The 57,363-nt window shown below is 58.1% G+C and carries 52 protein-coding genes (2 of these 52 cut by a window edge); 37 read left to right on the forward strand and 15 right to left on the reverse strand.

Going from position 1 to position 57,363, the window contains the following annotated elements:
* Positions 1-1,423, forward strand: the 3' portion of a protein-coding gene (locus ACUZ9P_RS00510) for a heavy metal translocating P-type ATPase (RefSeq protein WP_449248218.1). It extends 587 nt beyond the left edge of the window; the window shows 1,423 of its 2,010 coding nt (coding positions 588-2,010); its start codon lies off the left edge, out of view; it ends in the stop codon at positions 1,421-1,423.
* A gap of 146 nt (positions 1,424-1,569) precedes the next feature.
* Here the strand turns inward: ACUZ9P_RS00510 and ACUZ9P_RS00515 are convergent, their stop codons facing one another.
* The 4 genes from ACUZ9P_RS00515 to ACUZ9P_RS00530 form a co-directional block, all read right to left on the reverse strand.
* Positions 1,570-1,947 carry an ACT domain-containing protein gene (locus ACUZ9P_RS00515; protein WP_449248219.1) on the reverse strand — a complete coding sequence of 126 codons (378 nt, stop codon included), beginning with the start codon at positions 1,945-1,947 and terminating at the stop codon, positions 1,570-1,572.
* Positions 1,948-2,003: 56 nt separating this feature from the next.
* Positions 2,004-2,996, reverse strand: coding sequence for a Holliday junction branch migration DNA helicase RuvB (ruvB, locus tag ACUZ9P_RS00520; RefSeq protein WP_298994588.1), 993 nt, complete (start codon positions 2,994-2,996; stop codon positions 2,004-2,006).
* Positions 2,996-3,607, reverse strand: coding sequence for a Holliday junction branch migration protein RuvA (ruvA, locus tag ACUZ9P_RS00525; RefSeq protein WP_449248220.1), 612 nt, complete (start codon positions 3,605-3,607; stop codon positions 2,996-2,998). Before ruvA ends, ruvB begins: the two co-directional genes overlap by 1 nt.
* 61 nt (positions 3,608-3,668) lie before the next feature.
* A complete protein-coding gene (locus tag ACUZ9P_RS00530; RefSeq protein WP_449248221.1) occupies positions 3,669-4,349 on the reverse strand; it encodes a TetR family transcriptional regulator in 681 nt (226 codons plus the stop codon).
* 92 nt (positions 4,350-4,441) lie between these two features.
* Between ACUZ9P_RS00530 and ACUZ9P_RS00535 the strand changes: the two genes are divergently transcribed.
* Positions 4,442-5,107, forward strand: a complete 666-nt coding sequence (locus ACUZ9P_RS00535; protein ID WP_449248222.1) for an O-methyltransferase — start codon at positions 4,442-4,444, stop codon at positions 5,105-5,107.
* Between the two features lie 86 nt (positions 5,108-5,193).
* On the opposite strand, the gene moaA is transcribed toward ACUZ9P_RS00535, so the two are convergent.
* The gene (moaA, locus tag ACUZ9P_RS00540; RefSeq protein ID WP_298994607.1) at positions 5,194-6,273 is read right to left on the reverse strand and encodes a GTP 3',8-cyclase MoaA; all 1,080 of its coding nucleotides are present in this window, start codon (positions 6,271-6,273) and stop codon (positions 5,194-5,196) included.
* On the opposite strand from moaA, the gene ACUZ9P_RS00545 reads away from it, so the two are divergent.
* Positions 6,272-6,550, forward strand: coding sequence for a DUF5334 domain-containing protein (locus ACUZ9P_RS00545; protein ID WP_298994609.1), 279 nt, complete (start codon positions 6,272-6,274; stop codon positions 6,548-6,550). The two genes, moaA and ACUZ9P_RS00545, sit on opposite strands and share 2 nt — an antisense overlap.
* A 110-nt stretch (positions 6,551-6,660) precedes the next feature.
* Here ACUZ9P_RS00545 and ACUZ9P_RS00550 read toward each other — a convergent pair whose 3' ends face one another.
* On the reverse strand, positions 6,661-7,197 hold the full coding sequence (locus ACUZ9P_RS00550; RefSeq protein ID WP_240825017.1) for a hypothetical protein: 537 nt from the start codon (positions 7,195-7,197) through the stop codon (positions 6,661-6,663).
* 426 nt (positions 7,198-7,623) lie between these two features.
* Between ACUZ9P_RS00550 and ACUZ9P_RS00555 the strand changes: the two genes are divergently transcribed.
* The 5 genes from ACUZ9P_RS00555 to ACUZ9P_RS00575 all read left to right on the forward strand — a co-directional run bounded on the left by ACUZ9P_RS00555 (position 7,624) and on the right by ACUZ9P_RS00575 (position 12,510).
* Positions 7,624-7,998, forward strand: coding sequence for a hypothetical protein (locus ACUZ9P_RS00555; RefSeq protein WP_022657263.1), 375 nt, complete (start codon positions 7,624-7,626; stop codon positions 7,996-7,998).
* Between the two features lie 9 nt (positions 7,999-8,007).
* Entirely contained in the window at positions 8,008-9,363 is a 1,356-nt protein-coding gene (gene miaB, locus ACUZ9P_RS00560; protein ID WP_449248223.1) for a tRNA (N6-isopentenyl adenosine(37)-C2)-methylthiotransferase MiaB, read from the forward strand.
* Complete coding sequence (locus ACUZ9P_RS00565) at positions 9,357-9,971, forward strand: bifunctional nuclease family protein (RefSeq protein ID WP_240824999.1); 615 nt, start codon at positions 9,357-9,359, stop codon at positions 9,969-9,971. Before miaB ends, ACUZ9P_RS00565 begins: the two co-directional genes overlap by 7 nt.
* Positions 9,972-10,309: 338 nt before the next feature.
* Positions 10,310-10,708: a hypothetical protein gene (locus ACUZ9P_RS00570; protein ID WP_291443717.1), complete on the forward strand. Its 399-nt coding sequence runs from the start codon at positions 10,310-10,312 to the stop codon at positions 10,706-10,708.
* A gap of 230 nt (positions 10,709-10,938) precedes the next feature.
* The gene (locus ACUZ9P_RS00575) at positions 10,939-12,510 is read left to right on the forward strand and encodes a response regulator (protein ID WP_449248224.1); all 1,572 of its coding nucleotides are present in this window, start codon (positions 10,939-10,941) and stop codon (positions 12,508-12,510) included.
* Between the two features lie 156 nt (positions 12,511-12,666).
* Here ACUZ9P_RS00575 and ACUZ9P_RS00580 read toward each other — a convergent pair whose 3' ends face one another.
* Both ACUZ9P_RS00580 and ACUZ9P_RS00585 read right to left on the reverse strand, forming a co-directional pair.
* Positions 12,667-14,073: an MATE family efflux transporter gene (locus ACUZ9P_RS00580; RefSeq protein ID WP_449248225.1), complete on the reverse strand. Its 1,407-nt coding sequence runs from the start codon at positions 14,071-14,073 to the stop codon at positions 12,667-12,669.
* 145 nt (positions 14,074-14,218) lie between these two features.
* On the reverse strand, positions 14,219-15,064 hold the full coding sequence (locus ACUZ9P_RS00585; protein ID WP_449248226.1) for a 1,4-dihydroxy-6-naphthoate synthase: 846 nt from the start codon (positions 15,062-15,064) through the stop codon (positions 14,219-14,221).
* 84 nt (positions 15,065-15,148) lie between these two features.
* Here ACUZ9P_RS00585 and mqnE point away from each other — a divergent pair, with 84 nt between their 5' ends.
* The 7 genes from mqnE to ACUZ9P_RS00620 all read left to right on the forward strand — a co-directional run bounded on the left by mqnE (position 15,149) and on the right by ACUZ9P_RS00620 (position 23,161).
* Positions 15,149-16,288: an aminofutalosine synthase MqnE gene (gene mqnE, locus ACUZ9P_RS00590; RefSeq protein ID WP_449248227.1), complete on the forward strand. Its 1,140-nt coding sequence runs from the start codon at positions 15,149-15,151 to the stop codon at positions 16,286-16,288.
* Positions 16,285-17,415: a cyclic dehypoxanthinyl futalosine synthase gene (gene mqnC / locus ACUZ9P_RS00595; protein WP_449248228.1), complete on the forward strand. Its 1,131-nt coding sequence runs from the start codon at positions 16,285-16,287 to the stop codon at positions 17,413-17,415. The genes mqnE and mqnC overlap by 4 nt, the downstream gene beginning before the upstream one ends.
* Before the next feature lie 115 nt (positions 17,416-17,530).
* A complete protein-coding gene (locus ACUZ9P_RS00600) occupies positions 17,531-18,382 on the forward strand; it encodes a menaquinone biosynthetic enzyme MqnA/MqnD family protein (protein WP_449248229.1) in 852 nt (283 codons plus the stop codon).
* A 299-nt stretch (positions 18,383-18,681) separates the two neighbouring features.
* The gene (locus ACUZ9P_RS00605) at positions 18,682-20,229 is read left to right on the forward strand and encodes an SLC13 family permease (protein WP_449248230.1); all 1,548 of its coding nucleotides are present in this window, start codon (positions 18,682-18,684) and stop codon (positions 20,227-20,229) included.
* 30 nt (positions 20,230-20,259) lie between these two features.
* A complete protein-coding gene (locus ACUZ9P_RS00610; protein WP_209817898.1) occupies positions 20,260-22,032 on the forward strand; it encodes an adenylyl-sulfate reductase subunit alpha in 1,773 nt (590 codons plus the stop codon).
* A gap of 15 nt (positions 22,033-22,047) precedes the next feature.
* Entirely contained in the window at positions 22,048-22,377 is a 330-nt protein-coding gene (locus ACUZ9P_RS00615; protein WP_192113735.1) for a 4Fe-4S dicluster domain-containing protein, read from the forward strand.
* 88 nt (positions 22,378-22,465) lie between these two features.
* Positions 22,466-23,161 (forward strand): Crp/Fnr family transcriptional regulator, encoded by a 696-nt coding sequence (locus ACUZ9P_RS00620; protein ID WP_209817900.1) that lies wholly within the window; start codon positions 22,466-22,468, stop codon positions 23,159-23,161.
* Positions 23,162-23,513: 352 nt separating this feature from the next.
* On the opposite strand, the gene ACUZ9P_RS00625 is transcribed toward ACUZ9P_RS00620, so the two are convergent.
* Entirely contained in the window at positions 23,514-24,353 is an 840-nt protein-coding gene (locus ACUZ9P_RS00625) for a hypothetical protein (RefSeq protein WP_449248231.1), read from the reverse strand.
* A 3-nt stretch (positions 24,354-24,356) separates the two neighbouring features.
* On the reverse strand, positions 24,357-25,148 hold the full coding sequence (locus ACUZ9P_RS00630) for a sirohydrochlorin cobaltochelatase (RefSeq protein WP_449248232.1): 792 nt from the start codon (positions 25,146-25,148) through the stop codon (positions 24,357-24,359).
* Between the two features lie 196 nt (positions 25,149-25,344).
* Between ACUZ9P_RS00630 and rfbD the strand changes: the two genes are divergently transcribed.
* The 7 genes from rfbD to ACUZ9P_RS00665 all read left to right on the forward strand — a co-directional run bounded on the left by rfbD (position 25,345) and on the right by ACUZ9P_RS00665 (position 34,601).
* Complete coding sequence (rfbD, locus tag ACUZ9P_RS00635; RefSeq protein ID WP_298994662.1) at positions 25,345-26,232, forward strand: dTDP-4-dehydrorhamnose reductase; 888 nt, start codon at positions 25,345-25,347, stop codon at positions 26,230-26,232.
* On the forward strand, positions 26,229-27,398 hold the full coding sequence (locus ACUZ9P_RS00640) for a DUF3179 domain-containing protein (protein ID WP_449248233.1): 1,170 nt from the start codon (positions 26,229-26,231) through the stop codon (positions 27,396-27,398). The genes rfbD and ACUZ9P_RS00640 overlap by 4 nt, the downstream gene beginning before the upstream one ends.
* Positions 27,399-27,465: 67 nt before the next feature.
* Positions 27,466-28,260 (forward strand): HD domain-containing protein, encoded by a 795-nt coding sequence (locus ACUZ9P_RS00645; RefSeq protein WP_449248234.1) that lies wholly within the window; start codon positions 27,466-27,468, stop codon positions 28,258-28,260.
* The gene (locus ACUZ9P_RS00650; RefSeq protein WP_449248235.1) at positions 28,257-28,754 is read left to right on the forward strand and encodes a hypothetical protein; all 498 of its coding nucleotides are present in this window, start codon (positions 28,257-28,259) and stop codon (positions 28,752-28,754) included. Before ACUZ9P_RS00645 ends, ACUZ9P_RS00650 begins: the two co-directional genes overlap by 4 nt.
* A gap of 183 nt (positions 28,755-28,937) precedes the next feature.
* Positions 28,938-32,426, forward strand: coding sequence for a DNA polymerase III subunit alpha (dnaE, locus tag ACUZ9P_RS00655; RefSeq protein WP_449248236.1), 3,489 nt, complete (start codon positions 28,938-28,940; stop codon positions 32,424-32,426).
* A gap of 6 nt (positions 32,427-32,432) precedes the next feature.
* Positions 32,433-33,596: a metallophosphoesterase gene (locus tag ACUZ9P_RS00660; RefSeq protein WP_449248237.1), complete on the forward strand. Its 1,164-nt coding sequence runs from the start codon at positions 32,433-32,435 to the stop codon at positions 33,594-33,596.
* A 54-nt stretch (positions 33,597-33,650) separates the two neighbouring features.
* Positions 33,651-34,601: a radical SAM protein gene (locus ACUZ9P_RS00665; protein ID WP_449248238.1), complete on the forward strand. Its 951-nt coding sequence runs from the start codon at positions 33,651-33,653 to the stop codon at positions 34,599-34,601.
* Between the two features lie 54 nt (positions 34,602-34,655).
* Here ACUZ9P_RS00665 and ACUZ9P_RS00670 read toward each other — a convergent pair whose 3' ends face one another.
* The gene (locus tag ACUZ9P_RS00670) at positions 34,656-35,714 is read right to left on the reverse strand and encodes a DUF1848 domain-containing protein (RefSeq protein ID WP_449248239.1); all 1,059 of its coding nucleotides are present in this window, start codon (positions 35,712-35,714) and stop codon (positions 34,656-34,658) included.
* Between the two features lie 154 nt (positions 35,715-35,868).
* Here ACUZ9P_RS00670 and ACUZ9P_RS00675 point away from each other — a divergent pair, with 154 nt between their 5' ends.
* From ACUZ9P_RS00675 to ACUZ9P_RS00730, 12 genes are all read left to right on the forward strand, one after another.
* Positions 35,869-36,036, forward strand: a complete 168-nt coding sequence (locus tag ACUZ9P_RS00675) for a hypothetical protein (RefSeq protein ID WP_022657287.1) — start codon at positions 35,869-35,871, stop codon at positions 36,034-36,036.
* Positions 36,033-36,446: a 6-carboxytetrahydropterin synthase QueD gene (gene queD, locus ACUZ9P_RS00680; RefSeq protein ID WP_449248240.1), complete on the forward strand. Its 414-nt coding sequence runs from the start codon at positions 36,033-36,035 to the stop codon at positions 36,444-36,446. The genes ACUZ9P_RS00675 and queD overlap by 4 nt, the downstream gene beginning before the upstream one ends.
* Before the next feature lie 12 nt (positions 36,447-36,458).
* Positions 36,459-37,394 carry a WcbI family polysaccharide biosynthesis putative acetyltransferase gene (locus ACUZ9P_RS00685; protein ID WP_449248241.1) on the forward strand — a complete coding sequence of 312 codons (936 nt, stop codon included), beginning with the start codon at positions 36,459-36,461 and terminating at the stop codon, positions 37,392-37,394.
* A gap of 335 nt (positions 37,395-37,729) precedes the next feature.
* Entirely contained in the window at positions 37,730-38,353 is a 624-nt protein-coding gene (locus ACUZ9P_RS00690; RefSeq protein ID WP_298994683.1) for a flavodoxin family protein, read from the forward strand.
* A gap of 719 nt (positions 38,354-39,072) precedes the next feature.
* The gene (locus ACUZ9P_RS00695) at positions 39,073-40,428 is read left to right on the forward strand and encodes an SLC13 family permease (protein ID WP_449248242.1); all 1,356 of its coding nucleotides are present in this window, start codon (positions 39,073-39,075) and stop codon (positions 40,426-40,428) included.
* A gap of 33 nt (positions 40,429-40,461) precedes the next feature.
* Entirely contained in the window at positions 40,462-41,307 is an 846-nt protein-coding gene (locus ACUZ9P_RS00700) for a fumarate hydratase (RefSeq protein WP_449248243.1), read from the forward strand.
* A gap of 9 nt (positions 41,308-41,316) precedes the next feature.
* On the forward strand, positions 41,317-41,880 hold the full coding sequence (locus ACUZ9P_RS00705) for a Fe-S-containing hydro-lyase (protein WP_449248244.1): 564 nt from the start codon (positions 41,317-41,319) through the stop codon (positions 41,878-41,880).
* Between the two features lie 94 nt (positions 41,881-41,974).
* Positions 41,975-42,604, forward strand: a complete 630-nt coding sequence (locus ACUZ9P_RS00710; protein WP_449248245.1) for a succinate dehydrogenase/fumarate reductase transmembrane subunit — start codon at positions 41,975-41,977, stop codon at positions 42,602-42,604.
* A gap of 9 nt (positions 42,605-42,613) precedes the next feature.
* The gene (locus ACUZ9P_RS00715) at positions 42,614-44,470 is read left to right on the forward strand and encodes a fumarate reductase flavoprotein subunit (protein WP_298994696.1); all 1,857 of its coding nucleotides are present in this window, start codon (positions 42,614-42,616) and stop codon (positions 44,468-44,470) included.
* A 10-nt stretch (positions 44,471-44,480) separates the two neighbouring features.
* Positions 44,481-45,263 (forward strand): fumarate reductase iron-sulfur subunit, encoded by a 783-nt coding sequence (locus ACUZ9P_RS00720; RefSeq protein ID WP_449248246.1) that lies wholly within the window; start codon positions 44,481-44,483, stop codon positions 45,261-45,263.
* A 96-nt stretch (positions 45,264-45,359) separates the two neighbouring features.
* Entirely contained in the window at positions 45,360-46,046 is a 687-nt protein-coding gene (locus ACUZ9P_RS00725; RefSeq protein ID WP_449248247.1) for a CBS and ACT domain-containing protein, read from the forward strand.
* Positions 46,047-46,356: 310 nt separating this feature from the next.
* A complete protein-coding gene (locus tag ACUZ9P_RS00730) occupies positions 46,357-48,276 on the forward strand; it encodes a sensor domain-containing diguanylate cyclase (protein WP_449248248.1) in 1,920 nt (639 codons plus the stop codon).
* A gap of 169 nt (positions 48,277-48,445) precedes the next feature.
* On the opposite strand, the gene ACUZ9P_RS00735 is transcribed toward ACUZ9P_RS00730, so the two are convergent.
* Positions 48,446-49,333 carry a LysR family transcriptional regulator gene (locus tag ACUZ9P_RS00735; protein WP_449248249.1) on the reverse strand — a complete coding sequence of 296 codons (888 nt, stop codon included), beginning with the start codon at positions 49,331-49,333 and terminating at the stop codon, positions 48,446-48,448.
* A gap of 174 nt (positions 49,334-49,507) precedes the next feature.
* Here ACUZ9P_RS00735 and ACUZ9P_RS00740 point away from each other — a divergent pair, with 174 nt between their 5' ends.
* Both ACUZ9P_RS00740 and ACUZ9P_RS00745 read left to right on the forward strand, forming a co-directional pair.
* Positions 49,508-49,900 carry a CidA/LrgA family protein gene (locus tag ACUZ9P_RS00740; RefSeq protein ID WP_449248250.1) on the forward strand — a complete coding sequence of 131 codons (393 nt, stop codon included), beginning with the start codon at positions 49,508-49,510 and terminating at the stop codon, positions 49,898-49,900.
* Positions 49,888-50,589, forward strand: coding sequence for an LrgB family protein (locus ACUZ9P_RS00745; protein ID WP_298994709.1), 702 nt, complete (start codon positions 49,888-49,890; stop codon positions 50,587-50,589). The genes ACUZ9P_RS00740 and ACUZ9P_RS00745 overlap by 13 nt, the downstream gene beginning before the upstream one ends.
* A gap of 84 nt (positions 50,590-50,673) precedes the next feature.
* Here ACUZ9P_RS00745 and ACUZ9P_RS00750 read toward each other — a convergent pair whose 3' ends face one another.
* Positions 50,674-54,714, reverse strand: coding sequence for a response regulator (locus tag ACUZ9P_RS00750; RefSeq protein ID WP_449248251.1), 4,041 nt, complete (start codon positions 54,712-54,714; stop codon positions 50,674-50,676).
* A 296-nt stretch (positions 54,715-55,010) separates the two neighbouring features.
* On the opposite strand from ACUZ9P_RS00750, the gene rfaD reads away from it, so the two are divergent.
* Positions 55,011-55,994, forward strand: coding sequence for an ADP-glyceromanno-heptose 6-epimerase (rfaD, locus tag ACUZ9P_RS00755; protein ID WP_449248252.1), 984 nt, complete (start codon positions 55,011-55,013; stop codon positions 55,992-55,994).
* A gap of 71 nt (positions 55,995-56,065) precedes the next feature.
* Here rfaD and rfbC read toward each other — a convergent pair whose 3' ends face one another.
* Both rfbC and rfbA read right to left on the reverse strand, forming a co-directional pair.
* On the reverse strand, positions 56,066-56,611 hold the full coding sequence (rfbC, locus tag ACUZ9P_RS00760) for a dTDP-4-dehydrorhamnose 3,5-epimerase (RefSeq protein ID WP_449248253.1): 546 nt from the start codon (positions 56,609-56,611) through the stop codon (positions 56,066-56,068).
* On the reverse strand, positions 56,602-57,363 hold the 3' portion of the coding sequence (gene rfbA, locus ACUZ9P_RS00765) for a glucose-1-phosphate thymidylyltransferase RfbA (protein WP_449248254.1). 132 nt of this gene lie beyond the right edge of the window; the window shows 762 of its 894 coding nt (coding positions 133-894); its start codon lies beyond the right edge, outside the window — the gene reads right to left on this strand; the stop codon is at positions 56,602-56,604. The genes rfbC and rfbA overlap by 10 nt, the downstream gene beginning before the upstream one ends.

The raw sequence follows: 57,363 nt of genomic DNA on the forward strand, positions 1-57,363 counted from the left end.
TGTACGCCCCGGCGAAAAGATCCCGCTGGACGGTACCGTGCTTGAAGGCGATTCGCAGGTGGACACCTCGCCGCTTACGGGCGAATCCGTACCCCAGCGCATTGCCCCCGGCAGCAGGGTGCTCGCGGGCACCATCAATCTGAATGCGGCCCTTCGGGTCGAAGTGACAACGGCCTTTGCCGACTCCTCCATTGCCCGCATTCTGGAAATGGTCGAAAACGCCGTGGCCCGCAAGGCCCCTACGGAACGCTTCATCACCCGCATGGCCCGCTGGTACACCCCCGCAGTGACGGGCATTGCCTTTCTGGTGGCGGTGCTGCCCCCCCTGTTCGGACTTGGCCCCTTCTCTCAATGGATTTACCGCGCCCTTGTGCTGCTGGTCATTTCCTGCCCCTGCGCCCTGCTGATTTCCATTCCGCTGGGCTACTTTGGCGGCATTGGCGCGGCTTCGCGCCGGGGCATCCTTATCAAGGGCGGCGCGGTGCTCGACAACCTGCGCGACATCCGCGTGGCTGCGCTGGACAAGACCGGCACCCTCACCGAAGGCGTGTTTGAAGTAAACGCCGTGCTGCCCGCCGCAGGTGTTGCCCCCAATGATCTGCTGGCCGCCGCCGCGCTGGCGGAGAGCCGCTCCAACCACCCCATTGCCCGCTCTGTCATGCGCGCTGCGCAGCAGGAAGGCATTATGGTCGATGATGCATCACTCACAGGCATGGAAGAAATCCCCGGCATGGGCGTGGCTGCCGCTGCTGACGGCCATGAACTTCTGGCAGGCAATGCCGCCCTGCTCACAAGCCGTGGCATTGCGCCTATGGATGTCAGCATGCCCGGCAGCGTGGTGCAGGTCGCCAAGGGCGGCAAACTGCTGGGCGCGCTGGTGGTGGCAGACCGTATCAAGCCGCAGTCGACCGAAGCCATTCAGGAACTGCGCCGCCTCGGCATCCAGACTATCGCCATGCTTACGGGCGACAGGGAAGAACAGGCCCGCCCCGTGGCCCAGCGTCTGAAGCTGGACACCCTGCGCGCAGACCTGCTGCCCGAAGACAAGGCCGGAGCGCTTGAAGCCCTTGGCCCGGTGAAGAACACCATCTTTGTGGGCGACGGCATCAACGATGCTCCGGTGCTGGCAACGGCAGGCGTGGGCGTGGCCATGGGCGGTCTGGGCGCAGAAGCCGCCATTGAAACCGCAGACGTGGTCATTCTGGACGACAACCCGGCCCGTCTGCCAGAGCTGCTGCGCATAGCGCGCCGCACGCGCACCATTGTGTGGCAGAATATTGTTATGGCGCTGGGCATCAAGGCCTTGTTCATGGCGCTGGGCATCGTGGGCCTCTCCGGCCTTTGGGAAGCCGTGTTTGCCGATGTGGGCGTGGCCCTCATGGCTGTGCTCAACGCGGCCCGCGCTGGCAAGATAGACGTATAGCAAGCAAATCGGGGGAAGAGGCCACAAAACCCCTTCCCCCGATTTTTATATTCTGTCCTGCCCTGTTCCGTGCTGCACCTCTGCGACACTGGCGGGCAAATCTCCTCAAAAAAGAAATCCGACATCCTGCTGCGGCTGCAAACCCTTTACACGGCAGAGCGCCCCACGGTGTAGCCGCCCGCCTCCAGCGCTTCAATAGCCGGGACAAGCTTTTCCGCCTTCATCAATATATAGTCCGTATCAAAGGTGGACACGGCAAAAATGCTGATGCCCGCCTGCGCCAGAGTGGTCGACAAGCCCGCCATCACACCGGTAAGGCCAAAATCCATCTGCCCCGCTACGCGCAGTGCGCGCCAGCCGTCCTCCCGCGCCAGTGTGGCGTGGGGAATATCCGCAGTCAAGCAGACCACCGAAATTTCCGCATCAGTTTTGCCCACAAACAGCCACGGCACATGAAAATTGACGGCGCGCAGGTTTTCCACCTTGCAGACGCTGAATTTTCCTTCAATTACTTGCAAGAGCATGCTTTCTCCGCCTTTTCATTCAGTTCGGTGAAAAACTGGTCGGGGAGATTATACACCTAAGAAAGCAGCATTTTCAAGTGCCTGTAGGCCAAAGCTGTTGCCATGCGCCCACGCGGGGTGCGCTTTAAAAAGCCGCACTGGATAAGGTACGGCTCGTAAATATCTTCAATGGTTCGCACTTCTTCCGAGCAGGCAACGGCCAGGGTTTTGATGCCCACCGGGCCGCCGTCATAGTGCTTGATGAGCACCTCCAGCAGTTTGCGGTCCATCTGATCCAGCCCCAGCTCGTCCACGTCCATGCGCTTGAGCGCCGCCGAAGCCTGTTCGCCAGTCACCAGCCCGTCACCGTGCACCAGAGCAAAGTCGCGCACACGGCGCAACAGGCGGTTGGCAATGCGGGGCGTGCCGCGCGAGCGGCGGCCAATTTCCGCAGCGCCGTCAGTGGAGACCTCCACGCCCAGGATGCGCGCCGTGCGCTGCACCACGCGGGCAAGGTCCTCCGGGCTGTAATATTCCAGCCGCGCCACAATGCCGAATCGGTCACGCAGGGGCGAAGAGATCAAGCCCATGCGCGTGGTCGCCCCCACAAGGGTGAAGGGCTCAAGATCAATCTTGACCGTGCGCGCCGCAGGCCCCTGCCCGATGACCAGATCGAGCTTGAAATCTTCCATGGCGGGATACAGCACTTCTTCCACGGCAATGGGCATGCGGTGGATTTCATCCACAAAAAGGATGTCGTGCCTGTTCAGATTGGTGAGGATGGCGGCAAGGTCCCCGCTGCGCTCAAGCACCGGCCCGGAGGTGCAGATAAGATTGACCCCCAGCTCGGAGGCCATGATCTGCGCCAGCGTGGTTTTGCCAAGCCCAGGATTGCCGTAAAAAAGCGTATGATCCAGCGCCTTGCCGCGCTCGCGCGCAGCCCCCAGATACACGCGCAGATTGGCGCGCAGTTCATTCTGCCCGATAAAGTCGTCAAGGCTGTGCGGGCGTACGCTTTCGTCAATGCCTGTTGTGCACTCCGCAACGCACGGGTTCGCAAGATCGGTCATCAGACCTTCCCCTTGGCGAGAGCCTTGAGGGTGGCGCGCAGCGCGCCGGTCACATCCAGATCAGGCTCTTCGTGCAGCAGTTTTTTGACCAAGGGCGCGCATTCGTCCGGCTCGTAGCCAAGATTGCCCAAGCCGTCCAGCACATCGCGAAACACGGAACCGGGCTGCGTCCCCGTGGTCAACGCCGCCGCCTGCGGGGCGTCCTCGACCTTGAGCTTGTATTTCAGCTCAAGAAACACATGTTCGGCGGTTTTTTTGCCGATGCCCGAAACGCGGGTAAGGGCCAGCACGTCATCCTCAAATACAACCCGGCGCAGGTCGTCAGGACGAAAGATGGAAAGGATGCCAAGGGCCGTGCGCGCCCCCACCTTGGAGATGGAAACCAGCACTTCAAAGGTCTGGCGTTCTTCAAAGGTGGCAAAACCAAAAAGCTCCAGCGCGTCTTCACGCACGGCAAGGCTGGTGTACAGCGCCAGGGGTTCCCCCCTGCCGGGCAGGCTGGCAAACGTGTGGGCGGGCAGGGCCACTTCGTACCCCACGCCCCCCTCGGTGACGATCAGGCAGGCATTGCCCCATATTTCGGCCAGTCGGCCTTCAAGATAGGCGATCATGGATTCCTTGCGAGAAGTAAAGGTTGCTACCGCCAGAGCATAGACTGAAAGGCGAAGGGTTTCAAATGGCGCTTGCCGTGTATGGCGCCGCTGCCTGCGGGCAGGCTAGCGGCCCCTGAGCAATGGCGCTGAAATAGGCGCAAAGCATGTCTGCCACGGCTGTGGCGCAGGCCTCGTTTTCCTGCGGGCTGCGCCCTTGCGAGGAAAAGTGTTTGCCCGCTGCAGCCAGAGTTACAGAGGTCAGCTCCGCGACCAATGCCCTTTGGCTTTCTGTGGCGAGGGGCAAGGCCTCGGCCACAAAATCTGAAAAAATCTGGCGGCTCTCGGCCTTGATTTCTGCTGTTTCCGGCGCATGTCGGTACAGGGGCGCAGAGTCGTGCAGGGCCGCGCGCATGGCTGCTTCTTCACATTCCGACGTCACAAAGGCGTGCACAAGTGTACGCAGCCGATCCAGCGGCGGCATGCCCGCGTCTTGCAGAATGGCTTGCAAAAGGCTGGTTGTTTGCCGCCATTCCTCACACTGAAGCCGAAAAAGTATGGCCGCTTTGTTGGGAAAATACTGGTACAGCGAACCAATGCTGACCCCAGCCCGTTCAGCCACGCGTGCAGTGGTAAAACGCTGCGCTCCCTCAGTGGCCAAAACGCGAGCGGCAGCCTCAAGAATCGCGGCCACCACATCGGCAGACCGTGCCTGACGTGGTTGTTTTCGTTGAATAATCTTCGTTTCTGGGTGCTTGTTCATGGGTGCGGCGCAATGCGAATGGTAAAATGTGAATATTTCGTCATATTCTACCCATACACGCACAGGCGTGCAACCATAACAAGGAGCAACACATGAACAGCCTCAGCACGCAACCGCTGGCCAATCTGCTTGATACCCTGCTTACCCAGGCGGAAACAACCAAGGTTGAAGAGATTTGTGCAGCGACAGGCCTGAGCGCCCAAGCGCTGGAACAGCAAAAGGGCAGCAAAACCGCATATGCCGGTTTTTATGCCAGCCTGAAAAACTTTGCCATTCCCGTTTCCCGCAGAACCGGCGAACTTCTGTACATGCTGGCGCGCTGCAGCAATGCGCGAGCCGTGGTGGAATTTGGCACCTCATTCGGCATTTCCACCCTGTTTCTTGCCGCAGCCCTGCGCGACAACGGTGGCGGCCAGCTGATTACAAGCGAGTTTGAACCCTCAAAAGTGGCGCGGGCGCAGCAGAATTTGCAAACCTCCGGGCTGGCCGATCTGGTGGAAATTCGCGCTGGCGATGCCCTGCAAACCCTGGGCAGCAACCTGCCACAGCATATAGACATGCTGCTGCTCGATGGGGCAAAGGCCCTGTATTGCGACATTCTGAAACTGGCAGAAACTGGCTTGCGCACCGGCGCTCTAGTGATTGCCGATGACGCGGCCGACAGTCCGGAATACCTGGCCTACGTACGCGATCCCGCCAACGGATACATCACGCTGGATTTTGATGACGATGTGAATCTTGCCGTGCGGTTGGGCTGAGGGCCAGCCTGCCTGCAACAGAAACACCCGGCCAGTGAAGGCTGACAGGCAGCCGCAGCCATGAGGTTACGCTCAGATCGCCGAGATCAACCGCCAATGCCCACCATCTGTTTGTCTGCCACGGCGGAGCCTTTTTTGCGGGCCTTGAGCAGATCGGCACCGATGGGTTTGCCAGCACAGGCTAGGCGAACCACGCGGGCCAGATGCCCGTCATCAAAACGCGGATTACGCAGAAGCCCCCGCAAGTGATATTCCCTGTCGTCAAACAGGCATGTGCGCAGGTTGCCGTCGCTGGTGAGCCGCAGCCTGTTGCACGTGCCGCAGAAATGACAGGATACAGCGGTGATAAATCCCATGCGGCCCTTGCCACCCTGTACAGCAAACATCTTGGCGGGGCCAGCCTCCGCGCTGCTGTCCTGCACGGGGTCAAGGCGCACACGTCGCTCGGCTTCGGCCCGGATGTCTCCGGCAGACCAGAACGTCTCCGGCCCCCAGAGGGTGCCGCTGCCCATGGGCATAAATTCGATAAATCGCAGATCAACGGGCATGGTACGCACGGCATGAACAAAATCGTCCATCTGCCCGTCATTGACGCCGCGCATGGCGACAGCGTTGATTTTTACGCGAATGCCCGCTTGCAGCAGCCCGTCCAGCGAGGCGAGAACAGCGGGCAGCAGATCGCGCCCGGTCACTCTGGCAAAGGTTTCGCGGTCAAAACTGTCGAGGGAAAGATTGACGGCGCTCACGCCCACAGAGCGCAGCAGCGGAATGTGCGGTTCAAGCAGTGTGCCGTTGGTGGTCAGGCGCAGATCAAGGGATGGGTAGCGCGTATGCAGCAGATGCAGCAGTTCGTCGCAGCCCTTGCGGGCAAAGGGTTCTCCCCCGGTAAGCCGCACCTTGGAAACGCCCAGCGCGGCCATCATGCCCACAAGGCGCGCCATTTCTTCATAGCGCAGCACCTTGGGGTGCGGAATGAACTTCTGGTTTATCTCGCTGCGGCAATAGGCGCAGCGCAGATTGCAGCGGTCAGTGACAGAAAGGCGCAGATACCGCACCACGCGGCCGTGCCCATCACACAGAGGGGCAGGATGCGCCAGTGGCGCGAGTTCTTCTCCGGGGGCGGCACAGTTGCCAAGAGGGGCAAATGGATTTACACATGCTTGCATGAAACACCTGCTATTCGGAGCCGCCCTGCTGGGCTGCCTTTGCATGACCGTTCCCGCGCTGGCCTGGGACGGCTTTGACGCCGATTCCGCCGACCTTGTCGAGGTCATCCCCGACCGCGTTCCCTCCAAGGGCGACACGGTGGATGTGCGCAACTATGACAAGGACGCCACGGAAACCTGCCTCGTTGAATCGGTTGCCCGCAATGCCCGCACTGTAGAACTTGTGGTGCGCACTCCTGCCGGAGTAGCCCGCACCCTTGTGATGGAAGGCCGTTAGCGGCTGTTGCCGAAAAGCATTTTGTGCCCCGCGTGGCTGTTGATCGCGCTTTGCGGCGCGCAGCCGGGAGCAGAAACGGCATTTTCGGAAACAGCCGCCCGTTCCAGCACTTAGTTATCGCCCGAATCAGCCTCATGCCCCGGCAACAGAATGCTCGGGCTTTCAGCCTGCCCCTGCCCCTTGGGACACTGGGCCTGAAGATGGCAAATCTCGCAGCCACCCTTGAAGGGATAGTGCGTCACAACGGCATAACGGCGCGTAAGGGTGCCGAACGCCTCGCGGTATTCAATGCCCAACGAGGCCAGCGCCTCGCGCAGCGTTTCCGTGGGCCGCGGCGAAGGCGCGCAACCGGCATCTTCCACCTGGGGCAGGGCTTCCTGCACGGCGGCCATGCACATAAACTGGGCAAGGTTGTTGATCATAAAGCCGTCAGAGGCAGATTTGCCCCAGGCTTCATCCACAAAATTTTCCACTTCTTCCGGCAGCCAGACAGCCAGATACGAAATTTTGCCAGCCGCAATCTCACAAACGTTCAGTTGCGGCAGCCATTCGCCCCACAGGCCCACAAGACGTTCAAGAATCGCACCGCCAAGGCGCGTTTCCTTGCTCATGGACATGAAGGCTTCCAGATCAAAGTAGGGCTGCATTTCATGCCGCCGGATTTCATACGGTTTGCTGCTTGCCTCGCTCACTTGGTCTCCTTGGATGCTCATTGCCTGATTAGCCCGCGCGCTGCCGCGCCTGACCGTGCTTATGAGCCGCAGCAGATATTCTATCCATGCAAGGCACATCGTCAAGAGCATGTTTGCCGCAGCAAGGCTGTTGCATGGGCCGCAGAGCGGGGCTGGCGTTGCTTTTTGCGGTCATTTGATTCTTTCGCTCCATTTTTTTACAGCGGGCTGACCGGGCATGATCCATGCAAAACAATGCCGCCCGCAGCGTGGAGAGCATGTTGCCTTTACTTGGCAGGGCCTCTTTTTTATCATATGCAATTGCCGCACAGCTGATGTCGTTGCTAATGGAGCCTCAGCCTGCGGCCAGGCCCCTGATACCACACACCACAAGGATGCCGCATGAACAAGCCCAGTGACCACCCCGCAAAGATCCGCTATAAATATCAGATGGATGAAAACGCAAGACTGCAAACAGCCCACGGCGTTTGGGGCGGCATAAATCCGCAGGGCGAGATCGAGATGAATTTTTATCACGAAAGCGATGCCCTGCCCGCTTTCTCTGAGCAGCTGGTGGCCCCCGACGGCTCCATCGGCCACGAAATTACCCCCGGCGAGATGGACGCGCGCGAAGTGAACCGCTGCATCCACAGCCGCGTGCTGCTCAACTACCACACGGCCCGCGCCGTGCTTGACTGGCTTGAAGACCGCGTGGCCGCCCTTGAAGAAGAAGGCGCGCATGGCATGTACGATGCAGACCTGGACATTGAGCAGTAATACAAGATCATGATTGAAAAGACCTACCACATCATCACTTTTGGCTGTCAGATGAACGTGCACGACTCCCACTGGCTGGGGCGTGCGCTCGGCGCGCGCGGTTTTTTTGAAGCGCCGCTTGAAGACGCGCAGGTGGTGGTGGTCAATACCTGTTCCGTGCGTGAAAAGCCGGAACAAAAGGTTATGAGCACGCTTGGCCGCATCCGTCAGGTTTCGGGCGGCAACCCCGCCGTGCTGGTGTGCGTGGCCGGATGCGTGGCCCAGCAGCTTGGCGAAAGCATCTTTGAAAAAGAAAGCCAGGTGCGCCTTGTGGCGGGCAGCGACGGCATAGGCAATGCCCCGCAGGCCATTGAGCGCCTGCTGGAAAATCCCGCGCAGCGCCTCTCCCTGCTTGATTTTACAAGCCAGTATGTGGAGCGCGAGGGCACAACCGAACCCGGCGTGGTCAGCGGTTCCGTAGCCTACGCCAATATCATGCAGGGGTGCGACAATTTCTGCGCCTACTGCATTGTGCCCTTCACCCGGGGCCGCCAGAAATCGCGCAGCAGCACGGCCATTCTTGACGAATGCAAGGCGCTGATCGACAACGGCGCGAGAGAAATCACCCTGCTTGGGCAGAACGTCAACGCCTTCGGGCAGGACAAAAGCGGCGACGGCACAAGCTTTGCCGCCCTGCTGCGCAAGGTTGCCGTCCTGCCGGGCCTTGAGCGCCTGCGCTACGTTACCCCGCATCCCAAGGATATGGGGCCGGAAGATATCGCCGCTTTTGCGGAGCTGCCCCAGCTCTGCCCCCGCTTGCACCTGCCCATGCAGGCAGGCTCGGACGCGGTGCTGGCCCGCATGAAGCGCCGCTACGACAGCGGGGCCTTTCTTGATCTGGTGGAACGTCTGCGCGCAGCCCGGCCAGATCTGGCCCTCTCCACTGATCTTATTGTTGGCTTTCCCGGTGAAAGCGAGCAGGATTTTCAGGACACGTTGCAGATGATGCGCGCCAGCAACTTCATGTCCAGCTTCTCCTTTTGTTACTCAGACAGGCCAGGAACGCGGGCCTCGCTGTTCCCCGACAAAATCCCCGCTGATGTTGCCCAGGACAGGCTGTTGCGCCTCCAGGCCCTTCAGGATGAACTTGGCGCGCGCTGGTTGCAGCAGCGGGTAGGCGGCGAAACCACCCTGCTGATCGAAAACCGCAGCCCCAAGGAAGGCCAGGGGCCGGAGCCAAGCTGGCAAGGCCGCGACCCCTACGGCGCGCCCGTGCATGTGGAGCTGCCGCCGCAAGTGGATCACACGGGCCGCATGGTGCGGGTGAGGATTACAGAGGCCAAAAAGCACAGCCTCATGGCCCAACGACTGGGGGAACCATGGTAGAAATGCGCGTTTTCGGGCTCACCATCGACCCGCAGAGCAAAACGCCCATCGTGGTGTTGCGCGAAGCCAGCGGCGATGCCGTGCTGCCCGTCTGGGTGGGAGCCATGGAGGCCATGGCCATTTCTCTGGTGCTCAACAACGAAAATCTGCCCCGCCCGCTCACGCACGACCTGTTTCTCATGACGCTCAAAGCCTTTAAGGCCGAACTGCGGCGCGTGGAGATCAACGACCTGCGCGAAGGCACTTTCTACGCGGTGCTTGTGCTTTCCGGCCCGGAAGGCAGAACGCGAGTGGACTGCCGCCCCTCGGACGCCATTGCCCTGGCCATGCGCGCAGGGGCACCCATTCTTGTGGAAGAAGAAGTACTGCGCCTTTCTGCCGAGGAGCAGCAACGGGCAGAACAAAGCACTGCCGTGGAAGTTACCACGCCGATTCCGGATGCCGCCACTGACATGGTGCGCCGCGTTGGTGCTCAAAAAGAGGCGGATATGCTGGGCGGCGCCCTGCTGCGCCACGGTGAGCTGCCCCCCTCCCTCTCTGCTGATGAAGAAACCCGATACCGCGAGATGCTGCGTTCTCTTGATCCGATTTCACGCCGAAAGATGTAACCAGCGGCAACAATTCTCTTTATCTTTACCACACCCGCGTTTGCATGAATGTGCGCGTGGGTTTGGGCATCTTCTGTTTTCCCCCATTTTTCGCACAGACCGCGCTTTTCAGAGGCGATACGGCAGCCGTTGCGGGCATGCCGGGGCGGGTGCGGCCAGGCCTGCACCCGGCAGATTCAGGTTTTTTTCAGAACTCTAAAAACATTCTAAATAAAAAATGCCTCACCAACCGACTAAAATCATGAATAAATTTTTTCATCCCGCGCCAATAGCCGATTTCCGATCCCTAAAGATATAGCGTCTTGCTCCGATTATTAGCAGCAATGGGGAAGAGAACCATGCTGCACTATCGACTATTCAAAGAAATCAACGACCTTTTTGCCTCCGGGCATGTCGAACAGGCCCGCCGCCTGCTCATGGAAGTGCAATCGCGCAGCATAGCCCTGCACGATGAGCTTAACCTGCTGCAGACCCGCCTGAAGACCCTTGAAGAAGTCGTTGAGCTTGCCAGCAACCTGTTCCGCCGCAACGGTCTCTACTGGCTCAAGGCCAAGGATATCAATCTTGGGCCGTTCTGCCCGCGCTGCTATGAAAACGAGGGTGGGCTTATCCGCCTTGAACGGGCAGATGGCACGCTGCACTGCCCCTACTGTCACGCAGTTCTCTCCTGCCCGCCGGAATTCTGCGGCAGCGAGGATGCGCAGCCACGTGCGCGCATAATACCCTTTGCCAATTAAGCTGGTTCTGACAGATCAAACACATAAACACCTTGCCGCCACGACCAGCGACAAGGTGTTTTTTTATGGAGGAACAAGCCATTACGCCCATTCGCGACAGGCATTCATCAAATTTCACGGCCCTGTTTTCTTGCGCAAGCCCGCTCCAGCGGGTATAGTGCATTTACGGAAGCCACTGCCTGCCCTTCCTGCCGGCAGCTTTTCAACTGGTTATTCCGACAAGGACAAGCATGACCCGCCCAAGGCAGATCCATGTTCTTCTTCTCAGCGAAAGCGAATCAATGGCCGCTCTGGACAGACGCGCTCTGCGCGAAGTCGGGGTTGACCGCACTGAAGGTCTGACCTCCGGCGTGGCGGCAGCCCGCATGCTGGCTGGTCTTGACGAATTTCCCCCCTCTTTCAAGCCCGATGTGGTCATCTGCTCGCAGCGTCTTTCTGATATGGACGGCGAACAGTTTTGCGCCATTTTGCGTCTGCACCCCCTGCTGCTTGATATGCCCGTGCTGCTGATTCTGCCCCACGACAGCGAGGTGGAGCAGCTCCGCACTCTCGGCTGCGGTGCAAGCGCCCTCATATCAAGGCCCTACTCCTTCAGCCAGCTCAAGGCCCATCTTGATTTTCTGGCCAACTCGCGTTCTTCGCTTGATGATCTGGAAAAAGCCGCCCACCTTGCCGACACCAGAGCCTTTGACGAAGCCGTGGCCACCTACGGCATCCTGCTCAAGCCCATTCGCCAGCCCGAAGACTATTTTCGCGTGGGCATGCAGTGCCTTGAACAACGCAAATGGAACAGCGCCATCAATGCCTTCCAGCGGGCCATGCGAGGCGCGCTTATTCAGGGCAAGGCGGAGCTGGGCATGGCCGCGGCGTGGAAGGGCAAGGGCGACATGGCCCGCTACCGCCACTATCTTTCGCTGGCGGCAGCCACATTTGTGCGCGCGCGGCAGTGGAACCGCGCCCGCGCTGTTTATGCCCGCATGCTTCAGGAAGATCCCGCAGCGCGAAGCCCATTTTTGTCCGAGGCCTTGCAGCAGATACGCCAGGGCAACTTTGATTTTGCAGCAGGAATTTTGGCTCAGGGGTACGAAATCACCCCCAGAGAACAGATCAGTGAGCGCATGGCTCAGATATGTCTTGCAACAGATACCCCGGACGACATGCTGAAAAGCATGGAAGCCTGCCTTGAACAGGCCCTGGGCGCTGACGCCGAAGCCTTGAGCGCAGAAATCCGCACCACGCTTGAAACCCTGACCCGAGAGGCCGAGGCCAAAAAGCTTGAAGACGCGGCAGAACGTCAGTGGCGGGCAGGCCGCCAGGCCGCCAGGGAGCGTGGGGACGCAGAAGGCGCGCCCGCAGAATGGGCAAATGACCCCTTGATGCAGGTGGGTCAGGCTCAAATGGGCAATGCGCAGGCCAATCAGGCGCAGGCCGCAGGTACAGCCCCGCAAGCTGGAGCGCGGCAACGCGGGCAAGTTGGCATTGCCCTTGCCGACGAGGACGAACCGGATATGCCCTCCCAGCAGGGTTCTGCCGCCAAATCAGGCAATCTGCGCGCCGGGCAGGGTGCCTCCTCGCCAGTAATCCCCTTGTGGGGCGAGCACGAGGGCGCAGCCCAGTCAACGCAGAACACCCGCACCACGCAAGATGCGCAGCCTGCCATTTCAGGCAATACCCCCATCCCGCCGCTGCTCGACCCACTCGCGCGCGGCAAGAGCTCCGGAAGCCTGATTGGCGGCAAGAGCAGCCTCACTGACATGATGTCCATAGTAAAATTTACCTGGAAGCAGGCCTTCCGCAAATAGCACTAAAGGCCCTGACGATATTCCTTCTCCAGCGTAGCCAGTATTGAAGAGGCGCAGGCGGGCTTTGCCCGCCTGCGCCTCTTTTTACGCTCATACCGGTACCCGGCCGCAGAAAAACATATTCTGACGCAGTCGGGATAACGCGATGGTGCCGCTCTAACGCTTCACGCGCTGGAGCATGTCTTCGGTTGTGAGCGAGTGCAGATGCCGCACCCGCCAGAGGTAACATGCCGCACCGAATCCCAGGGCCACGATGTAGGCAATCCAAAAGCCCGCCGCACCCATTGAGGGAACCAGAATATTTGTACGCGCCAGGGCAAAACCCAAGGGCAGCCCGATAATCCAGTAGGCTGCAAAGCAGATGACAGAAATAATCCGCGTATCATTATGCCCGCGCAGAATGCCTATGCCCGTCACCTGCAAGCCGTCCACAATCTGGTAAGCGGCCTGATAGAGCAGAAGCTGCATGGCCAGGGCGGCCACCGCCGCATCCTGGGTATAAATGGCCACAATACTATGGCGGAACAGCACTGTAAGCGTAGCAATGAGCAGCGCAAAAACAACGCTCAGGGTCAGGGCCGTGCGGGCCACAATCTTAGCGCGCTCGGCCTGCTGCGCCCCAAGGTAGCGGCCAACGCGTATGGTGGCCGTCATGCTGATGGAAAGCGGCACCATGAACACCAGCGCCCCAAAGTTAAGGGCAATCTGATGCCCAGCCACCATGACCGTACCCAAAGGAGCAAGCAGAATAGCGCTGAGGGCAAAGAGCGAAACTTCAAAAAACAGGGCCAGCGCGCCGGGAAAGCCAATGCGGAACACCCGCAAGACCAGCGCACCGTCAAAGCGCGGCTCTTCTGCGCTGCCGCCACGGAACAGGGGAGCAAACACCGGCCCCAGGCATTTATACTGCGGGTCGCGGCGCAGATAATACAGCATGCACAGGCCCATAAACCAGAAGCTGATGGCAGAGGCCACGCCGCAGCCCACGCCGCCAAGCTCCGGCAAACCGAACTTGCCGTAAATGAATACGTAGTTGCAGGGAACATTGAGCGCCAGCCCGAGCAGACCTATGACCATGGCGGGACGAGTGCGGGAAAAGCCCTCAAGAAAGCTGCGCAGATTCACAAAAAGCAGAAAACCCGGCAAACCCCACATGATGGCGCGCAGGTACGCCCCTGCCATGTCTGCAAGCGCGGGCTCAAGCCCAAAAAGGTCCAGATGGAACGAAACTGCATAATAAAAGCTCACCAGCACAACGCTCAGGCCAAGAGTAAGCCACAGGCCCTGCCGCAGCAGGTGCGCCGCTCGGTCAGGCCGTCCGGAGCCAACAAATTGCGCACTCAGGGGAGAGAGCGCCAGCAGGCAGCCAATGCCAAGCAGGGCCACAGGGGCCCATATGGAACCCGCAACGGCCACAGCGGCCAGAGCCTGAGCGCTGTAGAGCCCGCTCATGGCAGTATCGGCAAAGGTCATGCCCGTTTGCGAAAGCTGGGCAATGAAGATGGGCAGCCCCACCGCATAAAAACGGCGGGCCTCTGAAAGGGAGAATATTTTTTCAAACATAGGGTTCTCGCAGGTGATCCGTGGCGGGCGTCAGGGCCAGCGCCAGAGCAAGCCGGAAAAGTCCGGGGTAAAACGTGTTCCGTCCGCGCCGCAACGCGCGAAACATGGGAGGCAAAAGGGTTACGGGCCGGGTTTGCCTTGATCGCTAACGCAAAAACAGCCCTTCAGAAGGCAGCGTTTTGCCCATGATATCCGCAGCCCGGCCCACAAGGGATTGAATGGCCGCACGCCCCGCCGGGCCGAGATCAAGGCTGAAATCCGTCACAAAGGTCTTGATGTGGGCGCTGGTGACGCTTTCTTCCATCTCCTGCGCATGAGAGCGGATAAATTCGCGCGAATCACCGGGGTGCGCGTTGGCGTAAGCCAGACTCGCAGTAATGGTATTCTGCACGCGGCGGGCAAGGGGTATGGGCAGGTCGCGCCGCACGGCAATGGCGCCCAGCGGCAGCGGCAGAGAAAACTCCGCCTCCCACCACTGCCCCAGATCAAGCAGTTTTACAAGCCCCTGACGCGCATAGGTAAAGCGCCCCTCGTGGATTATCAGACCAAGATCAGCCTCGCCATTGCTCACGGCAGACATAACGTCGCTGAACAGCATTTCCTTGCGCGGCCCCTGAAAACCGCCGTGCAAGGTCAGCAGAAGGTTGGCAGTGGTCAGCAGGCCGGGCACCGCCACCGTGGCATTGCGCCAGTCTTCGGGCTTGAGGTTTTTGCGCGCCACCACAAGGGGGCCGCAGCCCCAGCCAAGCGCCGCGCCCGAAGACAGCAGGGCATAATCCTGCATGATTTCAGTGGTTGCGCCAAGCGACATCTTGGTGACGTCCAGCGCCTTTTGCCGGGCAAGATTGTTCAGTTCTTCCACATCGGCCATATGCGGGGTGATAGGCGCGGGAACAGGCACCAGCCCGTGCAGCATGGCATGAAAAATATAGGTATCATTGGGGCAGGGCGAAAGTCCGAATGACAGATTTGGCGGCGGCAAGGCAGACATTTTTTCCTCACGTTGACAGTGTGCGGCGGCGGGGCTTAATCTGCGAGCGGCATTTTGCCCCCAATCCATGCACAGGATTCAGATATGCTAGACGCAACATACTACGCCGCACTGGGCCTTTCGTCTATCCGCGAAAAGGTGCTCTCCGGGGAGCGGCTTTCGCCCGAAGACGGGCTGACACTGTTCAACTGCCCCGATATTACAGCCGTAGGCGCTCTTGCGCTGCACGTGCGCTGCCGCCTGCACGGCCACAAGGCCTTTTATGTGGTCAACCGGCAGATCAACTATACCAATGTGTGCGTCAACGGCTGCACCTTTTGCGCCTTCCGCCGCGACAGGGAGGACGAGCCGGGCGCGTTTGCCATGAGCCTCGACGACGTGCTGGCCCGCCTGCGCGCCGCAGACGCGACCCCCCTGCATCTGGACGAACTGCACATTGTGGGCGGCTGCCACCCCACACGGCCCCTTGCCTGGTTTGAAGACATGATCCGCGCGGTGCGGACCTTTAACCCCAATCTGCCGGTCAAGGCCTTTACCGCCGTAGAGATTGAACATTTTGCGCGCCTTGAAGGCATCAGTACCCTTGAGGTGCTCAAGCGTTTGCAGAACGCGGGCCTTGTGATGATGCCCGGCGGCGGCGCGGAAATTTTTGATGAAGAACTGCGCCCGCAGATCTGCCCGCACAAGGCCGACGCCAAGGCATGGCTGCGCATTCAGGGCGAAGCGCACAGCCTCGGCATTGCCACCAACTGCACCATGCTGTTCGGGCATATAGAAACATACGAGCACCGCATCGACCACCTCTGCCGGCTGCGCGAGCAGCAGGACAAAAGCGGCGGCTTTACCTGTTTTATCCCCCTGCCCTTCCTTACGGATCACAGCCGCCTCAAGCTGCCGGAAGACAAGGTCGGCCCCCAGCGCGGGCTGGATCAGCTGCGCACGGTGGCTGTTTCGCGCCTCATGCTCGACAACATCCCCCACCTCAAGGCCTACTGGATCATGATGGCCCCCAAGCTGGCCCCGGTGGCCCTGTGGTACGGCGCGGACGATCTGGACGGCACCATCATTGAAGAGCGCATCGGCCACATGGCGGGCGCGCAGTCCGCTCAGGGCATGACCATTGAGGAACTTGAGCACCTTATCCGCGAATCGGGCTTTACCCCGGTGCGGCGCAACGCCACCTTCAATACCCTGAACGACGAATCTACGGAGGCGCGCCAGTGAGTACTTTTTTCCCCGCGCACAGCCCCTTTGACGAACAGGGCGCAGAATATGAAGACGTGCGCCAGGCCGCAGCGCTTGCCGCCAGCGGTCAGCGGCTTGACCGCGCCGCCGCCGAAGCCCTGTACTACAAGGCCAGCCTGCACACGCTTGCCCAACTGGCCCACGCCATGCGTCTGCGCCTGCACCCTGAACCCATTGTCACCTACGTGGGCGACCGCAACATCAACTATTCCAACGTGTGCGTGTGCGCCTGCCGCTTCTGCGCCTTTTTCCGCGCGCCAGATCAAGACGGCGGCTATGTGATCAGCCGTGACGAAATGGCGCAGAAAATCGAGGAGACTCTTGCCCTCGGCGGCACCCAGGTGCTGCTCCAGGGCGGGCATCACCCCGATCTGCCGCTGGAATGGTACGAAGACCTGCTCCGCTGGATGCGGGCCACATGGCCGCAACTGCACATCCACGCCTTTTCACCGCCGGAAATATTCTTCTGGGCCGAAAAATTCGGTCTTTCCGTTACGGAAGTACTGCGCCGCCTGAAAGAAGCGGGCCTGCACTCCCTGCCCGGCGGCGGCGCGGAGATTCTGCACACGGGCGTACGCGCCCAGGTTTCGCCCAACAAATGCACTGCCGAGCAGTGGCTCGGCGTTATGGAAGAAGCCCACAAGCTGGGCCTGCGCACCACCGCCACCATGATGTTCGGCCACGAGGAAGAACCCGCCCACAGGCTGGATCACCTCTTTGCCGTGCGCGAGGTGCAGGACCGCACCCACGGCTTCACGGCCTTTATCCCCTGGACATTCCAGCCAGCGCACACGCGCATCGACGTTGACCCTCTGCCCGCCCCCGCCTACCTGCGCCTGCTGGCAGTCTCGCGTCTGGTGCTGGACAATATCGCCAACATCCAGGCCTCGTGGGTGACCATGGGGCCGCAGGTGGCCCAACTGGCCCTGTTTTACGGCGCCAACGACTTCGGCTCGCTGATGATTGAAGAAAACGTGGTGGCCGCAGCCGGGGTTTCCTTCCGCATGGATCGCAGCGACATCCACAAGGTCATCCGCACGGCGGGCTTTACCCCCGTGCAGCGCACCATGGACTATACGCCCGTGGTTCCCCAGCCTGAAGTGTAAGGCTCCTTGCACTGTTAATTCCACGTTTCCGGGGGTTCGCCCCCGGAAACGCGTTTTGGCCGCACATTCAAATTTCGCCCATCGGCTTTGCCCCTGGCAAAAGGTACTCCGCCCCATGACCGAGCAAAAAAAAACTCCCCCCGTACTGCGCATGGGCCGCATTGGCTATCTCAACGTACTGCCCATCTATCATCCGCTGGAAGCAGGCATTCTGCCCCACGATTACGAGCTTGTTTCCGGCCCGCCAGCCCTGCTCAACACCATGATGGCGCGCGGCGAACTGCACGTTTCGTCCTGCTCATGCTTTGAATACGCCAGCCGCCCGGAGCGCTACCAGCTTGTGGAGGACCTCTCCATAGGCTCCCACGGCCCGGTCATGAGCGTGCTACTGCTCTCGCGCGTGCCCTTTGAACAGCTTGAAGGGCAGGAAATCCTCATCAGCGGCGAAACACATACCTCGGTGGCCCTGCTGCGCCTCATCATGCGCGACAGGTTCAAGCTCAACGTCACTTTCACCACAGGGCAGGTGACTCCGGCCCTGCGCGGCAAAAACCCGCCCGTGGCCTTTCTGGCCATTGGCGATGAAGCCCTGCGCCTGCGCAACCATCCCGAGTATCCGCACCGTCTCGATCTGGCTGAGGCGTGGCGCGACTGGACGGGCCTGCCCTTTATTTTCGGCCTGTGGGTTGTCAGCCGCGCCGCCGCCGAGGCAAAGCTCTTTACCCGCGACCCCGGCGCGCTGCTGCGGCAGGGCCGCGACTGGGGCCTTGAGCACATGAACGTCATCCTTGACCTCACGGCCCACGGCTGCCCCCTCTCGCGAGAGGAGCTGGCCTTCTACTACAGCAAGGGCCTTGTTTACACTTTGGGCGAAGAAGAACAGCGCGGCTTGAGCCTTTTTTATCAAATGCTGGCAGATGCGGGCATGATCGCCAAGGCCCCGGCCCTGGAGTTTTTCACACTGTAATTTTTCGCTACGGGTATTTTCACCTGAAAAAAATTTTGCCGCAGGGCAAAAAAAATTGGCATGGAGCAGCCGGGGCACGAGGTTCGGGCTGCTCCATTTTTTTCGGTATTTACATAGTAATTCAGTAAGTTGTCGTAGCCGCCAGATGACTTTTCAGTCTTAAAAATTGCCGCAAAGCCTACAGTCAGGCCAAAATATTTTTCTCAGAATTATCATCCAGCACATGGAATGGAAGAACAAACTAACCTAGTGTCAGTGCCCACGCGCGTACTGACACTCTTTTATCGTGGGGTAGGTATATGACACAGGTTCCTTCCGCCGCAGGGCGGTCTTTTTTGGGCTATCTTTGTGAAAATATTCGTAATAGGGGCAAAAACCCCCTGCGCGCTTTCACTGGTTTTGCCCTGGCATGGGTTGCTTTTTTTCTGCTGTGGAATGTGATCCCCCCATTTGACGGGCTGACGCACAACGGCATGGCCGTTCTGGGCATTGTGGTGTGGGCCAGCATCATGTGGGTCAGCGAGGCCATGCCCGCAGGCGTGACGGGTATTTCCATCCCCACCATGCTGCTGATCACCCAGGCTCTGCCCTGGAACAACGGCAAGCCGCCTATGGCGATCATCTTTGCCGGATTCACCGACCACGTTATCTGGTTGTGCCTGTTTGCCTTTATGGTGGCAGCTGTCATGCAGCTCATTGGCCTTGACCGCCGCATAGCTCTGGGCATTCTGGCCCGTTTCAAGGCTTCGTCCGTATGCCGGGTTATCTGGGGCATGTTCTTTGTGAATATTGTTCTGGGCTTTCTGGTGCCTGCGGCCAATGCCCGCGCAGCCACACTGCTGCCCGTGGTGCAGGGCATCTGCAATCTGCTGGGTGATACGCCCGAAGAACGCGCCGCTAAAAAGGCCCTTGTCATCCAGTCTCTGGTTTACGGCTCCATGATCTGCGGCATGTTCATCATGACCGCTCACCTGCCCAACATGATTCTGGTGGGTATTTTTGAAAAGAACGGCTTTACCAACATCAACTTTCTCAACTGGATGCTCCTGCAGTTCCCGTATCTGGGCATGTTTGTGCTGACCAACTGGTGGACGCGCTACTACTTCAAGACCAACTGCGTTTCCATTGCGGGCGGCTCCGCCACCATCGAAAAAAGCTACAAAGAACTTGGCCCCATGAGCACCGCAGAAAAAACCCTGCTGGGCATTTTTCTGCTGGTCGGATTCATGTTTGTGACGGGCAAGGGCAGTTTTATTTATGAACTGCACCGCCAGCCCCTGGGCGTTATCGGCCTGGTAGGCATGATGGTGCTGTTTGCCCCCGGCATGATGCCCTGCTCGTGGAAGGCCGTGCAGCAAAAGACCATCTGGGGCACATTTTTGCTGCTGGGCGGCGCCATGACCATGACCACCGCCATGACTCAGGCTGGCGTGGCGCAATGGCTTGCCGACCACATCCACAGCATGGTTGTAGGTATGAACTGGTGGCAGACCGTGCTGACCATGATGGTGGGCACGCACATTATCCGCCTTGGCATGCTCTCCAACGTGGCTGCCGTGGCCATGCTTGCCCCGGTGGTATTTGCCATGGCTCCCAAGCTTGGCCTGCACCCCGTGGCCTTTACCATGCTGGTGTGCGATACTGATACGTTCGCCTACCTGCTGCCCACCCAGATCACCGCCGCTGTCATCGCGCACAGCACAGAAACCTTCTCCACCGCCGACTACGCCAAGGTGGGTTCCGTGGCCGTGCTTATCGCCATTGTCTATGGTGTCTGCGTCATGGCCCCCTGGTACGCGCTGCTCGGCATGCCCGTGTGGGATCCCGCCGCCGCCTGGCCTTTTTAATCGCCCCAACCCTTTGCCCGAGAGGACATTATGGCACGCATAAAAACAACACATGCGGTCGATTTTCGGCCAACCAGCCTGAACGACATTGAAACCGTCGAGGTAACCGCCGATCTGCTGATCATCGGCGGCGGCAATGCCGGCTGCTTTGTGGCAACGGAAACTGCTCGTCTCAACCCCGCAGCCAAGATCGTTATTGTGGAAAAGGCCGACATCATGCGCTCCGGCGCGTGTTCTGCCGGTATGGACGCCATCAACACCTATATTCCGCCCAACAAGACGCCCGAAGATCTCGTGCGCTGGAGCCGCTCACAGGTTGGCGGCGGCCCCCTGCGCGAAGATCTGGCCCTTTCCAACGCTCAGGAACTCAACGAATGCGTTGATGACCTGGAGCGCTGGGGCCTGCCCATTCTCAGGGATGAGCAGGGCAACATCCGCTACCGTGGCAAGTGGGATATTTCCATCCACGGCGAGCAGCTCAAGCCCATCATGGCAGAAAAAGCCCTTGAAACCGGCGCGGATGTCTACAACCGCGTGGCGGCAACGGCCCTGCTGGTGCATAATGGCCGCTGCACAGGAGCCACGGGCTTTGGCGTGCGCGACGGCAAGTTCTACGTGTTCCGCGCACGGGCCACCGTGGTGAGCACCGGCGGCGCGGGCACACTTTACAAGTCCTACACCGCCGACTCCACCGACAGCGGCTCGCAAATCTGGATGTGCCCCTACTGCGTTGGTTCCGGCTACGCCATGGGCCTGCGTCAGGGTGCGGAGCTCAGCAGCCTTGAACAGCGCTGGGTTGCCACGCGCACCAAAGATTTTTGCGGCCCCGTGGATACCATCTCCGTGGGATATGGCGCGCCCATCATCAACTCCCTGGGCGAGCGCGTCATGAGCCGCTACGAAAGCGTTGGCGGCGATGCTGCCCCGCGCTACATCCGCGCCAACGCACCCATGGAAGAATGGCTGGCTGGTCGCGGCCCCTGCTTCTGCGACACCACCAACATGACCCCGGAAAAAACCAAGGCCATGATGGAAGACTACCTCAACGAGCGTCCTTCTTTCGTGCTCTTTCTTGCCAGCCGTGGGCAGGATCCGTCCAAGGAACCCATCGAAATCTTCGGCTCCGATCCCTACATCATGGGCGGGCACACCGGCGGCGGCTACTGGGTGGATATGGAACGCATGACAACCCTGCCCGGCCTGTTTGCAGCGGGCGAAACCGCGGGCGGCAACCCCAACAAGTTTGTGGGCGGCTGCTGCGCCGAGGGCAAGCTGGCCGCGCGCGGCGCTCTTGCCTACATGGCCGTTGCCGATGCGCCGGTGCTTGATGCCGCTCAGATCGCGCAGGAAAAGGAACGCGTGTACGCTCCCCTGCTCACGCGCGAAGAAGAAGGCGTGAGCCCGCTGGAAATGAAGGAACGCCTGCAAAGGCTCATGGATGAATACGCGGGCGGTTCCAGCCAGTTTTACCGCGTCAACGAGCAGCAGCTTGATTACGCCCTGCGGCACATCAAGATTCTGCAAAGCCAGTTCAAGCACCTGCGCGCCAAGGATCTGCACGACCTCATGCAGGCCAACGAAACCATGGACCGCGTGGACGTGGCCGAAGCCGTGGTGCACCACCTCAAGGCCCGCAAGGAAACCCGCTGGGCTGGCTGGCAGACCCGCTCGGACTACCCCCAGCGCGACGATGAAAACTTTGACTGCTTTGTGGAGTCGCGCCGCGATCCCGCCACAGGAGAAATGACAACCTTTACCCGTCCCTACGAGCAGTTGCTGCCCGGCGACAGGTACAAGCCCTAAGTCAGGAGAAAGAAAATGCCGCCAAAAATTGACACGCACAAATGCAACGGCTGTAACGGGCGCGAAGAAACCCATTGCGAAGAAATCTGCCCCGGCGATCTCATGGCTCTGAACCCCGCCACGGGTAAGGCTTACTTGCGGGCCGCCCGCGACTGCTGGGACTGCATGTCCTGCATCAAGGCCTGCCCCGCGGGCGCGCTTGAAATCAAGATGCCCTACCAGCTGGGCTACTTCAAGGCCACGCTGCGTCCCATCATGGGCTCCAACTTCATTATCTGGAAATGCCGCGACATCAACGGGCAGGAACAGACCTACCGTTATGTGAACAGGCTGGACAAGGCCTGATAGCGCGGAGTATTATTGAAAATAGTCGCCAGCGTCCCGCCGTTCCTGCACGGCGGGGCGCTGGCGCATCACACAGGGAAGGGCATACATGGACACATTCTGGCATCTGGAAAAAGAAGACTTTTTCAAGGGCATTGACGAGGCCAAGAGCGCCTTTTTAAAAAATGCCCAGCGCCTTGAACTGTCCAAGAATGAAATGGTCTTTCTTGAGGGTGACGCAGGAGACTCCTGCTTTTATATAGAATCCGGCCTGATACGCATCTTTTGTTTGGACCGCGCAGGCAAGGAAATGACCTTCTCGCTGCGCATGAAGGGCGAAATATTCGGTATTTCAGAAGTGCTGAACAATTCCCCGCGCAAGGCCAGCGCGCAGACGGCCAGCGCATCCGTGCTGTACGCAATCAACCGGCAGGATTTTGAAAGCATGCTTCAGGAGCATTATCCGCTGGCGCGCAGCGTCATTACCCTGCTTGGGCGCAGACTGCGCCAGATGGGCGATCTGGTGCGCCGCCAGAACAGCGACGTTGCCAACCGGCTGGCAAGCCTGCTTATTTCTCTGGCCTACGAAACCCTGCGTACTACCGAGGGCTGGAACAAGCCCTGCGAAATCCCGCTGAGCATTCCTCAGGAGCAGCTGGCCTCCATGGTCGGCTCCACCCAGCCCACAGTCAGCGCCACCTTGCAGCAGTTCCGCAATGCGGGGCTTATTGTGGGTTCGGGCAGACGCATCGTCCTGCTCAATCCCATTGAAATGATCTACCGCCTCGATCACAACCTTCTGTAGCCGCGCCGCGTGCTCCTCGCCACCATGTGCTCCGGCCACCTGGCGCACTAGCCGGACATTTTGCCCAGGTATCCGGCCCGGACAAATAATTTTCCACTGCCCCAATAATCTTGCAGCTTATAGTCTGCCCTGCCGGTAAATGGTACTGCCAGAACAAGGGCTGCACCCAAGGTTCGCTATGTGGCTGCCTGCGGCCCCCTTCATTCCACTCCATTCCGATTCCTGCCCCTGCAACGGATTTTGCCGTCCGTGAAAGGTAAAAGCAAAGCCCGCTCTTTCGAGCGGGCTTTGCGGCATTATACGTGCAATTTCAGAAGGCCAAAGGCAGTCTGAATGTTTTGCATCAAGCGGGCTATTCCATTGCCTTGAGAATGCTGCTGGCAGAAACGGACGACAGCACGTTGCCGTCAACAATCACGGCGGGCAGGGTCTTGATGCCAAAATACTGGGCGATCTGCTGGGCCTGATAGAGGTTCACATTGCCCGCATTGTAGCAGTATTTGCCCACGGCCAGTTCTTCGGCGGGGTTCACCGGGGGCCGCAGTTTGCTCATATAGCTGTAGTGGATGGGGAAGTCAGAGGATTCCGCCGTGGCATCGTATTCATTGTTAAAGGCCACAACGTGTCCTTTTTTCTTCTGGGCAGCCTTGATCTCGTTCCAGCGCGAGAGCGCGTAGGTCATGTAAGCCATGCCCTGACCGGGGCGGGAGTAAGAAACCCAGATGCCCATGCCCATGAGGTCGGTGCCGTAGTATTCCTTGCTGTTGGCAAAAACCGCAATTTTACACTGCTGGGGCGAAACCGAGCGGCTGGCCTCAGCCACGGCATGCCAGACCTTTTCGCTCTGCGGCGAGGCAAAATCAAGCACTACCAATACTTCGTGAGGAGCCTTGGGCTCGCCGAAAAATACGGGGTATATCTCGTTTTTCCACTGGGGCCGATAGGCAGCTTCGCCCTCAATGGAGCTAACACGCCCGCCCATTTTTTGCAGCATGGCCTGGCTCTCTGCATCGCTCGGGCGCAGGTTGGGCAAGGAAGTACGCAGGTAGGGGTTAAAAGCGTTGGCCTTGGCGTTCTGCACACCAGCCGCAAGATTTACTTTTTCTTTAGGGCCGGAATCGCCCGTGCCCATAGCGCCGCACCCGCCCAACAACAGACCTGAAACCAGTATAGCCGCCAAAAATCCGCGCATACGTCACCTCTTCTCCCAGCCAGCGGCAAGGGATTGCACGGCATCCTCAAGATGCCGCAGCCATATTTCAGCCACATCGGCGTATTCCGCCGTCCCCATGAGCACGGGCAGGCATTGGTGGCCCTGGGCCTCAATGCGACTGCGCCAACTGTGCCCGTTCTCGCCCGCCATGTCCTCCAGAGCATGGCGGCCCACAACCGACAAAAGCGGCATAAGCCATACCCGGCGTGAAGCGAGATTGGGCAAAATACTTTCAAGCGTCACAGCGCCGTTCATGGCCCCCACATGCACGCGGCTGTCAAGCTCGTGCACAGCGCGGGCCAGATCCACATAGCGGGCAACCGCCTCGTGTTCAGCGCCGTGCCCCATAAAGACAACGTCTTCATCTGCGTCGCGCTCTGCGGGCAGATGCCGCACCAGCGCCCGCGCCGTCGCGCGCACATCGTCCGCCGTGGCGAGCAGGGGCGCGCCAATCCGGCAAAGCAGGTGCTCGTGCTCGGCGGCTTCTTCAACTGCGGCGCGCACATCACCATGCTCCTGACCGGGTATGGTCTGCAAGGGCTGCACCGCCACGGCCTCGAACCGCTCAAGCCCAAGACGGCATACTGCTTTAAAAACAGAATCACTCTTCTGGCGAGCCTGCGCCATGCGTTCGCGCAAGAGCAGCGAAGTATAGGCCCAGCGTACCGGAATACCGGGATAACGCTGGCGCACAAGGGCGTCAAACCCCTTGAGGGCGTTCTGCCCCTGCGAGCTGCTTGCGCCAAAGGCGACCAGAAGAATAGCGTGTCTCATGGGGCTTTTTTGTACGTCACTTGCGCCCTTGAAGCAAGGAGGCCATCTGCGGCGGGCAATGCCCAAGCGGCTTCGTATGAAATTGATGTTGACCTGCCTGTATTGTATTGACCCCGGCATCAATGCGAGGATAATGTGCCGGAGAATGGCCTGGATACCGCCAGCACAGCGCTGGCGGGCAAACATTGGGGGTCGCATGGCAAAAGCTCTGGTACTTGGGGGGGCAACTGGCCTTCTGGGCCAGGCCCTGACGCGAGTGCTCAAAGCCCGCGAGTGGGAAGTTGCAACACTTGGCCGCCAAAACGGCAATCTGCTGGACATGGCGTTTCTGCAAACTGCCATTGCAGAGGCGCAGGCGGATGTGGTGTTCAACACTGTGGCCTGGACGGCTGTTGACGATGCCGAAGACCATAAGGAAGAAGCCTGCCAGCTCAACCGCGCCTTGCCCGCCTCCATTGCGCGCTGCCTCAAGGCGCAGGGGGCCGGATTTCTCGTGCAGTTCAGCACGGACTTCATTTTTTCCGGTGCTGGCGACACCGCCTGGAAAGAAACAGATACGCCCCAACCGGCATCTGTATACGCCAGCACCAAGCTTGAAGGCGAAAAGGCCGTTCTGGAAACACTGCCGGACCGCTCGTGCGTCATACGTACCGCATGGCTTTTTGGCCCAGGCCGCAAAAATTTTGTGGATACTATCCTTGCCGCCTGCCAGCGCCGCGATTCCATCAACGTGGTGCATGACCAGACAGGTTCTCCCACCTACACGCTTGATCTGGCGCACTGGAGCATCGCCTTGGCCGAAAAAAGGGCCACAGGCATCTGGCATGCGGTAAACGGCGGGCAGGCAAGCTGGTGTGATCTGGCTTGCGAAGCTGTTTCTCTGGCCGGGGCCCCGTGCCGGGTTGTGCCCATTGATTCGGCGGAATGGCCTCAAAAAGCGCGCCGCCCCGTGTTTTCCGTGCTGGACAACAGCAAGCTGGCCGCCTTTCTTGGCAAGTCTCCTCGCCCGTGGCCCCAGGCCCTGCGAGATTATGTTTTCAGCGACTATCTGCCCGCGCACACCAGCAAAGGCGGGACGCAGTGACAATACCAGGCCCTTGCCCTGCGCGGCTTTTAGCCAGCCTGCCCGCATGGCGGGCGCTTTGCATGGTCACGGCGGCCCTCACGCTGTTCACGCTGACAGCGCTCTGGAATGCCAATGACGCTCAGGCCAGGCCGCGCAGTTTGCAGGAGCTTGCCGCCGTCAACGGCAAGCTGATTGAAACAGGCGTCAAATACGGCTCCATCCCTTCCTTGTACCGCCCGCGCTATGACCGCATTCAGGATGCAAACCTGAGCCTCAGCGATGATGAGGTGGTGTTCATCGCCATGTTGCAAGGGGGGGCGCGCGTTTACCCGCAGCGCATCATGGTCTGGCATCAGGTTGTCAACGAAATCGTGGACGACAAGGCCTACGCCATCACCTACTGTCCCACCACCGGCACCTTCATGGCCTATGATTCTTCCATGGGGGGCCTGAATCTCATTTTTGACACGGAAGGCCGCCTCTACGACGGCAACAGCGTTCTGATTGACCGCAATTCCGGCAGTCTCTGGCTACAGGAAACAGGCATGGCCTTTGACGGCCCCCTCCTGGGCCGTGGCCTGCCCATGGTGCCAGTATACTGGACAACCTGGGGCGCGGCAAAGCGCACCTTTCCGCATGCCGTGGTACTTGCCAAGCCTAACGGCAACAAGCCCTACGGGCGCGACCCCTACGGCAACTACCTGCGCAAGGGAACCTACTACGATAACGACAGGCTCATTTATCCAGTGGAACGCACGGACAAACGTTTTGCCCGCAAAACGCCCATGCTGTGCATCGAATATGAGGGATACCTGTTGGCTATCGACATAGGCTATGTGCGCAAAAAGGGGGCCGTGAATTTTTTTGTGGGGCCCAATGCCCTGCTGGCAGTCTATGACCGGGGCCTTGAGGTGGTGCGTCTTTTTAACCGCCAGATATGGGCCGAGCCATTCCTGTTCATATCCCAGAACGGCAAGCTCATGGATCTGACCACGCGCAGCCAGTGGGATCCTGCCACGGGCGTGGCGCTTGACGGCAACATGAAGGGCGCGTCCATGCCGCAGTTTTACGGCGCGTATTCCATGTGGTTTGCATGGTACAGCATGAATCCGGAAACACTGGTCATTCCCGGCCCCGGCGAGGTGCCTGAAAAGCTGCTCTCGCCTGCCCCGCCGGGGGAATAACCCAACAGCCCACGTGCCCCGGTCAAGCCGTTTGCATTGCGTAAAACCAGAGCGTATTTGATTACCCATGAACTGCACTGTCACAGCATCCGCCGACATATCCTTGCATCTGGCGTGGTTTACTGCATATGCCGCCGCCAAAACAGCCCTGGAACAAGGCGATGCCTCCCCCATGGATCTCAAACTCCGGCACTCCCTTGAAGTGCTGGAAAATGCCCGGCACACCGTTGAAGGCGAGGGCTTTGACCCGCAGACCGCGCGGGCCTGCCTGCTGGCCGCCCTGTATCATGATGTGGGCCGGTTTGAGCAGTATCTGCGCTACCACACATTCAGAGACAGGGAATCGTGCAATCACGGACAGATGGGCGTGCGGGTTCTCAAGGCCGAACGCCGCCTCGTCAGCGAGACGCCGCAAATGCGCAAGCTGGTCATGGCGGCGGTGGGCATGCACAACCGTTTTGCCCTGCCCAAGGGGACGCCGGAGAACATCGCTCTGGTCACCAATGTGGTGCGTGATGCGGACAAACTGGACATTCTGCGGGTCATGGACGAGCACTTGAGCGGCCCAGCCCCGTATAATCCCACGGTAGTGCTGCAACAGCCGGACGACCCCACCATCGCCAGCGAGGCTGTTCTCAAAGCCGTGCGCGAAAAGCGCGTGGCGGCCTATGTGGACCTGCGCTGCGTCAACGATTTTCGCCTGCTGCTGGGGACATGGTTTTTTGATCTGCACTTTGCTTCAAGCCGCCGCAAATTCCTTAAGGACGGGCATGCGCAAAATCTGCTGCGCCGCATGCCGGGCACGGTTCCGCAGGCCGAAGCCCGCGACTGTCTGCTGCATATTCTGGAGAATGCGCAGTGACGTCAGCTCGCATGACAGCCAGCCTTGACGCTTTGCCTGCCTGCCCTGCATTTTTTCCGCAGGAGGCGCTGGCGCGGCGTGTGCCGTGGCCGGATGCGCACGCGCATGCCCCGCTCAATCCTGATGCGCAGACATTGCGAAGCGCCATCCATGCGCCCCTGGCCTGTGTACGCATGGCTTTTGCGCTGTTTTATCTGCCAGAGGCGCAGGCAGAAGCCCTGCTGCGGCTCGCGCTTGAAAGCGCTGAAGTAGTCCTGGTAGCTGATTTCAAACTGGCGGAGCGCAACCTCGAGCTGCCCGCAACGCTGGCGGCGCGCGCCCTCATGACGCTAACGAAAACGCGCAGAACAGCAGTGGCAGACGGGGCACCTCAAGCAAGTTTTATTCAAAGGGGCGGCATTGAGGGGCTTGTGCACCAATGCACTGCGCTGGTGCACGAGCGCCGCCCCATTTTTGCCGGAGCTGCGGCCCTGCTGCATTTGCAGCGCGCCTGAGGCGTTGAACCTCCCCTCGCGGCCTCTCGCGGCCAAGCCCACATTTCTGACCTCACGGCCCCGCCTTGAAGGCCCACCCTGCCTGTGCTATAAGCGGCTCTGGCGATGCCGCACCCTGTGCAGGCGCACGCCTGTCAGGCCTTTGCGCCGGTAACGCCCGCCTTTTCCGCTTCTGGAGTTTTCATGTCAGATTTTGTCCATCTTCATTGCCATACCGAATACAGCCTGCTTGACGGCGCCATCCGCATCAAAGATCTGTGCGCCCGCGCCAAGGATTTCGGCATGCCCGCCTGCGCCATCACCGACCACGGCAACCTCTTTGGCGCGGCCTATTTTTATCAGGGTTGCAAGGATTACGGCGTCAAACCCATCTTTGGGTGCGAGGTTTACGTCTGCCACGACCACAAGGATAAAAGCACGGATTCGCCTCTGGCGCGCCGCCGCAACCACCTGATTCTGCTGGCCCAGAACACCACGGGCTACCACAATCTGGTCAAGCTGGTCACACAGGGCTACCTCGAGGGTTTTTATTACAAACCCCGCGTGGATAAACCCCTGCTGCGCAAGTATTCCGAAGGCCTTGTCTGCCTTTCGGCCTGCATCGCCGGCGAGATCCCCCGCGCCATTCTTGCGGACGACATGGACAAGGCCCTAAACCTCACCCAGGAATACGCGGATATCTACCCCGACCGTTTTTATCTTGAGTTGCAGTCCAACGGCCTGCCCGAGCAGACCAAGGCCAACAATGCCCTTCTGGAACTGGCGGAAACCACGGGCGTGCCGCTGGTTGCCACCAACGACTGCCACTATCTCACCGCTGACGATGCCGAAGCCCACGAAGTGTTGCTCTGCATTCAGACGCAGACCACCATGGATGACCCAAAGCGCATGCGCTTTGGCACCCATGAGCTGTACTACAAGTCCATCGAAGAGATGGAAAAGCCCTTTGCCCACGTGCCCGAAGCCCTGGCCAACACCATGCGCATTGCCGAGCAGTGCAATGTGGAGCTGGACTTCGGCCATCACTACTTCCCTGTGTACAAGCTGCCGGAAGGGGCCAGCCTTGATTCCGAATTTCGGCGGCTGGCAGAAGACGGGCTGGAAAAACGGCTGGAAAAACATCCCGACAGAGACACGATTGATGTTCAGCTCTACCGGGACCGCTTGCAGTACGAACTGCGCGTTATCCTTGAAATGGGTTTTCCCGGTTACTTCCTCATCGTGCAGGAATTCATCAACTGGGCAAAAAACCACAATGTTCCCGTGGGGCCGGGGCGTGGTTCCGCCGCCGGTTCGCTGGTGGCGTGGGCTTTGCGCATCACCAACCTTGATCCCATCCCCTACAATCTGCTGTTTGAACGCTTTCTGAACAACGAACGCGTCTCCCTGCCCGATATCGACGTGGACTTTTGCGAACGCCGCCGCGTCGAGGTCATCAAGCACATGGTGGAAACCTACGGCGAAGGCTCGGTGGCGCAGATCACCACCTTCGGCACCATGAAGGCCAAGGGCGTTGTGCGCGACGTGGGCCGCGCCCTGGGCATGAGCTTTGCGGAGACTGACCGCATCGCCAAACTGGTGCCCGCCGACCTCAAGATGACCATCAAAAAGGCGCTGGAGGCAGAGCCGGAGCTGGAAAACATTTACCACTCCGACCCCAAGGTCAAACACCTGCTGGACACGGCCCGCCGCCTTGAAGGCCTGGCCCGCCACGCTTCCACCCACGCCGCCGGGCTTGTGGTTTCAGACAAGCCCATGGAGGAATACCTCCCCCTCTATCAGGGCAAACGCGGCGAACTTGTGACCCAGTTTGACGGCCCCATGACGGAAAAAGCCGGGCTTGTGAAGTTCGACTTTCTTGGCCTGAAAACCATGACCCTGATTCAGGACACCCTGGACAACATCAGCCTTCAGGGCAACGAACCGCCGGATCTTGACAACCTGCCGCTTACGGATACGGAAACCTACGAGCTTTACGCCCGTGGCGACACGGACGGCGTGTTTCAGGTGGAAAGTTCGGGCATGCGGCAGTATCTGCGCATGCTCAAGCCCTCGTGCTTTGAAGACGTCATCGCCATGCTGGCCCTGTACCGCCCCGGCCCGCTCGGTTCGGGCATGGTGGACGAATTCATCAAGCGCAAGCACGGGCAGGTGCCCGTGGTGTATCCGCACCAGTCGCTTACAGAATGCCTGCGCGATACCTACGGGGTTATCGTCTATCAGGAACAGGTCATGCAGATCGCCCAGATCATCGCCAGCTATACGCTTGGCGGGGCCGACCTGCTGCGCCGCGCCATGGGCAAAAAGAAAGCCGAAGCCATGGCCAAGGAACGCGTCAATTTTGTTACCGGCGCGGAAAAGAACAACATCGACAAGGACAAGGCCAACGAAATTTTCGACTTGATGGAAAAGTTCGCCGAATACGGCTTCAACAAGTCGCACTCCGCCGCTTACGCCCTCATTTCGTACTACACGGCCTTTCTCAAGGTTCATTACAAGGTCGAGTTCATGGCCGCCCTGCTCACCTCTGAAATGGGCAATCAGGACAAGCTGCTCAAGTATGTCTCGTGCTGCAAGGACATGGACATCAATGTGGTGCAGGCCTCGGTAAACCAGAGCCAGCGCGAATTTACGGCCCACGGCGGAAAGGTGGTCTTTGGCCTTGGCGGCATCAAGAACGTGGGCGATGAAGCCATACGCGAAATTGTGGAAGCCAGGGCCGAAGGCGGCGAATTTGCCTCGCTGTTCGACATGTGCTGCCGGGTAAACCTGCGCAAGGTCACCAAGCGCGTGCTTGAATCGCTCGTCAAGGGCGGCGCCTGCGACTGCTTTGGCGTACCCCGCGCCGCCATGCTGGCGGCCATTGAAATTGTGGTTGCCCGCGCGCAAAAAAAGGCCAAGGACAAAACATCCAACCAGGTATCGCTGCTCTCCATGGCCCCAGTGGTGGAAAGCGCGCCCCAACCCGGTATCGGCCTTGACTGCCCCGAAGCCTCGTTGCCCGAAATGGCTGACGACGACAAACTGCGGGCAGAAAAGGAAGCCCTGGGCTTCTTTTTGACCAGCCACCCGCTGCAGCCCTTCTCTCGCGAGATCCGCCGCCTGGGCCTCACCACGCTGGAAGACGCACGCGAACTGTTCCCCGGTGCGGAAATCCGTTGCGCGGCGCTGGTGGTCAGCGTGAAGGAAGTACTGACAAAATCCAAGGGCGAGCGCATGGCCTTTGTGGGGATTGAAGACCTCACCGGCCACGCCGAAGTGACTTTTTTCCCCCGCCCTTACGCCGAATGCCGCGATCTTTTACGTTCAGAACAGCCCATCTGCCTTGTGGCGCGGCTCGACAGCCAGGCAGACAACGGGGACAACGGCGATATGGATGAAGAAGCAGACGAAGGCCCGCGCGAAATCAAGCTGCTGGGCCAGACCGCCCGCTCGCTGGCCGAAGCCTGCGGGCAAAGCGACACCCCCATATGCGTGCAGATACCGCCGCACCGCCTTGGGCGCGAAGACATGCTGGCTCTGCGCAACCTTCTGGAAAAATTCCCCGGCCCGGTGGAAGCGCATGCCCAGATTTTTCTTGATGGGCACGTGTGCATCCTGCACCTCGACAACACTCTGAAAGTACGCCCCGGGCCGGATCTGGACAAAGCTCTTGCCGCCTGGGCTTCATAAAACCATATGTTCCGATTTTTTCTGGTAACAGGCATCGGCCTGGCCATTATCAACGGCTGGATATCCTGGTGGCTTTGGCGCGCGCTTTCCGGCACGGGCTGGCTGCGCATAGTCCTCTGCATCCTTGTGCTCGCTCTGGGCGCGGCCTTTCCCCTGCTCTACAAGGGGCATGGCGATACCCTTGCCCATGTGTGGCTGATTCGGGCCGGGGCATTCTGGATGGGCGTGGCTTTCTACGCCTTTGCGCTTGCGCTGCTTGCCGACATCTGGGGCCTTGGCGCACGTATCTTTGGCGCACTGCCGCCCGCCACCCCACGCTGGGGCGCTCTACTGCTGGTTATGGGCCTGCCCTTGCTGCTGGGAGTGGGCAGCTGGTTCAACGCGGCCTTCCCCGTACTGCGGCACTACGACATCACTGTCCGCGCACAAGGCCCAGTACCCAGCGCCTACGTGGACAAGCCGTTGAAACTGGGCGTTATTACCGACATGCATCTGGGCCGCCTCCTCACCGCAGGTCGGCTGGGCAGAGCCGTGGAACTGCTGGCCCCGGAGCAGCCGGACGCAATCCTCTATGTTGGCGACATCATTGACGACCATATAAAGTTGGATGTGGAAGCCACCGCCGCAGCGCTTGCTGTGGCCCAGCCGCGCCTTGGGCATTGGGCTGTGCCGGGCAACCACGAATATATCTCTGGTTCCATCGATAAAAGTCTGGATTTTCTGCGCGCTGTGGGCATGCAGGTGCTGCGCGACCAGTGGGCCGTGGTGGACAACAGCTTTGTGCTTGCTGGCAGGGATGATTTGAGCAAGCCCGGTTTTACGGGCATCCAGCGGGGCAGCATGGAAGAGCTTTTGGCCGACCTGCCAGAACAGTACCGCGGCCTGCCCCTTGTGGTCATGGATCACCAGCCCGCCGCCCTTGACGAAGCCCGTCAGGCGGGCGCTGCGCTCATGCTGTCAGGTCACACGCACAACGGGCAGCTTTGGCCTTTTAACTTTGTGACGGAACTAAGATACGAAAACCCGCTGGGCCTGCTGACAAAGGGCAACTTCCACTCTATCGTCAGCGCAGGCACTGGCACATGGGGGCCGCCCCTGCGTACCACGGGCCGCGCTGAGGTCTTGCTGGTTACGGTGCATTTTGCTTCTGCGGACAATGCCGCTCCATAGCTATCAGCATGGGATGATCGACGCCCCGGACATCTTGTTCCGGAAGGAGGCCGCGTGTTATTCTGCTCCAGGTTTGTTCGGGAACTTGTGTTTGAAGAAAGGGCCTTGCAACCCTGCTGCAATACGCACAATATCGTGGTGCCGAGTTTTTCTTTTGCAGGTGGCGCGGTGGATATGGAGGCATATACCCGCCATATCGCCAGTGTTGCGCAGGAAGTGCAGAAGCAGAATCCCCAGGTATGCGCGGGCTGCCCCGATCTTGTTCCCCTTTCGCATTCCGTCTGTGTGCCCAAGCTGCGATTTGCCGTTCTTTCCCTGAATCACCACAGACACATCTGCAACTGCCGCTGCGTCTACTGCGACCTGTGGAAGCCAGGACAACACCCGCGCCCCATTGCCATTCTTCCTGCCATCCAGAGTCTGTATGAGCAGGACGCACTGGAAAAGAACTGCGCCATAAGCTGGGGCGGGGGAGAATCCACCCTGTTGCCCGATTTTGAAGCCACAGGCCGCTGGCTGCGCGAGCATGACTACTTTCAGTACGTGCATACCAATGCGCTGCGGCATTCTGCCTGGATTGACGAATTGCTTTCCAGCGGTGGCGGCAAAATCAACATCAGTCTTGATTCCGGCAATGCCGCAGCCTATGCCCGCGTTAAGGGCGGCGACTGGTGGAATGACGTGATGGCTTCGATGGAAAAGTATTTTGTTGCAGCAATCACGCCCGAACAAATTGATATCAAATACATAATTTTTGAAGAAAATAACAAGATCGCCGACGTTGAGCAGTTTTTCCAGATCTGCCGCCGCTTCGGAGCAGTGAAGGTACAGTTGTCCTTCAATTTTCTGGAAGTAAATGCTGGCACGGTCAGTGAGCATTCCATCACCGCAGCCGCGTATTTCATGCACCGGGCGCAGGAACTGGCTCTTGCTTGCGAGCTGTTTTTCGTGGATGCACCGCTGCGTGAACGCATTGACCGCGCACGCAGCAAATTCTTTCAGTAGCCTGAGCAGGTTCAGCGTCCCCCGCAAAATCAGCCAGATGAATCAGGCCCGATGTCAGGCGGGCCGTTCCGGTTCTGCAAAAATGCTCTCCCCCTCCGGGTCATGCCGCCGGAAATTCCGGGCTGCAACGGCGGGCGAGGTATTGGCGTAGCAGTACACGCAGCCGTGGGGGCAGGTGTCGTACTGGCCCACATCCTTGCAGGGTACGCACAGACACACTGCACGCTGGCCAGTGTCGCGCGGATACTCATGCGGTGTGCTGGCAAGGTTTGCGCCTGAGGGCATTTCCAGGGGCAGGCCCAGTTGCCGCTGCGGCGCAATGCCAAAAAGGCGCAGCATGTCCGGGTGCCTGTTGGTGAGCTTGAGGATGAGTTCCGGGTCTGTGCAACGGTTATGGCTGATGCCCCATGCCGCGAGGTCCCCCTTTTCGCCACAGGTGCAGGGCTCCGCGCCCATTTCTCCAGCAAGAGCGGCTACCCCCGCTGCCACGGCCTGCATTTCCGCCTGCGTAAAATCACGCCAGGCAAGGCCCGCCCGGCGCAGATTTTCCCGCACCTTGCGGTAGTCGGCAATATCGGCAAAGCTGAACACCAGCTTGCGGGTACAGCCTTTCAGGGCTCTGCCGATGCGGGCCATTTTGTCCAGCAACACATGGTGGCCGTCAGGATTTTGCGCCAGTTGCCCGGCCAGCATCAGGGGGTCAAAGCGCCACACGACCCTTTCCGGCCCCGCCGCATCCGCAAAACGGCGAAAGGTGTCGATGCGTTGGGCAAGCGGCGGCAGATTGGGTTCCCAGCCTTCAGCCTCATAATCATTGAGCGTAAATTCCAGATACCAGGCGAGGCCCCGCGCCTCCACCTCCGGCAGCAAGGGCAGCAAAGGCCGCGGATTTTTGCTCCAGAACACGACAACCCGCGTGTTGGCAAAAGACACAAACTGGGGCCGCCCGTTGAAGGGATTGATCCAGCGGGCATATCCCGCGCGCAGCCTGTTGATAAACCAGGGCGCGTAAAAGGCCGGAATATCCGTTGCCCGGCTGGCCGCAATGATCTCTGGAGCAACTGCGCTTGCCTGCCCCGATGCGGTGGTTATCTGTACTGTACGCCACTTCATGCCCAAAGTGTTTCAGGGCTGCGAGGCTTCGTCAACTGCACGGGGCATGCGGCCTGCCTGAAACCATCGCTCTGACGTGCATTTTGACTTATCCGGCGCAATTGTTATGCTTACAGGCGAGCACGATCAATAACCTGTAACAAACTGGAAATTCATGTCTTTCTTTTCCTGGATGCAAAGCCTCTTCACGCCGCCCTCCACTGGCGACCCTGATCTGGATGATCCACATCCAGGCTTTGAATGGAACCAGAACGCCCGCATCATGCTGGCGATCATTGTTGTCATTATTTCGGCCTTCGTGGTCTACTGGATACTGTCATGACAAAGGGCGCTTTCTGGCGGCTGACCGTGCGGGACGATTTTTCTGCTGGTCATGCCTTGCGGCATTACGAGGGCAAGTGCGAGCGCATGCACGGCCACAATTTTGCGGTGGAACTGACCGTGCAGGGGCAGCGCCTGACCCCGGACACTGAAATGCTGCTTGATTTTAAAACGCTCAAGAGCGGCCTTAAAACCGTGCTTGACGGGCTTGACCACCGCCTGCTCAACGAAACGCCGCCCTTTGACGTCATGAATCCTTCTTCAGAAAATCTTGCCCGGCATATCTGGCGGGGCATGGCGGAACTGCTGGCAACACATGAAGATCCTCAGGCCCGGCAAGTGCGGCTTTACAGCGTCACAGTGTCTGAAAAAGCCGCGCAAAGCGCCACCTACATGGAAGTAGACGACTGATTCAGGTCGCGCATGGGGTCGGACGTTGGCGCACCCCAAGAATACGACCCCCTCTCACCCAAGACAGACGGAACCAGCATGACCAAGGCTCTGTGTCTTCTGCACGCCAACTGCCAGGGCGATGCCCTGCGCCCCCTGCTGGAAAACACCCCGGCCTTTGCCAGCCGTTTTTGCATCCGCCAGTATGTGAATTACACGCGGCAGAGTATTGCAGACAGCGATATTGAACGCTGCGAGCTTTTTCTCTACCAGCGCCTTGCGCCCAAGTGGGGCGACCTTTCCACAGAACAGATGCTGCCACGCCTGCCGCAACACTGCCAGACCATTGAGATTCCCAATCTGTTTTTCAAGGGTTACTGGCCCTTCTGGTCCCGCGATGAGCGCATCAACTTTGCCGACAGCCTGCTGGAGACGCTGCTGCAAAAAGTCACGCCACAAGAGGCGCTGACCCTTTATCTGCGCGGCGCAGCCTCGCTGTTGGGCAATGCGGACGCGCTCAACGCGCAGGCTGAAGAATCGCTTGCGCGTGAGGAAGCCAAGGAGGCCGATGCCCCCATACGTTGCGCGCCGCTGCTGCGCGAGCGCTGGCGTGATGAACAGATGTTTATCACGGTCAACCACCCAGGACGCGAACTGCTGTTCCACATGGCAGACAGCCTGCTGCGTCTGTTGGGCCTTGGCGCTCTGCCCCCCTCCACACGCGGGGCATATGTTCACCCACTTGAAGATTTCTGGCTGCCCATCCATCCGGCGGTGGGGAGCGCGCTGCGCCTGCCCTTTGCCAGCGCGGACAAACGCTGGCCCATCTTCCACTCCCTGCTCACGCACAGGGAATACACCCTGTGCTACATGGCCTGCCGCGCAAACAATGTGCCTGACTTTCTGACCTTTCTAAAAAACCTCTCGCCGGACGCCTTGCGGCTGGCCGCAAAAGATATGACAGACTGATTTTGACTTGCCGGCATGGCTGTTTCTGAAGCCCTGGCTGGTGCAGAGTCGGCAAACACGTATAAAACCGCAAGGGCCAATGGCGGCAGGCTCCAGCGTGGCTTGCGCACGTGAAAGGCATTGCGTACTGTTGGCAGGTCAAGAAATCAGAGACGAAATTACGCACAGGCTTGCAAGCACATTCGCCGAGCCTACGCAGCCCGACATCTGCTGGCCTGACGCGCCCCAAGCGTCACCACTGGCTGGCTTTTTACCAACAAAAACCATAAGGGGCACTGGCCTCGCCGTTTCGCGCATTGCGCGGGCGGGCATTTTGCACCCGGAAGGAGATTTCCATGAAGGTACTCATGCTCAACGGCAGCCCGCATCCCAAGGGCTGTACTTTTACGGCTCTGTCCACGGTTGCGGCGCAGCTTGAAAAAAACGGCGTTGAAACGCAGATGCTCCAGTTGGGCGCAAAGCCCATACAGTGCTGTATTGCCTGCGGCAAGTGCAAGGATACCGGGCATTGCGTGTTCAATGCCGACCACGTTAACGAGGCCATTGACCTGCTGCGCGAGGCAGACGGCTTTGTTGTGGGTTCTCCTGTTTACTACGCCGGCCCCAACGGCGGCGTGTGCTCCTTTCTTGACCGCATGTTCTATGGCAAGTCCCTCCACTATGCCTTCAAGCCCGCCGCCGCAGTGGTGAGCTGCCGCCGTGGCGGGGCCAGCGCATCCTTTGACCGGCTGAACAAATACTTTACGATTGCGCGCATGCCTGTGGTTTCTTCCCAGTACTGGAACGCCGTGCACGGCAACACGCCGGACGAGGTAATGCAGGACAAGGAAGGCTTGCAGATCATGCGCACCCTTGGCGACAACATGGCGTGGCTGCTCAAGTGCATTGCCGCTGGCAAGGCCGCTGGCGTGGCAACCCCAACCCCTGAACCGTGGGACCCCACCAACTTTATCCGCTAGAACCAAACACTGTGTGAAATACTGTGCAGGTATTCCTGCAATATCTACCCGTCTGCGGTGCAACCGCACAACCGCAGTGACAGACAGACATCAGTGATCAAGGCTGTCCGAAAATATTTTCGGGCAGCCTTTTTATTGCCCGCCTGTTCGTTTTACGTCCGCACGCTTTATGCAATAACGTATCTCGGCTTGTGGCCCACCGCGCCCAAGCCTCCGAATACGCTCAGGCATAATCCCTCACACGCGTTGCATGCAGAGAATTGCAACATCCAACATCGCGGCAAAGCTGATAAAGTTTTATCCGCTCATCTGCGATTTATCTTTGAGACCATATGCATGTTCATTCGCGCTGAACATGCGCCTTGTGCAAAAAGGAACACCTTCACTTAAAATAGCGATATAAATTTTATACAACATGACAACTAATGAAGATCATTTTACTACAATATTTTCGTCTTATAAACATTTAGTCAGCACAACATACATATTTGTGATTTTTATTACATACTATTGGACATAAAATTTTTTCATGCCTTTCATACTGCATACGCTGAATAAATTATAAAGATTGATCAATCATTCAGCATAATATTGTTGCCACGATTTTTCATATCTGGCATTGTTTCAGGTATCCATTTATTTTCCCTGCAATTGTATACCATAAAACGCGAAAAACCACGCAGGGACGCCGTAAATTTCATGATGCAGGAGGTTGGCGGATGAAAAGACCAGCTCTATGGGCGTTTATGCTGCTTGCGATTGTTCTTTTTGCTGGACATGAGGCCTTTGCAGCTTCCAGTCTTGGCATCAAGCTACCAGAAGACCCCACCAAGGCATACATCACCCTGGGCATCCTGCTGGTTGCCGCAGTGATGTTTTTTACGGAAGTTGTCCCCCTGCCCATTACGGCGCTGCTTGTACCGGTGGCTCTGTCGCTCACAAATGTGGTTTCGTCCAAGGTTGCCTTTGGCTACTTTGGCGACCCCACCGTTGTTCTCTTCATGGCCATGTTCATCGTGGGGGAAGCCACGTTTATAACCGGATTTGCGGACAAGGTAGGCGGCCTGGCCGTCAAGCTTTCCAAGGGTAATCCGGTTAAACTCATCGTATACACCATGGCGGCCATCGGCCTGCTCTCCACCGTGCTTTCCAACACCGGCACCACAGTTGTGGCCGTGCCCATGGTGCTTGGCATGTGCATCAAGGCCAAGCTCGCGCCCGGCAAGGTGCTTATGCCCGTTGCCTTTGCCTCTTCACTGGGCGGCACGGTAACACTTGTAGGCACGCCCCCCAACGGCATTATCAACTCCATGCTGGCCCAGACCGGGCAAAGCCCCTTTGGTTTTTTTGAATTTGGCCTTATCGGCATGCCCTTGCTGATCGTCGGCCTGCTCTATTATGCGGTTATCGGCCACAAATTTTTGCCGGAAAAGCTGCATGACGACAGCGAAGACGACATTGAGGTTGACGCCAAGATCCGCCGCGAACACAAAATGTGGCATTCCGTACTGATTTTCGCCTTTGTTGTCGCCATGATGGCCAGCGAAATCATGCCCCTGACCACAGCCGCCGTTTTGGGCGCCTGCCTTATGGTCATTACAGGCTGCATGACCATGCGTGAAGCCTTCCGCAGCGTTGACTGGACAACAATTTTTCTGTTCGCGGGCATGCTTTCCATGTCGGCCGCCATGGACAAGTCCGGCGCAGCCGCCATTGTGGCTAACGCCGTGGTGAGCACGGTCAATGATCCGTGGATGCTCATGTTTGTGTGCTGCGCCCTCACCGCCGCCATCACCAACTTCATGTCCAATACCGCCACTGCGGCCCTCATGGCCCCGCTGGCTCTGCCCATCGCCCTTGCCAGCGGCATTTCGCCCTTGCCCATCGCCATGGGCATTGCCATGTCGGCCTCGTGCTGCTTCCTGACGCCCATTGCCACCCCGCCCAACACCATCGTGCTTGGCCCCGGCAGATACAGCTTCATGGATTATGTCAAGGCTGGCTGGCCTTTGCAGTTGATTTCGCTCATTATGTGCTGGCTGCTTATCCCGCTGATCTGGCCTTTCCATGGATAGGCCAGCAGCAGTCGTACTTATAAAGAGGAAGACATGAAGGAAATCAATGTTGAGGACATAGCGCGCGCCGTTGCCGACCTTGCAGTGCGCGCCTGCTGCCGCCTGCCGCAGGATATGGTGGACGGCATGCACAAGGCGCATGAGGCGGAACCCTCGCCCGTGGGTAAAAATATTCTTGAGCAACTGCTGGAAAATGCGGCAATCGCGGCAAGCGATGGCATCCCCATTTGTCAGGATACCGGCCTTGCGGTGGTTTTTGCCGATGTGGGGCAGGACGTGCGCATTGTGGGCGGCGCGTTTGAAGACGCCGTCAATGAGGGTGTGCGCCGAGGCTATGTGGACGGGTACCTGCGCAAATCCTGTGTGGCGGAGCCATTGTTTGAACGCAAAAATACGCGCGACAACACTCCTGCCGTCATCCACACCCGTCTTGTGCCCGGCGACTCGCTGCGCCTGCGCCTGGCCCCCAAGGGGGCAGGCTCTGAAAACAAGAGCGTGGTCAAAATGCTCGTGCCCGCTGACGGCATCGAAGGAGTGCGTAAGGTGGTGCTGGATGCCGTGCTGGCCGCAGGGCCCAATTCCTGTCCGCCCATGGTGGTGGGCGTTGGCCTTGGCGGCACCATGGAAATGGCCGCCATCTGCGCCAAGCGCGCCGCCGCCCGCGACCTTGAAAGCCGCAACCATGATCCGCGCTACGCGGCCTTTGAAGAAGAACTGCTTGAGCTTATCAACAAGACCGGCATTGGCCCTCAGGGTCTTGGCGGGCTGACTACGGCGCTGAAAGTGCATGTGGAGTGGGCGCCCACCCACATTGCCTCCCTGCCTGTGGCCGTGAACATCAACTGCCACGCGGCGCGCCACGCCGAAGTTACGCTGTAGGAGGCCACCATGTCGGAAAACCAGATGAAAAAAATACGCGCTCCTTTTGACGAAGCCACCGCGCGTTCACTGCGCGCGGGCGACCGGGTACTGATTTCGGGCACCATTCTTGCCGCACGCGATGCGGCCCACAAACGTCTTGTAGAGACTCTGGACAGGGGCGAACCCCTGCCCGTGGATCTGAAGGGCGCAGTGGTCTATTACGTGGGGCCAAGCCCGGCCAAACCCGGAGAAGTGATCGGAGCTGCCGGACCTACGACCTCGGGCCGAATGGATGCCTACACCCCCCGCCTGATTGATCAAGGCCTGAAAGGCATGATCGGCAAGGGCTACCGCAAGCCCGAAGTGGTGGAAGCCATGAAACAGCATGGCGTGCCGTATCTTGCCGCCGTGGGCGGCGCAGGCGCCCTGATCGCACGCAGCATCAAAAAATACACGGTGCTGGCCTACGAAGACCTTGGCCCGGAAGCCGTGGCCGCCATGGAAGTGGAGGATTTTCCCGCCATTGTGGTCATCGACAGCACGGGCGACAACTACTACGAGACAGGGCAGGCCCCGTACAGACGATCCTGACCTGCGGCCGCCCCTGTTGCATGCCGAGTGCTGAAACGTGGCGCGGGCTGCCGCGCCGTTTTATAATGCCTGATATCTTTATGAAGGAGTAGGTATGGCCTTGAGCAGATCCCCTGTCGATGACCGAACCCGCCTTGATTTCTGGCAAGCGGCTTCTGGCGTGGTGCTGGCGCTTTTTGTGTGCGTGCATCTCGTGCTGGAAGGGACGGTCGTCCTTAGCCCCGCACTGACCAACGGTATTGCATGGTTGCTTGAAGTAACCATGCTTGCACAGGTGGCGGCCCCCGTCATCATGCTGCTGATCCTGTTCCACTTTTACATTGCAGCCCGCAAAATGCCCTTTCGCGCTAATGAGCTTGGCGTGTTTGTGCAGCACAGCAAGGGCCTCAAGGAAGTGGATACGTGGCTGTGGCTGGTGCAGGTTTTTACGGCCATCGTTATTCTGGCAGGCGCTTTCTACCACATTTACGGCGTCATGACCGACCTGCCCATCAATGTGGCGGGCAGCGCCAAACGCCTGCACTCCGGCTGGCTGGCTTTTTATGTATTCTTTCTGCCCTGTGTCATTTTGCATACGGGCATTGGCGTGTACCGCCTGGCCGTCAAGTTCGGCGTGTGCGTCAAGGCCACGCGCCCGGCGTGGCGCAAGTGGACCTGGATTGTCATGGGCTGTTATCTTCTGCTCGGCGCGGCGGCTCTGACCCGCGTGTGGTTCTTGGGATAGGGGGTGCGTATGCGAGTTTTTGAAAGCGATGTTCTTTGCATAGGCGCCGGCCTGGCTGGGGAACGCGTTGCCGTGGAAGCGGCGCAGGCGGGTTTCAGCGTTATCTGTCTTTCACTGGTGCCGCCCAAGCGGTCGCACTCGTCAGCCGCCATGGGCGGCATGCAGGCGGCGCTGGGCAACTCCATCATGGGCGAGGGCGACTGCCCCGAGGTGCACTTCAACGATACGGTCAAGGGTTCCGACTGGGGCTGCGACCAGGAAGTTGCCCGCCTGTTCGCCGAGACAGGCCCCATCGCCATGCGCGAAATGGCCTGGATGGGAGTGCCCTGGAGCCGCGTTGTGCCCGGCGAACACACCTATTACAAAGGCGGCAAGCCCTTTCAAGCAACGGAAAAAAAGGAAAACGAGGGGCTGATTCACTCACGCGCCTTTGGCGGCACGGCCAAGTGGCGCACCTGTTATACCTCTGACGGCACAGGCCACGCAGTGCTGTTCACCCTTGATAACCGTCTGCTGCAACTGGGCGTTGACGTGCATGACCGCATGCAGGCCGAGGCTCTGATTCACGATGGACAGCGCTGCATGGGCTGCGTTGCCCGCGATCTGCGCACCGGCGAACTGGTGGGCTATTTCGCCAAGGGCACGCTTATCGCCACGGGCGGTTATGGCCGCATTTACCGTGCCACCACCAATGCCATCATCTGCGACGGCGGCGGCCAGATCACGGCCCTTGAAACAGGCGTTGTGCCGCTGGGCAATATGGAAGCCGTGCAGTTTCACCCCACAGGCACCGTGCCCACGGACATTCTGGTCACAGAAGGTTGCCGCGGCGACGGCGGCACTTTGCTGGACGTGAACGAATACCGCTTTATGCCCGATTATGAGCCGGAAAAGGCCGAGCTTGCCTCGCGCGACGTGGTGTCACGCCGCATGACCGAGCACATGCGCAAGGGCCTTGGCGTACAAAGCCCCTATGGCGAGCACTTGTGGCTGGATATCCGCCATCTGGGCGAAAAGCACATCACCACAAACCTGCGCGAAGTGTATGACATCTCAACGCACTTCCTGGGTGTGAACCCCATACACCAGCTTATACCCGTGCGGCCCACCCACCACTACAGCATGGGCGGCGTACGCATCAACAAGGACGGCCACGCCTACGGCCTTGAGGGGCTTTTCTCTGCTGGCGAGGCTGCCTGCTGGGACATGCACGGCTTCAACCGTCTTGGCGGCAATTCACTGGCAGAAACCATTGTTTCCGGCCGCATTGTCGGCGCAAAACTGGTGGAATTCCTCAAAGGTTACGAAACTGTTTTCTCCACCCAGGCAATGAAGGACGCCGCCACCAAGGTCAAGGAGCGCATCTCTGCCCTGATGCGCGGTACCGGCGATGATTGTTACACCCTGCGCAACGCCATGCAGGACATCATGATGGAGCATGTGGGTATTTTCCGTAACGGCAAGGATCTGGAAGCAGGCGTTGCCAAGTTGCAGGAACTGCTGGAGCGCACAAAGAACATGCGCCTTGCCAGCGGCAACATCCCCGGCCCCAATGCCGAGCTTTCCATGGCCCTGCGCGTACCGGGCATGCTCAAGCTGGCCCTGTGTACGGCCTACGGCGCGCTGATGCGCACAGAAAGCCGTGGCGCGCATGCCCGCGAGGATTACCCCGAGCGCAACGACAAGGAATGGCTCAACCGTACCCTGGCCTACTGGAAGGAAGGCGACACCCTGCCCACCCTCAAGTACGAACCGGCAACGCCGTTCTATATTCTGCCCCCCGGCGACCGTGGATACGGCGGCGGCAAGATCATAACCGCCGACATCAGCCCGGAAAAAATCGTACCGTACGCACAACAGGGGTAAGGAGAGCCATATGGGACGCAATCTGACGTTTGAAATATTCCGTTACAATCCGCTGGATCCGCTCTCGCATCCCCATATGCAGACATTCCAGCTTGAAGAACACAACAGCATGACGCTGTTTATTGCGCTGAACATGATCCGCGAAACTCAGGACGCCTCCTTGCAGTTTGACTTTTGCTGCCGCGCCGGCATCTGCGGTTCGTGCGGCATGGTCATCAACGGGCGGCCCGGTCTGGCCTGCCACACGCAGACAAGCGACCTGCCAAGCCACATCACCCTGCATCCCCTGCCGGTGTTCAAGCTTTTGGGCGACCTCTCGGTGGATACGGGTACGTGGTTTCGCAATGTGGGAGCCAAGATCGAATCGTGGATACACACCACAAAAGATTTTGACCCCAAGGCGCAAGAAGAGCGCATGGATAATGAGCTGGCCACCCAGATATTCGAACTTGACCGCTGTATTGAATGCGGCTGCTGCGTGGCGGCCTGCGGCACGGCCCGCATGCGCGAGGACTTTATCGGCGCAACGGCCATCAACCGCATGGCGCGCTTCTACATTGACCCGCGCGACAACCGCACCCCTGCGGACTATTATGAATTGATCGGCGATGATAGCGGCGTATTTGGCTGCATGGGCCTGCTGGCCTGCGACAACGTCTGCCCCAAGCAACTGCCGCTTCAGGATCAACTGGGCATCATGCGCCGCATGGTGACAATGGAGTCTGTGCGCGGTATTTTGCCTGAATTTATACGTAACAAATTGCAGGGCTGTGGATGCGGCTGTTCCAAATAACAACGCTTCCCTCATGGAATGGGTTGGCACAAGCCGCCCATTCCATTTCCACCAGACGGGAGGGGTTACCCTCGCACAACCCTCAGGGAGGATGCCATGCTGATACTCGACTGGATGCAATCCAAGGTAATTTCGATTCCGCCGACCGCAACCCTGCTCCAGTGCCGAAAGCTGTTCAAGGAACACAAAATAAACCGACTCCCTGTGGTTGACGCCAACAATGTTGTGGTTGGACTCATCTCGTCTTCCGATGTCCGCAGCTTTGCTCCCAACAAGTCCACGGGGCTCGAAATTATTGAGCTTCTGGAAATCATGAGCGAAACTAAAGTCAGGGATGTCATGGTGGTCGACCCGGTGACCATCACGTACAAAAGCACGATTGAGCAGGCTGCCAAAAGGATGATCGACAAGCATGTTGCCTGCCTGCCCGTAGTGAACGACGAGGAAAAGCTGGTGGGCATCATCACCGGATGGGATGTGTTCAAGGCCTTGCTCGACATAAGCGGCGCAGAACAACCCGGCGTTGAGGTGGGCTTTGTGGTCCCCTATCAGCCCGGCACCCTGCGCGAACTGCTCGACAGGCTCAAGGCGCATGGCATGAGCATTATTTCTGTATTGTCGTCGGCTTCAAACGATGGCATGCGTCAGGTCAAGATACGTTTCAAAGGCCCTGATGCCCTGTCGCAAAATATTGCGCTTGAGCAGTTCCGCGACCATCCCGGCCTGCGTTACTGGGCGCGCGAGGACGAATTCTACCTTAAGTCCAACGTGAATCTGGGCTAAGCCTCACCCTCCCGGCTCACGGTGCGCTGGCTGCGGGGCAGGCCCTGTGAATACGCGGTAAAAGTGCCGCCACGGCTGCTGGGTCGTGGCGGTTTTTTCTTATGCCCATCGGCATATTTCCAAGTAGATGCCTTGGCTTCCTTTCTGCAATACGATATACAAAACGGCATTCCGTGTTGCAGGGAGGGAGACATTCCCGCACAGGCAAAGGCTCTTTGCCGTCCAGCACCGGCGCATTCGCTTTCGAACATCCGGATCCCGTCTTATCACTCGTTGCAGACATGTCTGCCCTCACGCTTCAGGAAGCTCCATGCACAAGAACTACGCCTTCCGCACCAATTTCATAATCTGCCTGATTATTGTTATCGGCTTTTCTGTCACGTCTATAATAGGCTACCGTTCCAATGTGGACACCCTGAAAAAAGAAGCGGAAAGCGTGACGCGCCTGGCCTCAGAAGGCATGATGTATCAGATTGACGCCATTTTTGCCCAATCCATACATATTTCGCTGACAATGGCGCACGACAGTTTTTTGATAAATTTTCTCTCGCAGGAAAAGGAAAACCTGAAAAACCCGGCGTATACGCTGAACATCAGGGAATACCTTGCCGCCTACAGAAAGAAATACAATTATGATTCCGTTTTTCTTGTCTCCATGCAGACAGACCGTTACTACAATTTTTCTGGTGTTGACCGCATTGTTGACCATTCTAATTCTGAGAACAAATGGGTACGGGAATTTATTGCAAGCAATCAGGAATTTTCACTCAATATTGATAACGACAAAGCTGCGCACGATACCATTACTGTATTTGTAAACTGTGCTGTTAAAAACAAGAATAATGAAACCGTGGGGATAGTGGGGGTTGGCTTTACTGTAACCTCCATTCAGGCCATGCTTATCAAGTATGAGCAGCAATTTGCGGTTAAATCATATCTTGTGAACGCCAATGGAGCCATCCAGATATCTTCATCCGCGCAGGGCGGGTCTGCCGAAGATATTTATTCCGCACAGACCTTTGCCGCAGTAAAAAACACCCTGAAAAAGAACAGCACAGAAATTTCAGACTCATGGTATTCTGGTCATGGCACCGATGGCTATGCTGTCACGCGCTACCTTCCAGCCCCTAATCTTTTCCTCATTACAGACAAAAACACTTCTGAAATAATCAGACAGATCAGAACAAAATACTACACTGGCGCTATTATTGTTGGCTTTACAATGATAATTGTCATTTTTATTGTAACAGCAATAATACGTAGATATAAAAACAAGATAATCTCCCTCACCATTGCTGAAGAATTGAAGTATCACGCCATACTTCAAAACGCCACATCGCACATTTATGACAGCATTGTTGAATTTGACATAACCAATGATGTTGCCTGCGGCGAGGGCACAAAAAAGTTTATGCAGCAGTTGGGCCTCAAGCCAAGCACATCATACAGCACAATGCTGCAAACCATTGTGGCAAAGCATATCCTGCCCGAGCATGTGAACCTGTACCTGAAAACCTTCAGCCCGGAATCCATACGCACAGCCCTGCAGGAGCAGCGTAACAAGCTGAGTTGCGATTTCCAGTGCATGCAGAGCAACGGCCAGTACATCTGGTTCAGGGAAACCGGCTATATTTTGCGCTGGGCAGAGAATGATTCCATCCACATTGTCATTTGCCGCCAGAACATTGACCAAGACAAGAGGCAGGAACTCAGCCTTCAGGATATGGCCCAAAAGGACGGCCTAACTGGTCTTTACAACAAAATGACCACAGAAGCGCTTATTGACAGACGCCTGACGGAACATCAGTGCGACGCTGGCGCCCTGGCCATGATCATGCTTGATATAGACAACTTCAAGGAACTCAACGACTCGCTGGGCCATGTTGCGGGCGACAGGATAATTCAGGAGTTTGCCCAGAGTCTGCGGGCGGCCTTTGCGCCCAGTGATCTGGTGGGCCGCATCGGCGGCGATGAATTTATTGTTCTTACATGCCAGCAAAGCATTGATGCATTGACCGCAAAGCTTGAAGAACTCTGCAACCGCATCCGCCATACCACCTACGGAGGCGAGGAGCAGCACCACCTTGCCGCAAGCATGGGCGTGGCGCTCTTTCCCCTGCATGGCAAAAACTTCAGCGAGCTGTACGCAAGTGCAGATGCAGCCCTGTACCGCGCCAAGCAGAAGGGCAAGGACACGTATACATTTTTTGAAACCGCGCCTTTGGCATAGGCCCGAACTGGCCCCAACAGACACGTCCAGTTCGAGCCAGTTCAGATCGGACAGAGGAACAGCAAGCATTGGCCGTTCCGTAGACTGTTTTGGGGCAATGCTCAAGGGGTCATTCAGCCTTGCTGCTGACCGCGCAGCCCCGGCGATAAATGAGGGGTGCCCGCGTCAGCTATCCTGCCGGAATGGCAGCCGTTTTTTGCTCACATCTTGTGAGGCAACGACAGACCGCCGCCACGTTGGCCGAGGCCATGCCCTTGCGCCACACAAGCTCGGTTACGGCATCGCACAGGGGGTGTTCAAGGGCATGCACGGAAAGCATGCCATTGGTGCGGCACAGCTCAAGAACCGATGCCGGAACCACCCCAACCCCCATGCCCGCAATAACGCCCCCCACAATGGCGTGGTACGAAGCCAGCTCAACGATATGCTGCGGTTCCCACCCGTAGGCCCGAAACCAGTTCACCAGCCTGTTCCGGTAGGCGCACCCTCCCTGAAAAGCCAACACGGCCTTGCGCCCTATGTCGTCCGGCGTATGGATGGGCGGATGCTCCCTGGTGGCAATCAGCACCAACCGCTCAGTAAAGGCCTCCATCCTTTCCAGCCGTTCATCACTGGGCGCATCAACCACAAATACCGCATCCAGCCTGTTTTCCAGAATATCCCCGTACAGGGAACTGCTGGTACCTATCACAAGCTCAAGCTCAATGCCGGGATATTCCGCATGCAGGCGGGCCAGAACTTCGGGCAAACGCGCCGCAGCCGCACTTTCCAGTGCGCCAATGCGTAGCCTGCCGCCCGGGTCCATACCCTTCACGCACAGCTCGGCTTCATCCATCAGCGCGGTTATCCGGCGGGCATAAGTGTAAAGCGTCTGCCCCCTCGCAGTGGGCAGCAAGCGCTTTTTTTCCCGTAAAAACAGCTGGATGCCCAGTTCTTCTTCCATCAGCATAATGCGGGCGGTAACGCCCGAGGGCACCCGGTGCAAAGCCTTGGCGGCGTGGCTTATGCTGCCGGTTTCCATGACGGCCATGAATGTGCGCAGGTCTGACACTTCCATTTATTCACCATTTATGACTGTTTCTTTCATTTTTATTCATTTGCCATGATGACTATCATCTCATATCTTATGCCGCAAGCCGCCCGTTGTCGTTGGCAGAAAAAACCCTCACTTGCCAAATTTCTGCCAACGGCAACGGGAGGCGGCAGAAACCTCGAACATCAGGAATACCCTATGCGCGCAACATGGAAACTGCTTTGGCAGACCGCAATTCTGACAGGCATATTCTGGGGATGCGATCAGCTCACACGGCTGACAGGCATCCCCATCCCCGGCAACGTGCTGGGCATAATCGTACTGTTTTTTCTGCTGCTCACCGGCATTGTAAAAGAAAGCCACATCAGCATGGCGGCAGAATTTCTGCTGAAGCATCTCGTGTTCTTTTTTGTGCCCATTGCGGTAGGGCTGATGCAATGGGGGAGCGTTTTTTATGATTACGGATGGGTGCTTGCGGCTGCTATTGTAGGCAGTACAGCCCTGCCGCTGGTGATTGTGGGCTTTATGGCCCGTGCCCTGCGCCGCGCTACGCCTGAAAAGAAAGAGGAAGAAGCACCATGCAGATCATAAACATTTTTTTGTGCACAGCGGGCACCGTGCTGGCATATGCGCTGGTGCGCAGCCTGTACATGCGTTTCAAGCATCCACTCATCAATATCGTGGCTGGCAGCGCCGCCATAGTCATTGCAGTGCTGGTGCTGTGCGATGTTCCCTATGAAACCTATGAGCCAGCCCGACAGGTCATGACCTTGCTTATTGGCCCGGCAACGGTCAGCCTTGCGCTGCCCTTGTACCGCTATCGACACCTGCTGTTGCGCAATGCCTTGCCCATTCTTGCAAGCGTGTGCGCGGGGGCCTTTGCAGCCATGCTCTCTGCCGGGGTTATTGCCAAACTGGGCGGTCTGCCGGAAGACGTGGTAATTTCCATTCTTCCCAAGGGCGTTTCCATCCCCTTTGCCGTGGAGGTGGCCTCCATGTATGGCGGCATTCCGTCCCTGACTGCGGCCTTTGTGGTGGCTACCGGTACGCTCGGCTCCCTTTTGGGATTGTGGGGGCTGAACGTCATACGCATCAAGGATCCCTTTGCACGGGGGCTGACCATGGGCACAATTTCGCACGCTCAGGGAACAGCCGTTGCCTTGCAGGAAGGGCAGGAACAGGGAGCAATGGGCGGCCTGGCCATGATTCTGGCAGGCATTCTTACTGCGGCTCTGGCGCCTGTGGCAGTCTGGATAGTGCAGCGGCTGCCGCTGATGTAGCGATTGCGAGATCAAACTTTGTTGTGATGCGGTCGGCTTGCCGACCGCATCAGCTTTTTACAGAACATTTTCAGCTTGTCTGGCTTATTCAGACTGGCCGGATTGGCCTGAATTACCAGCCTGGGCAATCTGATCTGCCCCCCATTCCAGCCACTGCACGGCCACCTCAATCAGACGGTAGGGATCAATGGGTTTTGCAAGATGGTCGTTCATACCCGCTGCAAGACTTTTTTCCCGGTCGCCCACCATGCTGTCGGCGGTGAGAGCAATGATCGGCGTGTGGGCATAGCGCGCCTGGGCACGGAGCCGTTTTGCAGCTTCGATGCCGTCCATCAGCGGCATATGGATATCCATAAACACCATTGCGTAGTCTGTACCTTCCGCCTTTTGCAGCGCTTCAAGACCGGAACTGGCAATGTCCACAACAAAGCCTGATGATTCCAGCAATTCTCTGGCCACCAGCTGATTAACCTCGTTATCTTCGGCAAGCAGCACCCTGCGGCCTCTGTATTTGGCAGGGATGCGCAATTCCTGGGGCAGGCCGGATGAATCTTCTTCAACTACCCGCTGCCCAAAAACATCCAGGATGGCGTGCTGCAACAGGGACGGGCTGACAGGCTTGATGAGAAAATGGCTGATGCCCTCGGCCTGAGCCTCTTCCATGATTTCTTCCCGCCCATAGGCCGTAACCATGATGACGGTAGGAATGTAGGGCAGCTCACGGCATCCGCGCAGCAGCCGCACAACCTGAATGCCGTTATTGCCGGGCATCTTCCAATCCATCAGCACCAGATCATAGGGGTCGCCGCTTTCGGCGGCGCGCACCAGCTCTTCCAACGCAGCATCGCCGCAGTCAGCCGTGCCCGACCGCAGCCCCATATCTTCCAGCTCTTGCCGAAGTATCTCGCGGCTTGAGAAGGAATCGTCCACCACCAGAACCCTGCGCTCGGAAAGATTTTTCATGGCCGCAACAGGCTTGCGCTGGGGGTTTTCCTGCATGTCCAGACTGACGGTAAAATAAAACGTACTACCCTTGCCGAGTTCGCTTTCTGCGCCTATTCCGCCGCCCATCATCTCCACAATCCGCTTGCTGATGGAAAGGCCAAGGCCGGTGCCGCCAAAACGCCGTGTTGTGGATGAATCCCCTTGGGTAAACTCCTGGAACAGCTTGTCCAGCTGCTCTTGCCCCATGCCAATGCCTGTGTCTGTTATGGTAAAACGCAACTGCGCCTTCTGGTCTTTTTGCTCCTCAAGCGCAACACGCACCACAACCTCGCCCGAAGGGGTAAATTTGATGGCATTGCCCACAAGATTGACCAGTACCTGCCCCAGCCGCAAAGGATCGCCCTTGAAAAACAAGGGGACCTCCCGATCGATGCGCAACAAAAGCTCAATATTTTTTCCGCCGGATTTGGTTGTATCCAGACTCGAGAGACCAAGAAGGACTTCTTCCAGGTTAAAGTCCAGATATTCCATGTCCATACGGCCAGCTTCAATCTTGGAAAAATCAAGGATGTCGTCAATGATCCGCAAAAGGGATTTTGCGGAACTATCTATATTTTTCAAATAATTACGCTGTGTTGCATTAAGTGGCGTGCGCAGGGTCAAATGGGTAAGGCCCACAACGGCATTCATGGGAGTTCGGATTTCATGGCTCATATTGGCAAGAAATTCGCTCTTGGCCTTGCTGGCCTGTTCTGCCGCCTGCTGGCTTTCCACAAGGTCGGTAATATCCCGGCAATCTTCGATAATACCGAGCAACTCACCGTCAGGCGAAAGAAACGGAGTGGCGACCAGATCGCAATATACCCATGTTCCGTCTTTTTTTTGCCGCTGCTGACGGATGGCAGCCCGAGGCTCGCCGTTAAGAATGCGCTTGCCCACACAATCAGAGCCGCAATCTGATCCACTGGGGTATTCGCCGCACCAGCGGCCCACCATTTCTTCACGCGAATAGCCAAAGCAGTTTACGTAGGTATCGTTGACTTCCTTGACTATCAGGCTGCGGTCAATAACCCTCATGGCGCTGCCAGCGGCATTGAATATCTGCGACATTTCCATTTGGGCGCGGCGCAGTGCCTGTTCTGCGGCCCGGCGTTCCGTCACGTCTGTCCCCATGTAGACCATGCCGTAAACTGTGCCGTCCGGCTCAAACAACGGGACACGCACAACATCCAGGACATGCTCCTCTCCCACTGCATCATACCGGACTTCTTCAGTTTTATGTACTTTTCCGGTTTCTATGACAAGTTTATCCAATCGCATTCCCTGTTCTGCATGCTCCGGGGAAAGCAGATCAGCTATATTTTTTCCCACAACGTAGGATTCGGCATAGCCAGTGAATGTTTCAAAATACTTGTTCGCCATGATGTAGCGGGCTTGCGAATCCTTCAACATCATGAGGCTTGGCAGGTTATCCACAATGCTGCGCAATTGCTGTTTGCGCTGCCACAAGGCTGAGGCGCTTGCTCGGGCCGCTTCCAGAGCTTTTTGCCTTTCTGCCGATTCCTGCGCGAGCTTGCGGTTCCAGATCAAAATAACCGCAAGCAGGCTGCCCAGAAACACTGCCGCCACCCCGCCGATCTGCAAGACGAGCATCCAGTTCATGGAGCGCTCAATGCGCAGATTGGCCCAACGCTTCATGATTGCGGCCATCTGCTCATGGGGGATATTGTCCAGTGTTTTATTCATGATTTCGACAAGCTGCGGCCAGTCTGAGCGTACGGCCACCCGGGCGGAATACTGCAACTGCGGCAGCAGGCCCACGCGCAGATCGCGCAGATTTTTGTTCACCACCGCATATTCCACAGAAAGAGCAATGCCCACCATAGCGTCGACCTGCCCGCCCTGAACCGCAGAAAGCCCCTCTGTCAGACTGGAGACCTCCACGATTTTTGATCGCGGCAACTGAACGCGCAGATACCCTGCAAGGCCTGCGTGATCATGCACTGCCACACTTTTGCCGGCCAGATCGCCAGGGCTGGTGACCAGACGCTCGGAGTCAAGCGTTGCAACGGCCAGCGGCAGCTGCAAAAAAGGATTGGTAAACAACCAGGGGCCACCCTCTGGCGGCGTCCCTTCCAGAAAAGGCTCCACGTCCGCACGGCGGGGGCCTGTGGTTTCCTTCAGCACATCGGAAGAAACAGGCTGTATGGCAACATTAAGGTATCGCCCCACAACCTGCATGAGGTTCATACCAATACCGTTGTAAGTGCCCTCGCTATCCATAAATTCAATGGGATGCCAATCATCTTCCAGGGCAACACGCAGGGTCTGATGGCTTGCCAGCCATTCCCTCTCCGCTGGGGTGAGCAGCAGGGAGCGAGGCATGTCGCCCCAAACACGGTGCGCGGGATTGCGCACCCATCGTTCTTCCAGCGCCACCATTTCTGCGCGCGATATGCGCGAAAGCCCTTCGTCCATCAAACGGGCAAGATCATCCCTGTTACGCAGCACAGCCGGATGAAGGTTGCGAGAAAAAAGGGGGAATGCCTGAGGCATAAAAAAGCTGTTGAGTCCCAACCGGTCAATGGTGCCATAAGCCGAAGGAAAGTTGCTCGAAATGCCATCTGCCAGCCCGTTGGCCACAGACATGAACATTTCTGCCCCGTTGCGCACCACCAGCAATTGAACATTGGGGAAGTGCTCCCGCATGTAATCTTCCTGCAACGAGCCTTCAAGCACAACAATGGTTGCATCCCCCAACTGGCTTGGGTCAGTAATTTTTTGCCCGGCAGAGGTTGAGAGCAAAAGCCCCCCCATGCCGGGAGAAATGGCCGGGCCAAATTTTGCCCAGCGGGCCCTGTCGGGAGTGATGTACATGCTGAAGTGGATGTCGGCCCGCCCAGAATGGAGGGCATCAAGCGAATCCTGCCAGTCGCCCATGATGAATTTCACAGGTCTGCCTACTTTTTCGCCCCACAGACGCCACAGATCAATCATCAGGCCAACAGGTTCTCCTGTTTTTGAAACAAAAGACAGCGGTTCGTTATCCTTCATGCAGACAATGGTGATGGGGTCAGCGCTGGCTGCCGTGGAAGAATCAGTCGCGCAGAGCGCAAGATTCGCATAGGCGAGAAGCAGCAGAAGCAGGCAGCAGAATGCGGTGTGGAAAAATTTGACCATGTCTACCTCGCTGGTTCTCTTGCAGGAATTATACTTAATTTCTTATAGCAGTAACAGCCGCATTGCAATATTCTCCCCTTGTCATTGCCCATCGCCAAAAAATTTCTTGCGAAAATGGATGTTGCAGGGGCAAAGATACGCGCAACCGCATATGAATATCTGCCCGGATCAGTCCCACGGAACGCGCTTTGACGCGTCTGGCCCGACAGGGATATGATCGGTGCGCGCGATAGCGCAGAAGCGGGTTCTACGCCTTGCTCCGCAAGGAGCCCACATGCTGGATCAATGAGGTATGTATGTATATTATCACTGGTGGCGCAGGTTTTATCGGCAGCGCCATGCTCTGGCGGCTGAACCAGGCAGGCATAACCGACATACTGGTGGTGGATAACCTTGGTTCAACGGAAAAGTGGAAAAATCTCGTCAACCGGCGATATGCCCGCTATGTACACAGGTCTGAATTTCTGGAAATGCTGCGCGACAACACGCTGGGCGGCAAGGTAGAGGCAATCGTGCACATGGGGGCCTGTTCTTCCACCACAGAAAAAGACGCAGATTTTCTGATGGCCAACAACACGGCCTATACTGTGGAACTGTGCAGGTTTGCCCTGGAACACGGAGCGCGCTTTATCAATGCGGGGTCAGCCGCTACCTACGGGGATGGTTCACAAGGTTTCTCTGACAGGCCGGAAACGACCCGCCGCCTCAAGCCCCTGAACATGTATGGCTACTCCAAACACCTTTTCGATTTGTGGCTGCTGGATAACAAACTTGCAGAGAGCGTGGCCAGCCTCAAGTTTTTCAACGTCTACGGCCCCAATGAATACCACAAGGGGGACATGCGCAGCGTAGCCTGCAAGGCCTTTCATGAAATCAGCGCTACGGGGCATTTGCGGCTTTTCAGATCAAACACGCCGGATTTTGCCGACGGCGGCCAGATGCGCGATTTTGTCTACGTGAAAGATTGCGTGGAGTTGATGTTCTGGCTGCTTGAAAACCCGGCAACCAATGGCATTCTCAATGTGGGCACTGGCAAGGCGCGGAGCTGGAACGATCTGGCCTGTGCCATATTTGCCGCATTGGGCAAAGAACCTCAAATTGAATATATGGACATGCCTGAAGCCCTGCGCGGAAAATACCAGAACTTCACCCAGGCGGATATGAGCTGGATGCAAGAAAAAAACTGCCCTTTGCGCTTTGCATCACTGGAACAGGGCATTGCGGATTATGTGGGCACCTATCTGGCCCAGAGCGATCCCTATCTTGAAATGCCCGCCTGATGAAATGCAGCGGTCACATGCCCAAGTGGGTAAAATCTAACGGGGGTATGCCGCAGTCAGCTGCAATCGGCTCAGCGTCCGGCAGCCTGCATGGCCTCAGCCCACAGCGGAGCAACTTGATCCTTGGCGGAAAGCAGAGGTTCGTCCACGGGCCAGACAATGCCCAGGGTCGGGTCGTTCCAGCGGATGGCCGCTTCATCCTCGGGACAGTAGTAATCTGTGCACTTGTAGTGAAAATGGGCAATTTCGCTGGTCACGACAAAGCCATGTGCTAAACCGGGCTGCACCCACATCTGCCACTGGTTCTGCTGCGAAAGTTCTACGCCGAACCACTTGCCGAACGTGGGGGAATTTCCCCGAATATCCACAGCCACATCAAAAACACTGCCCAGCGAAACATAGACCAGTTTGCCCTGAGGGCGTGTTTTCTGATAATGCAGACCGCGCAGGATGCCACGGGCGGACATGGAATGGTTATCCTGCACAAAGGGCAGGGCAATGCCTGCCGCTTCGTAGCGCTGCTGCTGCCAGGTTTCCACAAAATAGCCGCGTTGATCACCCCATACCTTGGGTTTGATCAAGAGTACCCCGGCAATAGGCGTCTGAACTACTTCCACAGCCCAATCCCCGCATCCACAAGCTCAAGAAGATATTGCCCGTAGCCGGTCTTGGCCATGGGCTTTGCCAGTGCGCGTACGGCGTCCGCATCAATATAGCCGTTGCGCCAGGCTATTTCCTCCAGGCAGGCCACCTTGAGCCCCTGGCGTTTTTCTACCGCCTGCACAAAGGCTCCGGCATCCATGAGGGAATCATGCGTGCCTGTATCAAGCCAGGCAATGCCCCGCCCCATAAGCTCTACATGCAGATTGCCCTGCTGCAGATAGGCATTGTTCACATCCGTGATTTCCAGTTCGCCCCGGGCCGAGGGGCGCACGGCGCGGGCGATATCCAGCACCTTCTGGTCATAAAAATACAGGCCTGTCACCGCAAAGTTGGACTTTGGAAGGGCGGGTTTTTCTTCAATGCTGACCACTTGCCGCTCATCGTCAAATTCCACCACTCCGTAACGCTCAGGGTCGCGCACATGGTAGCCAAAAATGGTCGCTCCGCACTCGCGGGCCATGGCAGCATGTGTAAGTGCTGGCAATCCATGCCCGAAAAAAACATTATCACCCAGAATCAGGCAGGTATTGTGCCCCGCAATATGGTCTTCCGCCAACAAAAAAGCCTGGGCCAGCCCCTCAGGGTGGGGTTGCACAACGTAGCTGAAATTGCACCCCAGTTGCGAGCCGTCGTTCAGCAAAGCCTTGTAGAGGGGCAGGTGCTCAGGGGTGGATATAAAGCAGATATCCCTAATGCCCGCCATCAT

The organism is Desulfovibrio intestinivivus (genome assembly GCF_053570665.1).

Bases quoted from the DNA above. Each gene is read 5' to 3' on its own strand.
- ACUZ9P_RS00690 (WP_298994683.1), top strand. From the start codon at position 37,730: ATGAAGGTACTCATGCTCAACGGCAGCCCGCATCCCAAGGGCTGTACT.
- ACUZ9P_RS00555 (WP_022657263.1), top strand. From the start codon at position 7,624: ATGAACAAGCCCAGTGACCACCCCGCAAAGATCCGCTATAAATATCAG.
- miaB (WP_449248223.1), top strand. From the start codon at position 8,008: ATGATTGAAAAGACCTACCACATCATCACTTTTGGCTGTCAGATGAAC.
- ACUZ9P_RS00585 (WP_449248226.1), bottom strand. From the start codon at position 15,064: ATGTCTGCCTTGCCGCCGCCAAATCTGTCATTCGGACTTTCGCCCTGC.
- rfbD (WP_298994662.1), top strand. From the start codon at position 25,345: ATGGCAAAAGCTCTGGTACTTGGGGGGGCAACTGGCCTTCTGGGCCAG.
- ACUZ9P_RS00740 (WP_449248250.1), top strand. From the start codon at position 49,508: ATGCGCGCAACATGGAAACTGCTTTGGCAGACCGCAATTCTGACAGGC.
- ACUZ9P_RS00645 (WP_449248234.1), top strand. From the start codon at position 27,466: ATGAACTGCACTGTCACAGCATCCGCCGACATATCCTTGCATCTGGCG.
- ACUZ9P_RS00735 (WP_449248249.1), bottom strand. From the start codon at position 49,333: ATGGAAGTGTCAGACCTGCGCACATTCATGGCCGTCATGGAAACCGGC.
- mqnE (WP_449248227.1), top strand. From the start codon at position 15,149: ATGCTAGACGCAACATACTACGCCGCACTGGGCCTTTCGTCTATCCGC.
- ACUZ9P_RS00715 (WP_298994696.1), top strand. From the start codon at position 42,614: ATGCGAGTTTTTGAAAGCGATGTTCTTTGCATAGGCGCCGGCCTGGCT.
- rfaD (WP_449248252.1), top strand. From the start codon at position 55,011: ATGTATATTATCACTGGTGGCGCAGGTTTTATCGGCAGCGCCATGCTC.
- ACUZ9P_RS00600 (WP_449248229.1), top strand. From the start codon at position 17,531: ATGACCGAGCAAAAAAAAACTCCCCCCGTACTGCGCATGGGCCGCATT.
- ACUZ9P_RS00745 (WP_298994709.1), top strand. From the start codon at position 49,888: ATGCAGATCATAAACATTTTTTTGTGCACAGCGGGCACCGTGCTGGCA.
- ACUZ9P_RS00750 (WP_449248251.1), bottom strand. From the start codon at position 54,714: ATGGTCAAATTTTTCCACACCGCATTCTGCTGCCTGCTTCTGCTGCTT.
- ACUZ9P_RS00615 (WP_192113735.1), top strand. From the start codon at position 22,048: ATGCCGCCAAAAATTGACACGCACAAATGCAACGGCTGTAACGGGCGC.
- ACUZ9P_RS00630 (WP_449248232.1), bottom strand. From the start codon at position 25,148: ATGAGACACGCTATTCTTCTGGTCGCCTTTGGCGCAAGCAGCTCGCAG.
- ACUZ9P_RS00625 (WP_449248231.1), bottom strand. From the start codon at position 24,353: ATGCGCGGATTTTTGGCGGCTATACTGGTTTCAGGTCTGTTGTTGGGC.
- moaA (WP_298994607.1), bottom strand. From the start codon at position 6,273: ATGCAAGCATGTGTAAATCCATTTGCCCCTCTTGGCAACTGTGCCGCC.
- ACUZ9P_RS00720 (WP_449248246.1), top strand. From the start codon at position 44,481: ATGGGACGCAATCTGACGTTTGAAATATTCCGTTACAATCCGCTGGAT.
- ACUZ9P_RS00695 (WP_449248242.1), top strand. From the start codon at position 39,073: ATGAAAAGACCAGCTCTATGGGCGTTTATGCTGCTTGCGATTGTTCTT.
- ACUZ9P_RS00710 (WP_449248245.1), top strand. From the start codon at position 41,975: ATGGCCTTGAGCAGATCCCCTGTCGATGACCGAACCCGCCTTGATTTC.
- ACUZ9P_RS00705 (WP_449248244.1), top strand. From the start codon at position 41,317: ATGTCGGAAAACCAGATGAAAAAAATACGCGCTCCTTTTGACGAAGCC.
- ruvB (WP_298994588.1), bottom strand. From the start codon at position 2,996: ATGACCGATCTTGCGAACCCGTGCGTTGCGGAGTGCACAACAGGCATT.
- ACUZ9P_RS00565 (WP_240824999.1), top strand. From the start codon at position 9,357: ATGGTAGAAATGCGCGTTTTCGGGCTCACCATCGACCCGCAGAGCAAA.
- ACUZ9P_RS00730 (WP_449248248.1), top strand. From the start codon at position 46,357: ATGCACAAGAACTACGCCTTCCGCACCAATTTCATAATCTGCCTGATT.
- ACUZ9P_RS00670 (WP_449248239.1), bottom strand. From the start codon at position 35,714: ATGAAGTGGCGTACAGTACAGATAACCACCGCATCGGGGCAGGCAAGC.
- ACUZ9P_RS00675 (WP_022657287.1), top strand. From the start codon at position 35,869: ATGTCTTTCTTTTCCTGGATGCAAAGCCTCTTCACGCCGCCCTCCACT.
- ACUZ9P_RS00660 (WP_449248237.1), top strand. From the start codon at position 32,433: ATGTTCCGATTTTTTCTGGTAACAGGCATCGGCCTGGCCATTATCAAC.
- ACUZ9P_RS00610 (WP_209817898.1), top strand. From the start codon at position 20,260: ATGGCACGCATAAAAACAACACATGCGGTCGATTTTCGGCCAACCAGC.
- ACUZ9P_RS00685 (WP_449248241.1), top strand. From the start codon at position 36,459: ATGGGGTCGGACGTTGGCGCACCCCAAGAATACGACCCCCTCTCACCC.
- ACUZ9P_RS00575 (WP_449248224.1), top strand. From the start codon at position 10,939: ATGACCCGCCCAAGGCAGATCCATGTTCTTCTTCTCAGCGAAAGCGAA.
- ACUZ9P_RS00620 (WP_209817900.1), top strand. From the start codon at position 22,466: ATGGACACATTCTGGCATCTGGAAAAAGAAGACTTTTTCAAGGGCATT.
- queD (WP_449248240.1), top strand. From the start codon at position 36,033: ATGACAAAGGGCGCTTTCTGGCGGCTGACCGTGCGGGACGATTTTTCT.
- ACUZ9P_RS00550 (WP_240825017.1), bottom strand. From the start codon at position 7,197: ATGCAGCCCTACTTTGATCTGGAAGCCTTCATGTCCATGAGCAAGGAA.
- ACUZ9P_RS00545 (WP_298994609.1), top strand. From the start codon at position 6,272: ATGAAACACCTGCTATTCGGAGCCGCCCTGCTGGGCTGCCTTTGCATG.
- ACUZ9P_RS00605 (WP_449248230.1), top strand. From the start codon at position 18,682: ATGACACAGGTTCCTTCCGCCGCAGGGCGGTCTTTTTTGGGCTATCTT.
- ACUZ9P_RS00725 (WP_449248247.1), top strand. From the start codon at position 45,360: ATGCTGATACTCGACTGGATGCAATCCAAGGTAATTTCGATTCCGCCG.
- ACUZ9P_RS00530 (WP_449248221.1), bottom strand. From the start codon at position 4,349: ATGAACAAGCACCCAGAAACGAAGATTATTCAACGAAAACAACCACGT.
- ACUZ9P_RS00570 (WP_291443717.1), top strand. From the start codon at position 10,310: ATGCTGCACTATCGACTATTCAAAGAAATCAACGACCTTTTTGCCTCC.
- ACUZ9P_RS00700 (WP_449248243.1), top strand. From the start codon at position 40,462: ATGAAGGAAATCAATGTTGAGGACATAGCGCGCGCCGTTGCCGACCTT.
- ACUZ9P_RS00580 (WP_449248225.1), bottom strand. From the start codon at position 14,073: ATGTTTGAAAAAATATTCTCCCTTTCAGAGGCCCGCCGTTTTTATGCG.
- ACUZ9P_RS00515 (WP_449248219.1), bottom strand. From the start codon at position 1,947: ATGCTCTTGCAAGTAATTGAAGGAAAATTCAGCGTCTGCAAGGTGGAA.
- dnaE (WP_449248236.1), top strand. From the start codon at position 28,938: ATGTCAGATTTTGTCCATCTTCATTGCCATACCGAATACAGCCTGCTT.
- ruvA (WP_449248220.1), bottom strand. From the start codon at position 3,607: ATGATCGCCTATCTTGAAGGCCGACTGGCCGAAATATGGGGCAATGCC.
- ACUZ9P_RS00535 (WP_449248222.1), top strand. From the start codon at position 4,442: ATGAACAGCCTCAGCACGCAACCGCTGGCCAATCTGCTTGATACCCTG.